This window comes from Stenotrophomonas sp. 3(2025) (assembly GCF_052665395.1).
Map to the genome: position 1 here is coordinate 56,979 of NZ_JBQOIF010000017.1, position 44,900 is coordinate 101,878.

Below are 44,900 nucleotides of genomic sequence, written 5' to 3' on the forward strand. Positions count from 1 at the left end.
CCCAGATCACCACTTCGCGCACCTGATCGATGATGAAGGTCAGCGGATTGAGTTCAAAGACAATCCGATAGCTCTCCGGCACCGATTCAACCGGCACGATAGCCGAGGACAGGAACAGCATCGCAGCGGCGATCACGCCGGCGATCTGGCCTATGTCGCGCAGATACACACCGAGCGAAGACACCATCCAGCCTACGCCGACGGTAAGGATCACCAGTGGCACCACCACCACCGGCAGAAGCGCTGCAGTGACCGGGATACTGCCCTTGATAGCAAGCTGCAACAGCAGCAGCACAACCATGTTCATCAGCAGGTGGAACAGCGCCGAGAAGGTCATGCTCCAGACCAGGATATCCAGAGGGAAAACCACCCGCTTTACGTACCCGGTGTTGGATACGATCAGCTGCGGCGCGCGGGTGAAGCATTCGGCAAAGAAGCCATGCACGGTCAACCCGGCGAACAGGATCAAGGCAAAGTCCGTGGTCGACCCGGTTGACCCGGGCCAACGCCCCTTCATGACGAAGCCGAAGGCTAACGTGTAGACCAGCAGCATCAGGAACGGACTGATCAGCGACCACAGCAGGCCGAAACTGGCGCCTCGATAGCGGCCAAGCACTTCGCGCTGGGTCAGCTCGAAAGCCAGCGAGCGATGCTTGCCGAAGACCGAGAGAATGCCCATCAGGCTGCCTGCGCCCCCAGCGCCCGCTCAAGATCCACCTGCAGATCCCCCAGGTCCTCAACACCCACGCTCAGCCGCACCAGTGCATCACTGATGCCCAGCTGCTCGCGGCGCGCCACCGGGATCGAGGCATGGGTCATCACCGCCGGGTGGTTCACCAGGCTTTCCACCCCGCCCAGCGACTCGGCCAGGGTGAACAGTTCGGTCTTCTCGCAGAAGCGCTTGGCCGCCTCGAAACCACCCTTCAGCACGATCGAGACGATGCCGCCGTAGCCGGCCATCTGCTTGCCCGCCAGCTCATGCTGCGGGTGCGAGGCCAGACCCGGGTAGATCACCTTCTCCACCGCCGGGTGCTTTTCCAGCCACTGTGCCAGCGCCATCGCGTTGGCGCAGTGCGCCTTCATGCGCAGTGGCAGGGTCTTCAGGCCACGCAGTGCCAGGAAGCTGTCGAACGGGCCCTGCACGCCGCCCACCGAGTTCTGCAGGAAGGCCATCTGCTCGGCCAGTTCGGAGTTGTCGCCGACCACCACCATGCCACCGACCATGTCCGAATGGCCGTTGAGGTACTTGGTGGCCGAGTGCAGCACCAGGTCGGCGCCCAGCTCCAGCGGACGCTGCAGCATCGGCGAGGCGAAGGTGTTGTCGACCACTACGATCAGGCCATGGCGCTTGGCGATGGCGGCGACCGCGGCGATGTCCACGATCTTCAGCATCGGATTGGTCGGGGTCTCGATCCAGACCATCTTGGTCTTCGGCGTGATCGCCGCTTCGAAGGCCGCCAGATCGGTCAGGTCGACGAAGCTGAAGTCCAGCGCAGCGGTGCGGCGACGCACGCGCTCGAACAGGCGGAAGCTGCCGCCATAGATGTCGTCCATCGCCACCACGTGGCTGCCGGCATCCAACAGCTCGATCACGGTGGAGCTGGCGGCCATGCCCGAGGCGAAGGCGAAGCCGCGGGTGCCGCCTTCCAGCGAGGCCACGCAACGCTCGTAGGCAAAGCGGGTCGGGTTGTGGGTACGCGAGTACTCGAAGCCCTGGTGCTCGCCCGGGCTGGACTGCGCATAGGTCGAGGTGGCGTAGATCGGCGGCATCACCGCGCCGGTGCTCGGGTCGGGCGACTGGCCGCCATGGATGGCCAGGGTGGCCAGCGCCAGCGCGCGGTCCGGGGAAGAAGCGTTGGACATGTCGTTTCCTGATTGGCGCCGATGGCCGGCGCCGTCGAAGGAGCGGGATTCTATCAGCGCGGCCTTAACGAGCTTTGACGCGGATAAACCGGGATTCAGCAGCGATCTGCGGCGATAAACGCCTTACTGAACGCGCCGACGCAGGTAATTCAGCAGGTCGATCCGGGTGATCAGGCCGAAGAAGGTGTCACCGTCCATCACGATCGCCACCTGCCCGCGGTCGAACACCGGCAGCAGCGCCTCGATCGGCGACTTCACGTCCAGCCGGTCCAGCTTGCTGACCATGGCGGTGGCCACAGGGTCGCGGAAGCGGGCTTCGTCGCCATAGACATGCAGCAGCACGTCGCTTTCGTCGACAATACCGACCAGCTGGTCACCGTCCAGCACCGGCAGCTGCGACACGTCATACAGCTTCATGCGCTGGTAGGCGGTGGTCAGCAGGTCGTTCGGGCCGATCACGACGGTGTCGCGCTGGCCGTACGGGCGCAGGATCAGATCGCGCAGGTCACCGTGCTGCGGGCGCTCGAGGAAGCCGTTGTCCAGCATCCAGTAGTCGTTGTACATCTTCGACAGGTACTTGTTGCCGGTGTCGCAGACCAGCACCAGCACCTTCTTCGGCGTGGTCTGCTCCTTGCAGTACTTCAGCGCCGCCGCCAGCAGGGTGCCGGTCGAGGAGCCTCCGAGGATGCCTTCCTTGCCCAGCAGCTCACGCGCGGTATGGAAGCTCTCCGCGTCGGTGATGGCGTAGGCCTTCTTCACACGGCTGAAATCGGAGATCGAGGGCAGGAAGTCCTCGCCGATGCCTTCCACCAGCCAGCTGCCCGACTTGTCGTTGAGCACGCCGTCGTTGATGTACTCGGCCAGGATGGAGCCGACCGGATCGGCCAGCACCAGCTCGGTCTTCGGCGACAGCGTGGCGAAGGCGCGCGACAGGCCGGTCATGGTGCCGGAACTGCCGCAGCCGAACACGATGGCATCCAGATCGCCATCCATCTGCTCGAGGATCTCCGGGCCGGTGCCGAATTCATGCGCGGCCGGGTTGTCCGGGTTGCCGAACTGGTTGACGAAGTAGGCGCCCGGGGTCTGCTCGGCGATGGTCTTCGCCAGGTCCTGGTAGTACTCGGGGTGGCCCTTGGCCACGTCCGAGCGGGTCAGGCGCACTTCGGCCCCCATCGCCTTCAGGTTGAAGATCTTTTCCCGGCTCATCTTGTCCGGGACCACCAGGATCAGCTTGTAGCCCTTCTGCTGGGCCACCAGCGCCAGGCCCAGGCCGGTATTGCCGGCGGTGCCTTCCACCAGGGTGGCGCCGGGCTTCAGGTCGCCGCGCTTCTCTGCCGCTTCGATCATCGACAGGCCGATGCGATCCTTGATCGATCCGCCCGGGTTGGCGCTTTCGAGCTTCAGGTAGAGCTCGCAGACGCCAGCATCCAGGCGCTGGGCCTTGACGATCGGGGTCTGGCCGATGAGTTCGAGGACGGAAGAATGGATGGGCATTCGGGGGACTTCGGTTCGCGCCACACAGGGCCGGACCGGTGATTATCCGACGGATGGCGACGAAAGTCAGGCGTAGGGCGTGCCGACCAACGGTCGGCACCCACAGGCACTCGCAGGCCCCTCCTGCGCCCACCAGCTCGGCTGGCGGCCCAAGGGGATGCGGACGGCCCCGGATCGACGAGGAGACCGGTACCGCCCGCATCGGGGGACGTGCCTGCAGGGCCTAGGCACCACCGCGTGTGGTGCCTAGGCGCGACGCCTGCGTTCAGCGGCGTCGCGTTGCCAGGTCAGGAGAGCCTGGCGGGGCCATCGATGGCCGGGTCATGCCATTCCGGGCACGACCGGAGTGCGTCAATGCGTGGGGGACGACGCTGCGAGCGGTGTTTCGTACATTCGCAGAAGGCGTTGCTTGGCCAGCAGCTTCTCGCGCTTCATTCGACCCAGGGTGACATCATCGATCGGGAGTACACCCAACTCCGCGTCCATGCACTTCTTGTTCAACTTGCGGTGCTGGTCATGGAGTGCCCGGAACTCCGGATCGCGCGCGCGACGGGCGTCGATCTCGCTCTGGGGCTGATCTTCAAACATGATGGACCTCCTTCGACAGATACACGAACGCCCCGGCCGCAAGGCACGGGGCGTTGTTCATGGAGGAGTGCCGGTCGATGCCCACATGGGTGCCCACAACGACGTGCGGCACTGGCCTGCGCACTTCGGTCTGCTGCGGTTCGCGCCCTGCTTGCATCGGCCCGGCCCTCCCATCGTCCGGTCCGCGTTATTGCGTCCCGGACAACTGACCCTACGCTTGCTCTGGACGGGGTTCAAGCCCCTGCGGCAAAAAGACCGAACCCCGCCGAGGCGGGGTTCAGGCTGAATACTCAACACAACGAAAAACAAACAATATCAATCAATTACGGCGCAATGACGACCTCGGCCGAGCGGGCCCGGGTAGAGGCGGCCTTCTTTCCGGCCACCTGGATCCGGCTGCTGGCGACACCGGCCGACACCAGCGCGTCGCGCAGTGCCTCGGCGCGCTTCTGGCCGACGCCATTGGCACTGTCATAGGCTTCGATGCGGATCCTGCCCTTCTTGCCGATGTTCACGTACTCGGCCAGGGCCTTGGCCTGGTTGCGGGCGCCACCGGACAGGCTCGAGGCCCCGGCGGCAAACGCGTCACCGGCAAAGGTGAAGACCTCGCCGCGGCCATCGAACTTCGAGCCCGGCAGTTTCTGCCCGGACACCAGCTCGGCTTCCTCACGGGCCAGCTTGGCCGCGTTCTGCTGGGCCGAGCTGAGGCGCTGCTGCTGCTTGCCGGCCACGCTGGTCAGGGCGTTCTCGGCATCCTGGCGGGCCAGGGTCTCGGCCTCGGCCGCCTGGCGCAGGCGTTCGGCCTCTTCGGCCTGCATCTGCGCCTGCATGCGCAGCTGTTCGGCTTCCTGGCGGGCGCGGGCGGCGTCGCGGCGGCTGGCCTCGATCAGCAGGTCGCCGCGGGTGCGCTCCAGGCGATCGACCTCGCGCGCGGCCAGCGCGGCCCGCACGGCGGTCTCGGCGATCTCGACCCGGCGCTCGGCCAGGTAGGTGGCCAGCTCCTGGTCACGGCGCTTGGCCTTCTCCAGGGTGGCGATGGCCTGCTGCGCCTGCATGCGCTCGAAGGCGCCCAGTTCGGCGGTGTCCGGATTGGCCTGGATCGCCATCAGGCGCTGGCTCAGCTGGCCCACCATCGGGTTGTCAGCGGCCAGGGCCAGCGTCGGCAGGGCCAGCAGCGTAGCCAGGGTCAGCGCGGAGATGGTCTTCATCGGCGGTCCTCCCCGGTCGACAACTGGCGTTGCAGCTGGTTGACCTCGTTGCGGCGCAGCTGCAGCTGTGCGGTCGCCATGGCTTCCTCGCTGCGGGCACGGGCCAGATCGGCGTCAACGGTGGCACGCAGGGCCAGGGCCGGTGCGTTCTTGCGCTCGCGGCGGTCGCCAGCGGCACGCTGGGCCTGCTCCAGCCCTTGGCGGGCCAGCCCGATCAGGTCCGGGGCGTACTGGTCGGCGTCGGCCTGGGTGGCCTTGTCCACCGCCTGCCGGGCCTGGGCCAGTTCCAACGCGCCATCCTGCGCCCAGGCGGGGGCAGAGAGTGCGAATGCAAACGCCATCACATACAGGCTGTGGCGCATTCGTGCGAAGCTAAGTCGTTTCATTGGGGAGGCCGTACCGGTTGTCGGTTCGCGGCCATTGTCGTCAAGCCGGTACCGTGCTTGCAACGGGCACCGGCAGTTTCGTTGGGGAAAATTCGCAATGGATATCGGCTACTTCCTGAAGCTGATGACCGAAAAGAACGCTTCGGACATGTTCTTGACCACCGGCGCGCCGGTGTACATCAAGATCGAGGGCAAGCTGTATCCGCTCGGCAATACCGGCCTGCCGCCGGGAATGGTGAAGAAGATCGCCTACTCGCTGATGGACGAGGGCCAGGTGCCGCAGTTCGAGCGCGAGCTGGAACTCAACATGGCCATCGCCCTGGCCGATGCCGGGCGTTTCCGCGTCAACGTGTTCAAGCAGCGCGGAGAAGTGGGCATGGTCATCCGCGCCATCCGCAGCCGGATTCCGAGCATCGAAGAGCTCAACCTGCCGCAGGTGCTGAAGGACGTCATCATGACCCCGCGTGGGCTGGTGCTGGTGGTGGGGTCCACCGGCTCGGGCAAGTCCACCTCGCTGGCGTCGATGATCGACCACCGCAACAGCACCACCACCGGTCACATCCTCACCATCGAGGACCCGATCGAGTACCTGCACAAGCACAAGATGTCCATCGTCAACCAGCGCGAGGTCGGGCTCGATACCCATGCCTTCCACAATGCGCTGAAGAACGCGATGCGCGAAGCGCCAGACGTGATCCTGATCGGCGAGATCCTGGATGCAGAAACGATGGAGGCGGCGATCGCCTTCGCCGAAACCGGGCACCTGTGCCTGGCCACCCTGCACTCCAACAACGCCGACCAGACCATCGAGCGCATCCTCAACTTCTTCCCGGAAAGCGCGCACAAGAACGTGCTGATGAACCTGGCCCTGAACCTGCGTGCGGTGATCAGCCAGCGCCTGGTGAAGAACAAGGAGGGGCGCCGCCTGCCGGCCACCGAGGTCCTGATCAACACGCCGATGATCCGCGACCTGCTGCGTCGTGGCCAGGTGCACGAGATCAAGGCGGCAATGGAGGCTTCGCTGGAAGAAGGCATGGAGAGCTTCGACCAGTGCCTGTTCCGGTTGGCCAAGAACGGCACCATCGATCAGGAAGAAGCCCTGCGCGCGGCCGACTCACGCGATGGCCTGGCGCTGAAGTTCCGCCTGTCCGAAGGCGGCAGCGGCGAGCACGATCCGTATGCGGACTTCTCGGCCGGCGCGCCGAGCATTACCCACGGGTTCTGACGACGCGCCCGCCGGGCATGGCCCGGCGCTACCGGACGCGTGGTGGTAGCGCCGGGCCATGCCCGGCGCAATCCTGAAGGGTTAAGGGGCGGTCTCATCCAATGAGACCCCTCGTGCGTAGGTTTCTTCAATGGAAACCATACGCAAGCTGGCCATCCTTGCAGATGCCGCAAAATACGATGCCTCCTGCGCCTCCAGTGGCGCGGGCAAGCGCGATTCGCGCGCCTCCGGCGGCATCGGCAGTACCGAGGGCATGGGCATCTGCCACAGCTACACGCCCGATGGCCGCTGCGTGTCGCTGCTGAAGATCCTGCTGACCAACTTCTGCGTGTACGACTGCGCCTATTGCGTGAACCGGGTGTCCAGCAACGTGCCGCGCGCGCGTTTCAGCGTGGACGAGGTGGTCACGCTCACCCTGGATTTCTACAAGCGCAATTACATCGAAGGGCTGTTTCTTTCCAGCGGCATCATCCGCAATGCGGACTACACGATGGAGCGCATGGTGGAGGTGGCACGTCGGCTGCGCGAGGAGCACCGATACGCCGGCTACATCCACCTGAAGACGATCCCCGAGGCATCGCCAGAACTTCTGGCCGCTGCGGGCCGTTACGCCGATCGCCTGTCGATCAACGTCGAACTGCCCACCGAGGCGGGCCTGGCCACCCTCGCACCGGAAAAGACCAGCACATCGATCCGCGGCGCGATGGGAGAACTGCGCTGGCGCATCGAAGAAGCCAAGGAGGCCCGCAAGGCGCCGGCAGTGATCGCACCGGCTTCCAGCCGCAGCACGCGCCCTCGCCCTCCCCGCTTTGCACCCGCCGGGCAGAGCACGCAGATGATCGTCGGCGCCGACGGTGCCAGCGACCAGCAGATCCTGACCAGTGCCGACAGCCTCTACGGCAACTACCGCATGCGCCGGGTGTACTACTCCGCCTTCAGCCCGATTCCCGATGCGAGCCGCAAGCTGCCGCTGCAACCACCTCCGCTGCAGCGCGAGCACCGCCTGTACCAGGCCGACTGGCTGCTGCGCTTCTACGGCTACGGCGTGGAGGAGATCACCGACACCACCCAGGGCGGCATGCTGGATCTGGACATCGATCCGAAGATGGCCTGGGCGATACGGCATCCGGAGCGCTTCCCGGTGGACCTGAACCTTGCGCCGAAGGAGCTGCTGCTGCGGGTGCCGGGCTTGGGAGTGCGCAACGTCAAGCGGGTGTTGATGGCGCGCCGCCACGGTCGCCTGCGGGTGGCCGACGTCGCCCGGCTGAAGGCGCCGATGAGCAAACTGCTGCCATTCGTGCAGCTGGCCGACCACCATCCGCGCAGTGCGCTGGATGATCCGGCGGCGCTGCGCGCGAAGCTGGCGCCACCACCCCGCCAGGGCTCGCTGTTCGATGCCGCGCCCGCGGCCTGAGCTGCAGCGCTGGTCGCTGCGCGTAGACCCGCCGTGGTCGCTGGATGCCTGGCGCGGTGCGGCGCGTGAGGCCTTGCTGCGCGGGGTGCTGCCGGAACAGCTGGACTGGATCACGGGCAGCGAAGCGTCGCTGCTGGACGCGCCGGCGGTGCAGCAGGCGCCACTGCCCGACGGCGCCACCGTCCCGAACGTGCCGCGCGACTTCGTCGAACTGGCCGCTACCTGTCTGTGCCATCGCGATCCGCAGCGCCTGCCGCTGCTGTACCGCCTGCTGTGGCGCATCGCGCATGGCGAACGCACGGTACTGTCCAATCCGGCCGACGCCGATGTGCTGCGGTTGATGGCGCTGGCACAGGCGGTGCGCCGCGACACGCACAAGATGAAGGCCTTCGTGCGCTTCCGGGAGGTGCCCGGCGAGACCGACGCGTTCATCGCCTGGTTCGAGCCCGATCACAACATCGTCGACCGGGTCGCCCCGTTTTTCGCCCGCCGTTTTGCCGGCATGCGCTGGGCGATCCTGACCCCCGCGCGCAGTGTCCGCTGGGATGGCAGCGCGCTCTCGTTCGGTGAGGGCGGCAACCGCCGCGATGCACCCGCCGAAGACGCCCGTGAGACGCTGTGGCAGACCTATTACGCCAGCATCTTCAATCCGGCCCGGCTCAACACGCGGATGATGCAGCAGGAAATGCCCGCCCGTTACTGGAAGCATCTTCCCGAAGCGCACCTGTTGCCGGGTCTTGTGCGCGACGCAGCCGGCCGCGTGCAGGAGATGCATGATCGACCGGCACAGGCACCGCAGCGACGTATTCCCGCACGGCCGAATGATGCAACCGATGCCGCTGCGGACAATGGCAGCCTGCAGGCGTTGCGCCAGCAGGCTGCCGTCTGTCGGCAGTGCCCGCTGTGGGAAGCGTCGACCCAGACCGTGTTCGGCGACGGTCGTGCCGATGCACGCATCATGCTGGTGGGCGAACAGCCCGGTGATGTCGAGGACCTGAGTGGTCGCCCCTTCGCCGGGCCGGCGGGCAAGCTGCTGGACCGTGCGCTGCAGGAGCTGGGCATCGAACGCAGCGCCCTGTACCTGACCAACGCGGTGAAGCACTTCCATCACGAGCGGCGAGGCAAGGTGCGCCTGCATAAGCGCCCTGAGAGCCGCCATGTGCATGCCTGCCGGCCGTGGCTGCAGGGCGAGATCGCACGGGTGAAGCCGCAGGTGATCGTCTGTCTCGGCGCCACGGCGGCCTCGTCCGTATTCGGTCGCGACTTCAACCTGACGCGCGACCGTGGCCGCTGGCTCACGCTCGAGGATGGCACCCGCGGGTACGCCACCGTGCATCCGGCCTGGGTACTGCGGCAGAAGGAGGAGACGCGGCGCGAGGACGCCTACCGGCTGTTCCGCGACGACCTGCGGCAACTGCTGGCGGCCGATTCCGCGCCCACCGGGCATGGCCCGGCGCTACCGCGCGCCGGAGACCGGTAGCGCCGGGCCATGCCCGGCGAGCACAGCGCGACGTCAGGCGGCGTCGATCTGGTTTTCGGGGCGTGCAGCGATGAAGGCATCCAGCTGCTGGCAGGCCGCTTCAATGCGGCGCAGTGTGGGGTATGCCGCCAGGTCCAGGCCGAAGCGATGGGCGTTGTACAGCTGCGGCAACAGGCAGATGTCGGCCAGACCCGGGCGGTCACCGTGGCAGAACGTGCCGGTGTCAGCACTGTCGGCCAGCATCGTTTCCATCGCCGCGAAGCCCTCGGCCATCCAGTGCAGGGTCCACTGCGTGCGTGCCTCGGCGGGCAGCTGCAGATCGCGCTCGAGGTACTGCATCACCCGCAGGTTGTTGATCGGGTGGATGTCGCAGGCTACCAGCTGCGCCAGCGCCCGCACCCGTGCGCGGCCAGCGGCATCGGCCGGCAGCAACGGCACCTGCGGGAACCGCTCTTCCAGATACTCCAGGATCGCCAGCGACTGGGTCAGCACGTTACCTTCATGCAGCAGCGTGGGCACCAGCTGCTGCGGGTTGAGCCCGCGATAGGCGTCATGGTGCTGCTCGCCACCCTCGCGGACCAGATGCACCGGTCGTGCTTCAAAAGCCAGGCTTTTCAAGGCCAGGCCGATGCGCACGCGATAGGCGGCGCTGGATCGCCAGTAGGTGTACAGCACGATGCCGTCGTCGACCGGAATCTCCATCGCCGCCTCCATGCTCAGGGCTTGGCCGCCTGTTCGATGCGCTGCTCGATCGCACCGAAGATGCTGTTGCCGGCGGCATCGAGCATCTCGATGCGCACCACGTCGCCGAAGGACATGAACGGCGTGCTCGGCTTGCCGTCGCGCAGGGTTTCCACCACGCGCTGTTCGGCGAAGCACGAAGCACCCTTGCTGGTGTCCTCGTTGGCGATGGTGCCCGAGCCGACAATGGTGCCGGCACTGAGCGGGCGCGTCTTGGCCGCGTGCGCGACCAGCTGGGCGAAGTTGAACTGCATGTCGACACCCGCTTCCGGTGCACCGAACCACGTCCCGTTGATATGGGTCAGCAGCGGCAGGTGCACCTTGCTGTCCTGCCAGGCAGCACCCAGTTCGTCGGGAGTGACGAACACCGGCGACAACGCGGAGCGCGGCTTGGACTGCAGGAAGCCGAAGCCCTTGGCCAGTTCGCCCGGGATCAGGTTGCGCAGCGAGACGTCGTTGACCAGGCCGATCAGCTGGATGTGGCCGGCGGCCTGCTCCGGGGTGGCGGCCATCGGCACGTCGTCGGTGATCACCACGATCTCTGCTTCCAGGTCGATGCCGTAGTCCTCGCTGACCACCTTGACCGCATCGCGCGGGCCATGGAAACCGGCGCTGGTGGCCTGGTACATCAGCGGATCACTGTAGAAGCTCTCCGGCACCTCGGCGCCACGGGCGCGGCGTACGCGCTCGACGTGCGGCAGGTAGGCGCTGCCATCAACGAATTCATAGGCGCGCGGCATCGGCGCGGCCAGGGCCTGCGGGTCCAGGTCGAACACGCCATCGGCGTCGCCGGCATTGAGCGACTCATACAGCGCATTCAGACGCGGGGCCAGATGGCTCCAGTCCTCCAGGGCCAACTGCAGGGTGGCGGCGATGCCGGTGGCGCGCACGCCGTGGCGCAGGTCACGCGAGACAACGATCAGGGTGCCGTCGCGGCCGCCTTCCTTCAAGGAACCAAGCTTCATGGTGGGTGTCCGGAGTCGTGGGCAAACAAGTTTCAAGTGTAATCAAATATGCAGCATAGCCAAGCTGCAGCGCGGCATCGCCTCACCCTACCGCAGGAGGGGGGCGGCAGGGTTGCACCCTGCACCGGCTTCAAGCCGGAGCAACGGCCAAGGCCAAGACAACCGCGAAAGCAACTGCAACAGCCGGCTCTGGGTTTTCGGTGGGTTGGGCGGGGCGGTATGGGGCTGCAGGACACGCCGTAAACCCATCCATGGGGGCTCGATGGCGCCATCCATGGCGCCAACGGTCCTGCAGCCCCATACCGCCCCGCCCTCGACAGTTTCCCGATGACGGTGGTAGATCCACGCCGTGCGTGGATGAATTTCCAACGAAATCGAATATTTCGACAATTGAACGAAGAGCATCCACGCATGGCGTGGATCTACCGTGTCGACCAAGGTGACACCCACCAGGAGCAGGCCATGCCATTCCGACAGATCGCGGAAAACTGTCGAAGGCGGGGTGGGTCCGGTTGCGGGGGCGTGAGCCGCATGGATGCGGCGACCGAGCTTACATGGACGTACTTGCAGCGGCCCCCGCAACCGGACCCACCCCGCCATCCCACGGATAGCCCGCTTCTGCTGTTGCTGTTGAGGTTGCCGGCCAGCGGCCGGCACTACCGCTTCGGCGGGTGCAGGGCGCAGCCCTGCCGAACCCCCAACCTGAACAGCCTGTTTTGCGTCAGGTCTCATCCTTCCGCTAGACTATGCGGGTCTGCAGCGGCCGTCCGTTTCCCTCCGGGATCGCCGGCGACCGGGGTTCGCCCCATCGCCCGCCCCCACTCCGACGCCGTTCGTCACGCATTCCAGCCTGCGCTTCGCGTTGGCTGCACCCAATTCTCGCAGCGCGGTTCACGGGAACGCTCCGAGTCAGCCGATCAGTTTGATCTGCCCCCGTCTGTCCGTTCGGACAGGCGTTAACTGTACTTGGAGCAATCTCGATGTCTTTTGAATCCCTGGGCCTTGCGCCCTTCCTGCTGCGTGCGCTCGCCGAGCAGGGCTACGAAACCCCTACCCCGATCCAGCAGCAGGCGATCCCGCTGGTGCTGGCCGGTCGCGACCTGCTGGCCGGCGCACAGACCGGCACCGGCAAGACCGCCGCGTTCGGCCTGCCGCTGCTGCAGCACCTGGGCACCGCTTCGCAGGAAGTGCGCACCGGCCCGCGCAAGCCGCGCGCGCTGATCCTGGCACCGACCCGCGAACTGGCCACCCAGGTGCATGACAGCCTGCGCGGTTACAGCAAGTACCTGCGCATCCCCAGCGCCTGCATCTACGGCGGTGTCGGCATGGGCAACCAGCTGGACATCCTGCGTCGCGGCGTGGACCTGCTGGTGGCCTGCCCGGGCCGCCTGATCGACCACCTGGAGCGTCGCAGCATCGACCTGTCCGGCATTGAACTGCTGGTGCTGGACGAAGCCGACCGCATGCTCGACATGGGCTTCCTGCCCTCGATCAAGCGCATCCTGGCCAAGCTGCCCAAGCAGAACCGCCAGACCCTGCTGTTCTCGGCCACCTTCGAGGACAACATCCGCCAGTTGGCGCTGGAGTTCATGCGCAACCCGGAACAGATCCAGGTCACGCCGAAGAACACCGTCGCCGAGACCATCACCCACAAGGTGCATCCGGTCGATGGCAGCCGCAAGCGCGACCTGCTGCTGCACCTGCTGGCGCAGGACAGCCGCGAGCAGACCCTGGTGTTTGCCCGCACCAAGCACGGTAGCGACAAGCTGGCCGCGTTCCTGGAAAAGTCCGGCATCAAGACCGCGGCGATCCACGGCAACAAGAGCCAAGGCCAGCGCCTGCGTGCGCTCGGCGACTTCAAGGCCGGCCGTGTCACCGTGCTGGTGGCCACCGATATCGCCGCGCGCGGCATCGACATCAACGAGCTGCCGAAGGTGATCAACTTCGATCTGCCGATGGTGGCCGAAGACTACGTGCACCGCATTGGCCGTACCGGCCGCAACGGTGCGACCGGTGAAGCGATTTCGCTGGTGGCGCAGGATGAAGTGAAGCTGCTGCGCGCGATCGTGCGCCTGCTCGGCCGCGACATGGACATCCGCGATGTGCCGGGCTTCGAGCTGCAGACGCCGATCCGCTGGGGCAACAGTGCGCCGGGCAAGGCCGAGGCCGATACCGGCGAGCGCGTGCCGCGCAAGACCCACGCGCGCCGTCCGCACGGCGATGCGCCGCGTCATGCCCATGCAGGCCCGAAGAAGGCCGGCGGTGGCCGCCGCGAGGGCGCGGGCAACGGCCAGCAGCGCGCAGGCGCAGGTGCCGGTCAGGGCCAGCGTCGTGGCGGTGCCGGTAATTCCGGTGGCGGCCGTGGTCGCGGCCAGGGCGGCAACGGCGGCGGTCGCGCTGGCTGATTGCTGCTGACATGGATGGCGCTTCCCGCTGCGCGGGGGGCTATCGAGGGACGGCGCTGACGCGCCGTCCTTTTTTGTTGCTGGCTACCGGGTGATAAAGCAGGCGGTGGCAGTACCGAGGGCGGATGGGCATGGGGGCAGCGCAGAACCGTTGGCGCCATGGATGGCGCCATCGAGCTTACATGGACGTATTTACAGCGTGTTCTGCGCTGCCCCCATGCCCATCCGCTTCAAGCATTGCCTGCGCCTTCTTCTCCCGCCGGGTAGCCGGGAGAAGAAAGATCAAATTCAAATTCAAATTCAAATTCAAAGGCAAACGCCGAAGCCGCAATTCCTGCTTTTGCCCTTGCCCCCGCCTTGGGTTTGATGCGTCCGCGCCTGGAGGAAACTGTCTGGGGAGGACGGATAGGCCGCGCAGGACCGCAGGCGCCATGGATGGCGCCTACGAGCCTACAGGGACGTACTTGCGGCGTGTCCTGCGCGGCCTATCCGTCCTCCCAACCCACATGGTAATGAAGGCGCCAAACGCCTCAACCCCGCGCTTTACTCGGATTCACCAGATTCCCGAAGAAGATCGCGTTGATCAGCATCCGATCAGTGCCATGCCAGTACTTGCGATGCGCCGGATCATCAGCAAACAGGATCACGTTGCCCTGCCCCTGCGCTGACACCAGCAGCCATGCACTGCCGGCCACGCGGCTGCGGTTGCGCTCGGACAGATACCCGTTCACCCGAGGTGTGTCGTCGATCCGCACCACCGTGGAAAACCCGTTCGCGCTCGGCTGCAGGATGACCGTGTTCTCCTTGTTGATCGCCAGTTGCCGGCGCGGCACGCCGAACGCCAAAGGATGACTGAGGTCGACGTCGGCGCTGAGGATGTTGCCGCTGACGCGCTCGATCGCGGCGATATCGCGCTGGTCACCGAAGGCGCGGCGCGCGGTGTCTGTTGCTTCCTCGTCCTTGCCCAGCTTCTCGCCGTCGGCAAGTTTCTGTTCGATCGCCCACTTCGACGCGCTGCCATAGGTGACCAGTGACCCGCCGGCCTGGATCCAGCGCTTCAATGCCGCTACCGCGGCCGCGTCGATGCCGGCATAGGTGCCGCCGGACAGCACGATCGTGGTGTAGCGGTCCAGAGATGCCTTGCCCAGCTGCTGCGGGTCCAGCTTGCTGGCCGGCAGGCGCAGCTGCTGGTCGAGCAGGAACCAGGCCGAACCGATTTCGGTGGCTGCCACGCCCTCGCCCATCACCAGCGCGACGGCGGGCTTGCGCAGTGCCTTGACGCCGTCACTGCCAAGGTCGATGCCATCGCGGCTGCGACCGCTGGCCAGCGCATGCACCTGCACACCGGCGACCCGCGCGGCGGCGGCGACCGCCTCCTGCAACGCCGCACCCTGCAGCGGCTGCCCGGACACCGGTACCACGATGCTGCCCCCGGCAAAGGCCACCTCACCTTGTGCGGTGGCCGCGGTGAACGGCTGGAAGGTGGCACGCGTGGACAAGCCCTTGGCCTGCAGGGCGGCCAGTGCGCGGCCCGCGTTGTAGTCGCGCCAGTCGATCACGTAGGCGAAGCCCGCTTCACCGCCGGTCAGCCCGCCCTGCACTGCGGGAACCTCGACCACGCGGGCGCCGCCATCGATGCGGCTGCGGCTGCCGGCAAAGGCCACGCCGTAGGCCGGGGCGATCGCGTAGCTGGTGCTGCCGTAGAACACGTCGCCCTTGATCGGCGGGGTCTCGGCGAAGATCGAATGGACCAGGCGGAACTGCGCCTGCTGCACCGGCACCACGTAGGCGCTGCCCGCTTCGAAACGCTGGCCATCTACGCTGACAGCGCGGTCCAGTGCATGCACTTCAATCCTGTGCAGCAACAGCAGTTCCAGCAGGCGTCGGGTCAATGCCGGATCATGCGCGTCGCCGAACACGAAGCTCTTCACCGGCTGTTGTGCGGCCTGCTTCAGCGCGCTCTGGAAGAAACGCTTCTGCAGATCGAACAGCGCGCTGCGCTCGGTCACCGCACCGCGCACCGTGCCCAACCCGGTGGCAACCTGGTTGCGGATGGTGAACGGGAACGTCAGCAGGCCATTCACCGATTCCTGCACGCGACCGCGCGAGCTGGCCTGCTCCACCGTGACGCCGACCGCGCCGTGGAAATCCGGATAGGTCGAGCCGTACACGGGCGAGAAATTGTCGAAGTTCTCACCGGTGTAGTACAGCGAACCCAGCGCATCGAGCGCCTGGGCGTGGTACTTGGCCAGGGTCTTGTTGAACTCGTACGACGCTGCCGGGATCAACGGGCTATGCATGCTCTTCGGCGATGGCTCGAAGTAGTACGTGCTGTCCTTGCCCATTTCGTGGAAGTCGATCTGCACGTTCGGGTACCACTGGTGGAACTGCGCCACCTTCGGCCGCGAATCCTGCTGTGTCAGTGCCAGCCAATCGCGGTTGAGATCGGTGAAGTAGTGGTTGGTACGGCCCTGCGGGAACGGTTCGACGTGTTCCTTGTCGGCCGGATCGGCCGAGGCCGGATCGGACGTCCAGGCGTTGTGCCAGTTGGCGGCGCGATCGCGGCCGTCGGGATTCTGCGCCGGGTCGAACAGCACCACTGCCTGCTGCAGCCACTGCTGCGTTTCCGCGCTGCGGTTGGCCACCAGGTAGTAGGCGGTCAGCATCGCCGCTTCGCCGCTGGAAGTCTCGTTGCCGTGCACGCTGTAGCCCAGCCACACCACCACCGGGCTGTCACCGGCAGCGCTGCGCGGCTGCGCCGGGTCGGCCAGGGTCGCGTGCTGCTGGCGGATCTGTTCCAGCCGCGCGTGGTTGCCTGCAGCAGTGACCGTGGCGATCAGCAGCGGTCGGCCCTCATAGCTGCGGCCGATCTCGCGCACGCTGATCTTGTCCGAGTGCTTGGCCAGCTCCTGGAAGTAAGCCACCAGCTGGTCATGGCGGGTGTAGCGGCTGCCGATCGGATAGCCGAGGAACTGCTCCGGCGTGGGAATGGCGGTATCGAATGCCGCGGCATCGGTGGTCTGCGGGAAGAAATAGGCGCTCTGCGCATGTACCGCAGGCGGCAACAATACGGCGGTGGCGACGGCGAGCAACAACGGGAAAACGGCACGGCGGTGGAAGGACACGGTGACTCCCCTGGAACATGGCAACACGGCCGGCCACACAGGGTGGCCGGCCGCGGCGGGTGGATCAGAAGCGGTAGTCGAAGCCCAGCGTGAAGTAGCGGCCACGCAGGTCGTACTGGCTGAAGTCGTACGGCGCGCGGATGCCCGGGAACGAGGCGTCGTACGGCGGCGTCTTGTCACCCAGGTTCTGCACCTTGGCGTACACGGTCAGGTTGTCGATGCCGGTGTAGCCCAGGTAGAGATCGAACTGGTTGTAGGCGTCGACGCGGCTCTGCACCGCAGCGGCAGCGGTGCTGGCCTTCTGGTCGTAGCCACTGGTGTAGTACCAGGTCACCGCGGCGGTGTAGTCGCTGTACTTCCAGTCCAGGGTGGTGGTGGCCTTGTTCTTCGGCAGGGTGGCGCCGAGATTGCTGCCGGCATAGTCCACCAGCGGGCCGCCGACCACGGTCGGGCGCCGGTAGTCGCGAACGTGGGTGTAGGCCGAGGTCACGGTGAAGTCACCGAAGGCCGTGGTCGGGATGCGCTGGCGCAGCTCGACGTCGATGCCCGAAGTCTTCAGCTCGCTCAGGTTCTGGTAGCGGTTGTAGACCGCCTGCAGCTTGCCGCGCTCATCGCGCTGCACGGCACCGGCGACGTTGTCGTTGACCAGGGTCTGGGTGTTGTTGGTACCGACCAGGTTGTCCAGCTGGATACGGTAGTAGTCGATGCTCAGGTTGGTGTTCGCCCACGGCGACAGCACCACGCCGAAGTTCACGCTCTTGGTGCGCTCCGGCTTCAGGTCGCTGTTGCCGACGGTGAAGAAGGTCGGGTTCTGCCGCGAGCCCGGCACGTCCGGATCACGCGGGTCGACCACGCTGCCATAGGCGATGCTGGTGCTGTTGGAGTTCTCCGACAGCGACGGGGCGCGGAAGCCCTTCGACGCGGAGGCACGCACCAGCAGGAAATCCAGCGGCTGCCAGCGCAGGCCGAGCTTGGGCGAGAACGCGTCGCCGAAATCGTCGTAATGATCGGCGCGGGCGGCGGCGGACAGTTCCAGGGTCGAGGCCAGCGGCACGTTGACCTCGGCGTAGGCGGCGCTGACCTTGCGCTCGCCATGCACTTCGGCGATTGCCGGGCGCACCTGCAGGCCGGCATCGATCTGCCACGGGTTGTTCGAATCGAGCTTCTCGCGGCGCCATTCGGCACCGGCGGCGAACCCGATGTCGCCGGCCCAGGTGTGGCCGAGACTGCCGGAGATCTTCGCATCGATGCCCTGCAGCACCGACTCGGCCGGACGCAGGGTGGCGATGTTGATCGAATCGCGCACCGACTGCGGCGTCGCGGCCGGGTTCAGCAGGTTGTAGCTGCCGGTGGCCAGTGCATTGGCCAGTGCCCAGCGGTTGGCGAAGCCGCCGGAGACGGTTTCGCGCTCGCTGCTACGCGCGCCGAACGCGGCCACTTCCCAGTCCCACTTCTCGGTGTTGCCACGCAGCCCGAACACACCGCGATAGGCGGTGGACCGGTTGGTCTTGATGGTGCCGCCGAGGTCGAAGAAGGTGTATTCGATCGGGATCGCGCGGCCGTACGGGTTGTACGGGTTGCTGGCCGGCAGGTTGGACGACACCGGCTCGGCCAGGCCGGTCTGCGCGTTCAGTGCGAAGCGACCGCTTTCCAGGGTGAAGAACGGGCTGCTGCCGAACCAGGCAGCACTCTTGATCTGGCTGTACAGCACTTCGCCGAACGCTTCGACGTTGTCGCCGAGGCGGAACGTGCCGTTGGCGTAGGCCTGGTAGCGCTTGGTGGAGGGAATCAGGGTGGTGTACGGGGCCTGGTTGAAGCCGCAGGTATCACCGGCCAGGCCGTCGATCGGCGCGCTGGCCACGCGGGTGGTGCCGGTGGGGCAGTTGCCGTTGGCATCGAGCATCGGCACGGAGGTGCCATTGACCAGATAGCGTGCCCCCTTGGCCGACCAGCCGTTCCAGCGGCCGCCGGGCTGGTCGCTGTAGATGCCGCTCTTGGTCAGGTTGCGCTCGTCCTGGTCCAGTCGCTCGCGGTTGTAGCCCTGCAGGCTGAAGAGGATGTTGTAGCCGTCCTTGTCGATGTCGCCCAGGCCACCGACGAACTTCAGGTTCTGCTCGTGCAGGCCGCCCTGGTCGGCGCCGCCGAAGCTGCCGCCGATCTCGGCACCTTCGAAATTCTGCCGGGTGATGATGTTGACCACGCCGGCCACCGCATCGCTGCCATACACCGCCGATGCACCGTCCTTGAGCACTTCGATGCGTTCGACCGCCACCAGCGGCAGCGCGTTGAGATCGACGAAGGTGTCCGACAGGCCGCCGGCCGGGAAGCCGTAGTTGGCCAGGCGGCGGCCGTTGAGCAGCACCAGCGTGTTCTTCTGCGAAAGACCGCGCAGGCCGATGCCGGCCGAGCCCGAGGCCCAACCGTTGTTGGTGGTCTCGTTGCTGGCATTGCCGGTGTTGGCCGAGATCGAGCGCAGCACATCGGCCACGGTGGCCTTGCCGGTCTGTTCCAGCTGCTGGCGGCCGATCACCTGCACCGGGTTGGAGGCTTCGGTATCGGCGCGTTTGATGTTGGAACCGGTGACGCGCACGGCAGCCAGGGTGCTGGCTTCGCCGCCGGCGTCGGCGGGGGTTTCGGCGGCGGCAGACAAAGGCGCGGCCAGAGCGACGGCCAGGGCCGCCACGAGCAGGGTGTGCTGGGGCATGACGATGTGGGGGAGGTAGTGGAAGGACGAGGCAAGTTCCGCAGTAATCCATGCCCGGCCGGGGTGCGGCCAATAACATCTCTTCATACGGATATAAGAGAAACTATCATCTCTTCATCCGGATGAAAAGAATTTCTTCACAGGAGAGAAACGCAAAGCCGGGCTGATCGGCCGCCCGCGGCGTACAATCGCGCCATGGAAATCTTCAAAGTCTTCATGCTCGAGGCGGCGCACCGCCTCCCCAACGTGCCGCCGGGGCACAAGTGCGCGCGCCTGCACGGCCACTCCTTCCGGGTGGAACTGAAGGTCGAGGGCGAGCCGGGCGCGCAGACCGGCTGGATCATGGATTTCGGTGACGTGAAGGCGGCTTTCCAGCCGATCTACGACCGCCTGGACCACCATTACCTCAATGACATCCCCGGCCTGGAGAACCCGACCAGCGAAAACCTGGCCGTGTGGATCTGGAACGAGCTCAAGCCCACCCTGCCGGCATTGAGCGAGATCACCGTGCACGAAACCTGCACCTCGGGCTGCCGTTACCGCGGCCCTGCCGCCTGACAACCCATTGATCTGAAAGGCCTCAAGGCGCCAGAGATGGCGCCTTCGTGATTTTTGTTGCATTGCCGCATGATCGGCGTATGCTGCATTGCATCAATACAAATGCACGGCGGATGCGACTGGCAGGGAACAGCCACTGGCGCGACGCCCACGCTCATTGCATGGGTCCCTCCCCCCATGCAATCCGGACCCGGCAGATCCCTCCCTCTGCCGGGTCTTTTTTTGCCTGGCGCCTGGATTCTCGAGCGCGTCTTCGTCCGGGCCTCTGTGATCTGAAGGGCCCCGTCGGGGCAGGTAGGGGCCTGGGCAAATGTCCCCCGGCGCCGGCCGTTGGCCGCCACCTCCTCCTTTACTTTGCCCAGACCCCTACCCGCCCCGACGAGGCTCGGCTTGCGGCACCAGGCGCGCAGATGCAGCGCTCGCGACGGCCCTTCAATGAGACGCCGACGAGCTCCGGACGCAGGGCGGAGGCCCTTGCGTGCGAAGTAAAGGGGGAGGTGACGGCCAACGGCCGGCGCCGGAGGACATTCGCACGCAAGGGCCTCCGCCCTGCGCCAGGAAGATTCGCCGCGCCCGTAAGGATCGCTCCCGGTTATCGCCCGCGATTGCCGTGCCAGTGCTGGTACCACGCCTGGAACATCAACACGTTCCACAGGTGCGTATGCCATTTGCGCTCGCCGCGCAGGAACGCCTGCCAGATCGCGCGCACGCGTACCGCATCGAAGCACCCCTGGTTGCGCAGCAGCTGCGGGTCGAGCAACGCTTCCGCCCAGTCGCGCAGCGGGCCGGCCAGCCAGCGTGCCATCGGTGGGCCGAAACCGCGCTTGGGGCGATAGACCAGCGGCGCGGGCAGGTAGCGCGCCAGCAGATGCTTGAGGATCCGCTTGTGCTCGCCGTCGTGGTACTTCAAGTGCTGCGGCAGGCGCCAGGCCAGGCGTATGACCTCCATGTCCAGCAACGGCGAGCGTGTCTCCACGCCGGCCGCCATGCCGGCACGGTCGACCTTGGCAAGGATCCCCTCGGCCAGGTCCATGCGGAAATCCAGCAGCTGGATGCGCGCTTCCGCCGGCAGTGCGGTGTCCTGCTGGTGGAAGATCGTCGCCGGTTCGCGCGCCCCCAGTACCACCTGGGTCGGCTGCCGCCAGCGGGTGACGCGCTGCAGGTAATGCCCCTCCACGTCGTTGGCGGCCACCTCGGCCACCAGTGCGCGCCAACCGCCAAGCCGACCACGCTCGACGTTCAAGCGGCTGCTGCCACGCCGCGCAAGATCACGTACCCAGTCCGGCAGGCCACCGCACAGGCGCGCATTGCGCAGCGCGCGGCCATAGCTGGGGTGGCCGAAGAACAGCTCATCGCCGCCGTCGCCGGTCAGCGCCACCGGCTTGCGCGCGCCGAGCAGCTCGCTGGCCAGCAGGGTGGGCAGCTGCGAGGCATCGGCGAACGGTTCGCACCAGACCTGCGGCAAGCGCTGCAGCAGATCCAGGCCCTGCCGGCTGTCCATCCTGTGCAGGTGGTGATGCACGCCCAGGTGGCGGGCCACCTGCGAGGCCCAGTCGCTCTCGTCGTGACCGGGGTCGTCGAAACCCACCGTCCATGCCTCCACCGGCAACGCCGACTGCGCCTGCATCATCGCCACCACCAGCGACGAATCGGTGCCACCGGACAGGAATGCACCGCAGGCCACGGGTGAATGCATGCGCGTGGCGATCGCCTGCTGCAGCACCACCTCCAACTGGTCGGTGGCCTGCTCCAGGCTGGGCGCCGGCTGCAACGGCTGCTGCAATGCTGATTGCATCGCATCGCGCGCGCACCAGTAGCGCTGGCCGCCCTGCGTGGCCTGCGTTGATCCGCCGGCGGCATGATCGTTGAGGTCCACGCGCAGCATCGCCCCGGCCACCAGCTTGTGGATGCCGCGATAGATGGTGTGCGGCGCCGGCACATAGTCATGGCGCAGCAGCAGGCTCAATGCATCCTGGTCGATGCTGGGAGCGAATCCGGCAAAGGCCTGCAGCGCCTTCAACTCCGAAGCGAACAGGAACTGGCCCTGGTACCAGCCGTAATACAACGGCCGTTCGCCGACCGGGTCGCGCGCCAGCCAGAGCTCATGTGCGTGGCGGTCCCAGACGCTGAACGCAAATGCCCCTTCGATGCGCGACAGCGCACGCTGCACGCCCCACTCGACGACGGCCTGCAGCAACAGGCGTGCATCGGTGCAGCTGCGTGGCAGGTCGCGCAGCTGCGACTGCAGGGCCGCGCGGTTGTAGATGCGGCCATCCAGGCACAGCACGTAGCGCCCGCAGCTGGAGCTGAGCGGCTGCAACGGCATGTCGGTCGGCGCACGGCAATGACCGAGGGCCAGCCCTGCGTCGGCATCGGTCCAGTACCCGATGCGACCGCGGCCGCGCTGCTGCAGCGCCCGCAGCATCGGCGCCAGCTGCTGCAGCAGCTGCTCATCGTCGGCAGGCGGCAGCCAGGCCCCGACCACGCCGCTCATCGCTGGCCTCCATGGCAAGGGCATTCAAGGAAAAGCGCGGGACAGGAGGCGGACGGCATGAGGGCGGCACGCGGATGGGGAGAACTGCCATGCTCGGCCCCGCCGAGCGCCACGTCAGTCGTAGCGCTGTCAGCGACCGTCACCGCAGGCGCGGCTTACGTAACGTTTTGTAACAACACGATGGCTACCGTGCGGCCAAGTCGTTGCCCGGCCTGAGGCTCGGCCTGCGCGCCAGCAACCCCGGCTGAATGGCGCCCGCTCCCTGGACCCGAGCGGCCCGGCAGCTGGGATAGCATCGCCGCGCTCGTGCCACGGCGGTACGGAAGCACCCCGGAGGCCTTGTAGATGCTGGATATCGTACTGGTTGAAGACGACGCTCGGCTGGGCACGATGGTCAGCGACTACCTGAAGCGCCACGGTTACCAGGTCGCCCACGAACGCTGCGGCCAGCGCGCGATCGCCCGGATCCTCAGCGAGAAGCCGGCGCTGGTCCTGCTCGACATCGGTCTGCCGGGTCAGGATGGTTTCGAAGTGTGTCGGCAGATCCGGCCCCACTATGACGGGATCATCTGCGTGCTGAGCGCCCGCACCGACAACATCGACCAGGTGCTGGGGCTGGAGCTGGGCGCCGACGATTACATCGGCAAGCCGATCGAACCACGGGTGCTGCTGGCCCGGCTGCGCGCCCACCTGCGCCGCCACCGCCGGGTCGAGCCACGCGATGGCGCCCTGCGTTTCGGTGAACTGAGCATCGACCCGTCCACCCGCAACGTGCACCTGCAGGGCCGCCTGCTGGAGCTGACCACCGCCGAGTTCGACCTGCTGTTCCTGCTGGCCGGCAACGCGGGCCAGATCCTCGACCGCGATGCGCTGCTGCGCGGCCTGCGCGGCATCGCCTTCGATGGCCTGGATCGGTCGATCGACGCACGCATCTCGCGCCTGCGGCGCAAGCTCGGCGACAACCCGGAGCAGCCCGAGCGGATCAAGACCGTGCGCGGCCGTGGTTACCTGTTCAGCCGATCGGCATGGGGATGAAGCATCCGTCGTCGGCCATGCGTGGCCATGCCTTCCACTTCCTGCGCTACGGCATCGGTTTCCTCACCGCCCATCTGCTGCTGATCGTGCTCGGGCTGTGGGCCTGGGATGCGCTGCTGGAAGACCGCACCGAGGCCAGCCTGCAGGCGGAAATGCGCGGCCCGCACGCCATGCTGCAACATCGCTTCGCCGAAACGCCGCCGGCGCAGTGGCCAGCCCTGGCACAACAGTTGGACAGCGATTTCGCCTATCCGCTGCAGCTGATGCCGCTGACCGAAGCTGCCGCGATACTGCCGGCGAAACAGCGCAAGGGCCTGCTCAACGGACACGTGCAGATCGAGCTGGACAGCATGCGCAGCCTGCAGCGCGTCGGCAACAGCAGCAGTGCGCTGATCCTGGGGCCGCTGGACCAGGCCCTGCCCGAAGAAGGCTGGCAGGACAGCGAAGCCTCCGGCGTGGCCATCATCCTGCTGATTCTGATGGTGGCGGTGGCATTGCCGATGTACGTGATGGTCTACCGGTTATGGCGCGATGTCTCGCAGCTGGCGCAGACCGCGCGACGGATGCGCGATGGCCAACTCGACAGCCGGGCGCCACGCGCCGGTACCGCGCTGGTGCGGCCATTGGCCAAGGCGTTCAACCACATGGCCGAACAGCTGCAGCTGCTGCTGGACAGCCAGCGCGTGCTGGCCCAAGCGGTGGCGCACGAAGTCCGCACACCGCTGGCACGCATGCGCTTCGGCCTGGCCGACCTGGAAGACACCGGACTGGACGACGCCCAGCGCGATGCGCTGTCCGGCCTGCGCATCGACATTGACCGGTTGCAGCACCTGACCGATGCGGGTGTCGAGTATGCCGCGCTCGGCCGCTGCCATCAGGTCACCCGCCAGCGCCTGCAACTGGCCGCGCTGGTACGCGGTGTGGTCGAGCAGTTCGCACCACTGACGATACCGGTGCAGCAGGACCTGTCACCGGCAGGGCTGGTCAACGTCAACCGGCACATGCTGGAACTGGCGCTGCGCAACCTGCTGGGCAACGCGCTGCGCTATGCGCGCCGGCAGATCCGCATCGTCAGCACGCTCAACGAGGGATGGCTGTGCCTGCAGGTGGAGGACGACGGTCCCGGTATCGCCGTCGAACTGCGCAGCCAGGTGCTGCAGCCCTACGTGCGGCTGGACCAGGCCAGCCCGGGTTTCGGGCTGGGCCTGGCGCTGGTGCAGGTGGTGGCGGACAAGCATCGCGGCCGCGTGGAAGTGGCCGATTCGGTGCTCGGCGGTGCCTGCATCCGGCTGCTGCTGCCGATGGAAAGCGGTGTCCCGCCACCGGCAGACAACGTCTAGTTCGCCTCGGCATCGGCACGCGGCAAGGCGAACACGAACAGCGCGCCCTGTCCGCTGTCGCGCAGTTCGATACGGCGGCCATGCAACTGCACGATGCGCTGCACGATCAGCAGGCCGAGCCCGCCGTTCTCGCCACGCCGCGCGCCCAGTGCCGCCGGCGCCTGGAACAGTTGCCCGCGCAGCGCCAGCGGCACCCCGGGGCCATCGTCCTGCACCGCCACCTGCACACTGTCGGGCAGCGCCGACAGCTGCACCTGCACACGGCCCCCGTCCGGCGCATGCCGCAGCGCGTTGTCGAGCAGATTGGTCAGCACGCGCTCCACAAGACCCAGGTCGGCGCGCACCAGCGGCAGGCCCGGCGGGAAATCAGCGTGCAGGCGCTGCCCACGTGCCTGCGCGGCCAGCTCGAACTTCTGCAGTACGTCCTGCAGCAGTTCCGGCAGCGCGAACACTTCCCACTCCAGCCGCACTTCACCGTGCTCCAGCCGCGCCAGTTCAAACAACGCCCGGGCCAGACGGCCGACCTTGGCGCTCTGCGCCAGCGCGATACCGAGATAGCGACGGCGCTCCTGCGGCGACAGCGTGGCTTCTTTCAGCGCCAGCGTTTCCAGGTAACCGTGCAGCGAGGACAACGGCGTGCGCAGGTCGTGCGAGATGTTGGCCACCAGTTCGCGGCGCTGCAGGTCCTGCTGGCGAAGCTGCTGCCACTGCTCGCCCAGCCGCTGTGCCATCTGCGAATGGGCATGTTCGAGGATCTTCAGTTCATCGCGCTCACCCGCGCGCAGCGGTACCGGCGCGGGCAGTGGCGTCGGTGCGTCGATGTCGAAGGCCTGTATGCGCCGGGTGACCTGGCGCAGGGGCCGGGTCACCCAGTAGAAGGCCACCAGGCCGGCAAGCAGGCCCAGCCCGCCGATCAGCAGCACCGACCAGAGCGTGGTGTGCCATTGGCTGCCGGCGGCCAGATCGTCGGCCAGCATCTGCCGGTGTTCGCCCACCAGTACCACGTACACGTAACCCGCCTGCCGCCCCTGCACCACCAGCGGCGCGACACTGAACACCTTGCGGCCATCGGCACTGCGGGGATCGTCACCGAGGATCGGCAGCGGCGCACCGGACAGCAGGCGCCGCAGCGGTGCCACGTCCACCCGGCTGCGCACCAGGTGGCCGCTGGGCGCATCGTGGCCGAGGATGCGACCCTGCTCATCCAGCAGGTACACCTCGACACTGGGGTTGACCGCCATCAGCTGGCCGAACAATGCGCGCACCGCTGCATCGCGCATGCCGCTGGTGTCCATCAGTTCGCTGCGCTGGGCGATGTGCTCGGCCAATCCAAGCGACAGGCGCTGCACCACTTCCTGCTCATGCCGGGTATTGGTGCGCATCTGCCACGCCAGCAGCGCCATGCAGCACGTCAGCATCAGTGCCGACATCACCAGCGCCAGTTTCTGCCACAGGTTCGGCTTGATCATGTGGCCGCCCCGGCCGGGTCGACCAGTTTGTAACCGCGCCCCCACACCGTCAGCAGGCGCCGCGGGTTGCCCGGGTCGGTCTCGATCTTGCTGCGCAGGCGGTTGATGTGCGTGTTGACCGTGTGCTCGTAACCGTCGTGCTGGTAGCCCCAGACCTGGTTGAGCAGTTCCATCCGCGCAAACACCTGGTCCGGGTGGCGGGCGAAGAACAGCAGCAGTTCGAACTCACGCGGGGTCAGTTCCAGTGCATTGCCATCGACGGCGGCAGTACGGGCGACCGGGTCCAGCCGCAGCCCCCCGAGTTCGATCGCCCCGGCATCGATGCGCGCGTTCTGTGCCATGGCTTCGGCGCGGCGCAGCAGCGCACGCACGCGCGCCACCAGTTCCGGCATCGAGAACGGCTTGGCCAGGTAGTCGTCCGCGCCCAGTTCCAGGCCGACGATGCGCTGGGTTTCGCTGCCACGTGCGCTGATGATGATGATCGGCACGTAGCGCGCCATCGCGCGTGCGCGCTGGCAGACCTGCAGGCCGTCCACGCCCGGCAGCATCACGTCCAGTACCAGTGCATCCCACGGACCTTCCTGTTCGATCAGGCGCAGGCCGGCATCGCCGCTGGCGGCGTGCGCGACTTCATAGCCCTCATCACCCAGGTGCATGCGCAGCAGGTCGGCGATGTGGGCATCGTCTTCAACGATCAGGACACGTTTGGCGGACATCGGCAGCTTCAGGCCAGTGGGGAGGCTGCCCGCATTGTGGCGCGGGAGCGGCGTGGATACCTCACGAAAAATTGAATCCTGCGTGAGGATTCGTTGACCGGCGGGGGCGCAGCATGGCCCCGTCGCCCCTTCCCGGAGTCCACCATGTCCCTCACCCGCCGCCATCTGCTGGGCCTGGGCGGTGCTGTCACCGCCGCCGGCCTGCTGGGCCTGGGCGCGTGCAGCCGCGCGGCCCCGGCCGCTGCCGAGGCACGGCCTGCGCGACAGTTCGAGGTGGTCCGCAGCGATGCCGAGTGGCGCCGGCTGCTGAGCCCGGCGCAGTACGCCGTGCTGCGCCAGCAGGCCACCGAGCGCCCCTGGAGCAGTCCGCTGAACAAGGAACATCGGCAGGGCACGTTCGCCTGTGCCGGCTGTGCGTTGCCGCTGTTCTCTTCGTCCACCAAGTTCGAAAGCCACACCGGCTGGCCCAGCTTCTGGGCGCCGCTGCACAACGCCATCGGCGAGGACCGTGACACCACCTTCGGCATGGTGCGGGTGGAAGCACATTGCCGCCGCTGTGGCGGCCACCTCGGCCACGTGTTCAACGACGGCCCGCGGCCGACCGGGCTGCGCTACTGCATGAACGGCGCCGCGATGGCGTTCATGCCCGGGACTGCGCAACAGGACGCCGCTGGCGGCTGGCGCGTGCCGGTCGGTTCTTCCCCTGCTTCTGGAGCCTGATGATGCTGCTGTTGCTGCTTGCCTATCTCGGCGGCGTGCTGACCCTGCTCAGCCCGTGCATCCTGCCGGTGCTGCCGTTCGTGTTCGCACGCGCTGATCGTCCTTTCCTGCGCAGCACCCTGCCGCTGCTGCTGGGCATGGCACTGACCTTCACCGTGGTCGCCAGCCTGGCGGCGGTCGGCAGCCAGTGGGTGGCGCAGGCCAACCAGGTCGGCCGCTGGGTGGCGTTGGTACTGATGGCGGTGTTCGCCATCGCGCTGCTGTGGCCGACCCTGGCCGACCACCTGCTGGCGCCGTTCCAGCGCATCGGCGCGCGCCTGAGCGCACGTGCCGACGCCGCGGATGCGGCCGGCCGTGGCGGCGCCGGGACCTCACTGCTGATCGGCATCGCCACTGGCCTGCTGTGGGCCCCCTGTGCCGGTCCGATCCTCGGCCTGGTGCTGACCGGTGCGGCCCTGAACGGCGCCAGTGCCGGCACCAGTTCGCTGTTGCTGGCCTACGCGCTGGGCGCCGTGACCGCACTGGCACTGGCGGTGTGGGTGGGCGGCCGTGTGTTCCGCGCACTGCAGGCCCGGCTCGGCCTGGGCAATGTGGTGCGCCGGGTGCTCGGCGTGGCCGCGCTGCTGGCAGTGGTGGCGATCGGCCTGGGCTGGGACACCGGCCTGCTGACCCGCCTGTCCGCGGTCAGTACCGCACGCATCGAACAGGGCCTGCTCGATGCCGTGCCCGATGCGCAGCCGGCAGCACCGCCGATGATGATGATGGCAGCCGGCCAGGCAGGCGCGCCGCTGCCGGTGGAAGGAACGCTGCCCACGCTGGACGGCGCCACCGGGTGGCTCAACAGCCCGCCGCTGAGCCGCGAGCAGCTGCATGGCAAGGTCGTGCTGATCGACTTCTGGACCTATTCCTGCATCAACTGCCTGCGTGCGATGCCGTTCGTGCACGAGTGGGCACAGCGCTACCGCGACCATGGCCTGGTGGTGATCGGCGTGCACACCCCGGAATTCGCGTTCGAGCGCGACCCGCGCAACGTGATGAAGGCCGTGCAGCAGCTGAAGGTCCAGTACCCGGTCGCGCTCGACAACCAGTATGCGATCTGGCGCGCGTTCAACAACCGCTACTGGCCGGCGCACTACTTCGTCGATGCGCAGGGCAACATCCGTGGCCACCAGTTCGGCGAGGGCAACTACGCGCACTCCGAACAGGTGATCCGCCGCCTGCTGGTGGAAGCCGGGCAGACCGACCTGCCACCACCTGCTGATCCGGCCGCGGCTGACCTGCAGGGCGTGGCCACGCAGGCCGACATGGGCAACCTGCGCTCGCCGGAAACCTACCTGGGCCACGCACGTGCCGAGCAGTTCGCCTCGCCGGGCGGGCAGCGCGCCGACGCAGCATTCGGCTACACGCTGCCGTCTACCCTGGCGCTGAACCAGTGGGGCCTGTCCGGACAGTGGCGGGTCAACGATGAGGCTGCACAACTGCAGCAGGCCGGCGGCCGCATTGCGTTCCAGTTCCACGCCCGCGACCTGCATCTGGTGCTGGCACCGGGCGAGGACGGCAAGCCGGTGCGCTTCCGCGTGCTGCTCGATGGCAAGCCACTGCCTGCGGCCGATGCCGGCGCCGACGTGGCCGCCGATGGCACCGGCACCGTCGACGAGCACCGCCTGTACCAGCTGATCCGCCAGCGCGGCACGATCGGTCCGCATCGTTTCGAGATCGAATTCCTCGACGCAGGCGTGCAGGCCTACGCCTTCACCTTCGGTTGAACCGGGAGCACACGATGAAACTCTCCTTTGAACAGGGCATTGCCGCCGGCGTCGCCGGCCTGGTCGCCACCGCGCTGGTCGCGGGTGTGCTGCTGGTGGACCACAGCGCGATCGCCGCCCCGGCCGAGCCCACCGCGCAGCGGCAGGCACTGCCTGCGCCCAGCGGCGATGCGGCCTTCCGCGATGACGCCAGCCACGCCAGCGTGGTCTTCGCCGGCGGTTGTTTCTGGGGCGTGCAGGGCGTGTTCCAGCACGTAAAAGGGGTGAGCAACGCGGTGTCCGGTTACATCGGAGGCAGTGCCGCCGACGCCCGCTATGAACGCGTCAGCAGTGGCCGCACCGGCCACGCCGAAGCGGTGAAGGTGGACTACGACCCGCGCCAGGTCAGCTATGGGCAGTTGATGCAGGTGTTCTTCTCGGTGGTGCACGACCCGACCCAGCTCAACCGCCAGGGGCCCGATCATGGCAGCCAGTACCGCTCGGCTATCTACGTCGAAGACGCGCGCCAGCAGGCGGCAAGCCGTGCGTACATCGGCCAGCTCGGCCAGGCGGGCAGCTACCGCGCGCCGATCGTGACCCAGGTGAGCAGCGGCCAGCGCTTCTACCCGGCCGAGAGTTACCACCAGAACTACATGAGCAACTACCCGCAGGCCGCGTACATCCGCTACTACGACGCGCCCAAGCTGACCGCGCTGGGCAAGCAGTTCCCGGCGTTGTACCGCCGCGATCCCGCGTTGGTGCCGATGCGCTGACACCCCATGGTGGTGCCGGCCGCTGGCCGCCACCACGGCATGAAAAAGACGCACGGCCACAGGGCCGTGCGCTTGGGAAGTATCGGCCCGGCTCCGATCAGGCCCGGCCGACAACGACATGCTAGGCTCGTCAGCATCATGGGTACAGAACCAGATGCGGGCCGGGTCGATGGATACAGAAGACACCACCACGATGATTCCTCCCCGCTACCAGCGGCTGTCGGACGAGCTGGCTGAAGCCATCCACGGCGGGCGCCTGCCGGTCGGCAGCCGGCTGCCGTCGCTGCGGCAGATGGCATCACAGCGCCAGCTCAGCCTGAACACCGTGATCGCGGCCTACCGTCAGCTGGAAGACGCCGGTCTGGTCATTCCGCGGCCCAAGGCCGGCTTCGAAGTCGCGCCGCGACTGTCGGTTCCGCAGCGCTCGCTGCGCGATGCGCCGTCCGCGCCCACCGCCCCGCTGCAGCAGGTGCTGATGGCGCGGGTGCTGGAAGCGCAGCGGCGCCCCGGCGTGATCGACCTCGCCTTTGCCGGCCCGCGCGGGCGCCAGTTCTACCCGGGTGCGCAGCTGGCCCGGCACACCGCGCAGGTACTTCGCCATGGCCAGCAGACCGTGGAGACCTACGCCCGTCCCAATGGTTCGCCACGCCTGCTGGCGCAGATCGTGCGGCGTGGCCCGCGGATGGGCCTGCATACCCACCCCGAACGCCTGCTGCTGACCCATGGTGCGATGGAAGCACTGCAACTGGCACTGCGCGCGGTCACCCGGCCCGGCGATGCGGTGGGAATCGAAGCGCCCTCGTACTTCAACCTGTATCCGCTGCTGACCACGCTGGGCCTGCAGCCGATCGAACTGCCCACCCATCCGCAGCGCGGCCTGGACGTGGATGCGCTGGAAGCACTGCTGCAGCACACCCCTCTTGCGGCGCTGGTGGTGATGCCGACCGTGCACAACCCGCTGGGCTGCACGATGCCGATCGCCGACAAGCAGCGCCTGGCCGAACTGGTCAACGCACGCCAGCTGCCGCTGATCGAAGACGCGGTGTATGCCGAACTGCAGTTCAGCGAGCCGCCGGCGCCGTTGCTGAAGGCGTTCGACCGCGACGGTTGGGTGATGGTGGTCGGTGGATTCTCGAAGACGCTGGCACCGGACTACCGCATCGGCTGGCTCGATGGCGGCCGCTTCGCCGAACGCATCGCGCTGCTCAAATTCCAGTCCACCGGCGGCGAACCGCAGCTGCTCGGTGATGCGGTGGCGGCCTACCTGGAAGCCGGCAGCTACGAGCACCACCTGCATCGCATGCGCCGGTTGTACCGCGAACAGGTCGGTCGCCTGCGGCAGCTGGTGGCCGAACATTTCCCGGCCGGCACCTGCGCCACCGAGCCGCAGGGAGGATTCCTGCTGTGGCTGGAGCTGCCTGGCGTAGACACCCGGGAGCTGTTCGAGCGCGCATTGGCAGAGGACATCGTGTTCATGCCGGGCCAGGTGTATTCGCGTGGCGCGCGCTACCGGCATTGCCTGCGGTTGTCGTGCTGCCAGACCCTGGACGCGCGCTTCATCGCTGCGGTGGAACGGTTGGGTGCGATCGCACGGGAGCTGGTGGCGCGCTGATTGATCGGTAGCGCCGGGCCATGCCCGGCGAGCGCACCGCGTGGCGGCCAGAAAATCCGCCGGGCATGGCCCGGCGCTACCATCACGCGCTGTGCAGATACGCGCTCAACGCTTCTCCATCGGCGCCCGGCAGATGCGGCAGCCGGCCCCAGCAGGGCATCGGCAGACGCTGCTGCAAGGTCGCGAAATTCTCATCCTGGCGCTGCATCGACGGATCGATGTGGTTGCCGATCCAGCCCAGGCACTCCACGCCACTGGCCTGCAGCGCGTGTGCGGTCAACCGCGCATGGTTGACGCAGCCCAGGCGCATGCCGACCACCAGCACCACCGGCAGCCGCAGCGCACGTACCAGGTCAAGCTGGTCCAGCTGCGCCGACAACGGCGCCAGCCAGCCGCCCACGCCTTCGACCACCACCACGTCGGCCTGTGCGCGCAGGCGTTCGAAGGCCGCCACGATCGGGGCCAGTTCGATGCGCACGCCATCTTCTGCGGCCGCCAGTTCGGGCGCCAACGGCTGGCGCAATGCGTAGGGGTTCAGATCGGCGTAGTCAGGCACCGGCAGGCTGGCGGCCTGCAATGCCAGCGCGTCGTCGTTGCGCAGCCCCTGCCCCGCGTCATGGCTGCCGCTGGCCACCGGCTTCATGCCCACCGCGCGCAGGCCGCGCCGGCGCAGCGCGTGCAGCAGCGCGGTACTGGCGGCGGTCTTGCCGATCTCGGTATCGGTACCGGTGACGAACAGGGCCGTCGGCAACGTGGCAGGCAGGGACATCACAGGCTCCAGCAGGGCAGCAGAGCCCCCATTATCGCTGGCCCGGCACGCTTGCTAGACTGCGGCCATGTTCGCCAACGCCTCGCTCACCGGCAGCAAGCCGGAACAATACGCCCAGCTGCTGGAACAGGCCCGTGGCCTGGTCTACGGCGAGTCCGACCGCATCGCCAATGCGGCCAACCTCGCTGCACTGGTCTACCACGCCCTGCCCGACCTGAACTGGGTGGGCTTCTACCTGTATGACGGCAAGGAACTGGTGGTCGGTCCGTTCCAGGGCCTGCCGGCCTGCGTACGCATTCCGCTGGACAAGGGCGTGTGCGGTGCGGCCGCCAGCCAGCGCGTCACCCAGCGGATCGAAGATGTGGACGCCTTCCCCGGCCATATCGCCTGCGACGCCGCATCGCGCTCGGAACTGGTGGTGCCGTTGCTCCGCGGTGGGGAGCTGATCGGTGTGTTCGATATCGACAGCCCGGTCGTCGGCCGCTTCGATGCCGAGGACCAGGCCGGCCTGGAAGCCATCGCCGAGGTGTTCGTCGGGGCGTTGGCGTGAGCGCGGTCAAGCTGCGCAACATCGGCCCGAAGAGTGCGGCATGGCTGCGGCAGGTGGGCCTGCGCAGCCGTGAGGACCTGGTTGCCACCGGTGCCGTCGGTGCCTTCGTCAAGGTCAAGCGTGCCGGCTTCAAGCCCAGCCTCAACCTGCTGTATTCGCTGGAAGGTGCGCTGCTGGACTGCCACTGGCAGGAATTGAGCGAACCGCAGCGTACGGCGCTGGTGCAGGACTACGAAGCACGAATCGCCGTGCATCCGCTGAAGGCGGCAGGTCCGGCCTCGGGCCCGGTGCATGAGCAGCGCTTCGACGCCGAGGATGATGGCGAAGAAAGCGCGGCCGAAAGCGCCGACGAGGATTGAGGCCTCCGCGTTGCTGGGAATGCCGGCCAGCGGCCGGCACCACCACCGTGATGCGCGATCGGTAGCGCCGGGCCATGCCCGGCGAGCGCGTAGCGCGGGTGATGTGGAATCCCCCGGGCATGGCCCGGCGCTACCGGATTCGTCAGGGTTGCTGCAGCTCCAGCAGCTCGCCCACCAGCCCCGCTTCACCGCGCTCGACCCACACGCGCAGGCGCGTGCCGTGGTCGATGCGCAGCGCCCAGCACAGCGACATCGGCAGGCCGCACACCAGCGACAGCACCATGCGCAGCGGGCCGCCGTGGCTGACCACGACCGTCGGTGGCGGGTCGTCGTCATCCAGCAGGCGATCCAGCGCGCGTGCGATGCGCCGTTCGAAGTGGCCCCAGCTTTCGCCATGCGGCGGCGGAAACGCGTGCGGATCGGCGTGGAACGCGGCCAACGCCTTTTCCGGCAGATCGAACAATGACTGGCCATCCCAGTCACCGAAATCCAGCTCTTCCCACTCCTCGTCGGCCTCAACATCCAGCGCGCGCGGTGTGGCCAGTGCCATCGCCGTATGCAGCGAGCGCAGGCGCGGCGAACTGATCACCCGTTCCCACGACTGCCCGGCATAGGCATCGACCAGCTCCTGCGGCAGGCGGGCCAGCTGCGGCGGATCGCTGCGGCCATCGAGGAACTCATCACGACCGTTGCCGGCATGGCGGACCAGGTCGAGGATCATGCGCGTGCCCAGTCAGGGCGGCGCGGGAACAGCGGAAAACAGACGGACATCGGCAACGGCACCACGATAATTCGAGCTGCATTCTAGGCGCTGGCGCAGGTCTGCTGCACCGTGCAGGTGCATCCGCGCCTCGCCAGTAGCGCAGGTTCACTGCTACGGGCCGGCCGCGATGCCGTAGACTGCGCGCACTTCCAGGTGACCTGCGGCCCTGCCGGCAGGTTGAAACGGGAAGCCGGTGACGCGTGACAACACGCCATGCCGGCGCTGCCCCCGCAACGGTAAGCACGTCAGTTCCAGGCAACCCGCCACTGTGCCGCAGGCATGGGAAGGCGCCTGGACGGTGGCCTCGGGCCACCCGGCGGCGAGCCCGGAGACCGGCCCGGAAGCCTCAGGTCGCGATGCGGTGGGCATGGCGCTGGTTGTCTGCGGCGATGGCTGCGGCATCGGCGCGTGCCTGCCTGTTGTGACTCCTCCCCTTCGCTGCGCGGGCGTGCGCGGCACCTGGAGTCCCCCGATGAAACTGCAGTCCCGAATGCTGTCCCTGGCCGTGCTGGCCGCGCTTCCTGCCTTGGCCCTGGCCGATGATGGTGCCGCCGACCTCGACCAGGTGCTGGTCACCGCCACCCGCACGCCGATCGCCCTGCAGGACAGCATTGCGCCTGCGCAGGTGATCGACCGCGCGCAGATCGAATCCAGCCAGGCCACCTCCCTGCAGGAACTGCTGCGGGGCCGCGCCGGCATCAACCTGACCAACGCCGGTGGCCTGGGCAAGCAGAGCTCGCTGTTCCTGCGTGGCACCAATTCCTCGCACACCGTGGTGCTGGTCGATGGCGTGCGCATCAACAGCGCCGACCTCGGCCTGGCGATGTACCAGGATCTGCCGCTGGCACAGATCGAGCGCGTGGAAATCGTGCGCGGCCCGCAGTCCAGCCTGTACGGTGCCGACGCCATCGGCGGCGTGATCCAGATCTTCACCCGCCGCAACCAGGGTGATTTCGCTCCGCACTTCCAGCTGGGCGGCGGCAGCAATGGCCTGCGTGAAGCCAGCGGTGGCATCGGTGGCGGCACCGAACGCGGCTGGTTCGGTGCCGACATCGCCTACCAGCATTCGGATGGCATCGATGCCTGCCGCGGTTCGGCCACGCTGTTTACCGGCTGCTTCGCCGATGAACCCGACCGCGATGGCTACCGCAACCTGTCCAAGAGCCTGCGCGGTGGTTACAACCTGAGCGACCAGTGGACCGTGGAAGGCAGCGCCCTGCGTGCCGACGGCAAGAACCACTACGACGGCTACTACAACTACTCCGAGACCCGCCAGCAGGTGCTGGCCGGCAAGGTGCGCTACACCCCGTCCGAACAGTTGACGCTGACCGCCAACGTCGGCCGCAGCGACAACGAGTCCGACAACTTCGGTGATTTCGGTGCACGCGGCAGCGCACAGACGCACCGCGACAGCGCTTCGCTGCAGGCCGACATCGGTGTTGCCGAAGGCCAGCTGCTCAGCACCGGCGTGGACTGGAGCGAGGACAACCTGGATGGCAGCAGCGCCGGTTACCTGGTCGACAGCCGTCGCAACACCGGCGTATTCCTGCAGTACCAGGCGCGCTTCGGCCGTCACCAGCTGCAGGCCAGCGCGCGCAATGATGACAACCAGCAGTTCGGCAACCATGCCACCGGCAGCCTCGGCTGGGCGATGGAGCTGGGCCACGGCCTGCGCGTCAACGCCAGCTACGGCACCGCGTTCAAGGCACCGACCTTCAGCGACCTGTACGACCCGTGGAGCGGCGTGCCGACGCTGGACCCGGAGAAGTCCAAGAGTGCCAACCTCGGCATCTCGCAGCAGGGCCAGGGCTGGCGCTGGGGCCTGGACGTGTACGAAACCCGCATCGATGACCTGATCACCTACGACGCGGCCACCTTCCGCATGCAGCAGGTCGAAAAGGCACGCATCCGCGGTGCGGAACTGACCGGCGGCGCCACCGTGGCCGGCTTCGACATCAACGCGCAGCTGAGTTTCACCGACCCGCGCAACCGCACCAACGGCAGCGCGCAGTTCGACAACTGGCTGGCACGCCGTGCGCAGCAGACCGCGCGCCTGGACATCGATCGCCGCTTCGGCGACTTCCGCACCGGCCTGACCGTACAGGGCGCGGGCAAGCGCTACGACGATGCCGCCAACGCGGTGAAGGTCGGCGGCTACGGCACGCTGGACCTGCGCGCCGAATACGCGCTGACCCCGGCATGGTCGGTGCTGGCGCGGGTGGCCAATGTGTTCGACCGCGAGTACGAAACCGTGGCGTGGTTCAACCAGCCAGGCCGCGAGTATCAGCTGAGCGTGCGTTACCAGCCCAGGTAAGCGGTAGCGCCGGGCCATGCCCGGCGTCGGGGCGCCAGATCGAAGGGCCGCCGGGCATGGCCCGGCGCTACCGGCAGGTCAGATCGCCGATACCGCAGCCAATCCCGGCAGTTCACGCAGGTCGTCGATTACCGCGACGGCCTGCGCGTTGTCCAGGTCCAGTCCTCGCGGATAGCCGTAGCGCACCAGCGCGATCGGCATGCCGGCGTCCTCGGCAGCACGATAGTCGGTGAGCGAATCGCCAACCATCAGGCACGCATCGACGGGCAATTCGAAGTGCGCGGCGATATGCCGCAACGGCTCACCACTGGGCTTGCGCTGAGGCAGCGAATCACCACCCAGCACCAGCGCAAAGGCATCGGCGATGCCCAGGTGCTGCAGCAACGGCGGCACCAGCGCGGCCGGCTTGTTGGTGCAGATGGCCAGCGGCACGTTCAACGCGCGCAACTGTGCCAGCGCGTCCACTACGCCAGCGAACAGCTGCGGGCTGCGCAGCAGGCATTGGCGGTAATGGACCATGAAGGTCGGCATCACCGCTGCCAGATCGATCTGACGCCCGGCGGCCTGCACGGCCTGTTCGACCAGCCGGCGCACGCCGTCGCCGATCCAGCCCAGCACGGTGGCTTCGGGTACGCGCGCCAGGCCGATGTCTTCCAGCGTGCGGTTCAGTGCTTCGGCGATATCGGCGGCGCTGTCGACCAGCGTGCCATCGAGGTCGAACACGACCAGCGGATAGGGATACGACAAGGGACGGCTCACTCGTGCAACGTGGGGCCGTCCATTGTACGCCCGCGTCTTCAGCCGATCCGGCGTGCGCGGGTGGCCAGGAAGGTCGGCAGGTAACGGTCGATCAGGAAGCGCGGCTGCGGCTGCCAGTCTTCCATGAAGCGGTCGATGACGAACCCGGCATCCAGCTGCCCGGCGATCAGATCCCCCAGGCTGTGGCCGAATGTCAGCGCTTCGCCACGGGCCAGCTTGGCCTCGCGCGCGGCGGGCTCCAGGTCTTCCAGGTCGGAATAGGGAATCGCGTACTGCGGGCGGATCAGGCCCTGCTCGCTCAGCTGTGCATCACGCGCGGCAACGAACACCACCGGATTGTAGAAGCTGGCCATCAGCAGGCCATCGCGTGCCAGCACCCGGCGGCACTCGGCCCACACCGGACGCACGTCGGGCACGTACAGGTTCGAGATGGGATGGAACACCACATCGAAGCTGTCGTTGGCAAAGGCCTGCAGATCACGCATGTCACCCTGCACGGTGCGCAGCGACAGACCATCGCGGTCGGCGACGGCGCGGTCCTGCGCCAGCTGCCCGTCGGAAAGGTCGAACACGGTCACCTCAGCGCCTGCTGCGGCAAGCACGGGTGCCTGTTGGCCACCGGCCGAGGCCAGGCACAGGATGCGCCTGCCACGCACATCGCCCAGCCAATCCAGCGGCAACGCACGCGGCGTCAGGTGTACCTGCCAGCGTCCCTCGCGTGCGGCGGCAATCGTTCCGGCATCCACCGGTCGCGACCACTCGCGCACCTCGCTGGCCTGGCGGTCCCAGGCAGCACGGTTGTGGTCGATCAACGCCTGTCCATGGTTCATGGGTTCTCCTTGCGCGAAGGGCGCCAGTCCAGATCCTGGAAGGCCGGGCTGGCGAAGCACTCGGCGAGGAAATCCAGGAATCGCCGCATGATAACGGGCTGTTGCCGGCGCGAGGCGTACACGGCATGAATGCCCAGCTCGTCCAGGCTGTACTCGGGCAGCAGTTCGATCAGCTCACCACTGCGCAGCAACGGCGCGACCTGGTAGGTCGGCAACATGGCGATGCCGGCATTGGCGCGCACCGCCTCCAGCAACAGCGATGCTTCATTGGCACTGATGTTGCCGCCCACCGCCACCGACAACGAGCGTCCTTCGCGATGCAGCTGCCACAGGCTTCTGCCGACGTAGTGATGGGTCAGGCAGTTGTGCGCGGCGAGATGTTCGGGCGCGGTCGGCGTGCCACGCGCCTGCAGGTAGGCCGGCGTCGCGCACAGCACCGAACGGCAGATCGCCAAACGACGTGCGATCAGGCTGGGGTCGATCTGCCGCGCGATGCGCACAGCCAGGTCGACGCGCTCCTCCACCAGGTTGACCATGCGGTCGACCAGCAGCAGTTCGATGCGGGCGGCCGGATGGCGCTGCACGAAGGCGGCCACCGCACGCGCCAGATGGCTCTGCCCGAACGACACGCTGGCGGTGATGCGCAGCGTGCCGTGTGGCTCGGGATCGTCGCTGGCCAGCTCTCCCTGCAGCTCCTCGCCGATCGCCAGCATCTGCCGGAACCGCGCCAGCGCGGCTTCACCGGCCCCGGTCAGGCTGACCCGCCGCGTGGTCCGGTGCAGCAGCCGCGCGCCCAGCCAGCCCTCCACCTCGGCCAGGTAGCGGCTGACCATGGCCCGCGACATGTCCAGCACCTCGGCGGCGGCGGTCAGGCTGCCGCGCTCGGCAACTTCGACGAACACGGTCATGGCGGTCAATCGGTCCATCTGCTCTATCCATGCAACAAACAAGCGCGTTATACGCTGTTTTTCGAGCGACTGCAGCGGCCTACAGTGGCCCCATTCCCAGCCACCACCCCCACGGAGTCCTGCCATGAAGATCGCCCTCGTCGGTGCCACCGGCAACATCGGCCGCCAGATTGCCCGCCACGCGCTGGCCAACGGCCATCAACTGACCGTCATCGTGCGCAGCGCGCAGGACCTGCCGGCCGAGCTGGCCGGCGCCCATCCGGTCATCGCCTCGCTGGATGACCAGGACGCCCTGGTCGCCGCCATCACCGGCCACGATGTGCTGGCCAGCGCCTACGGCCCGCGCCCGGGCGACGACATCGGTCGCGTCGGCGAGGTTGCCGCACAACTGGCCAACGCCGCCCGCAAGGCCAACGTGCCGCGCCTGGTCGTGGTCGGCGGCGCCGGCAGCCTGGAAGTCGCCCCCGGCGTGCAGCTGGTCGACACCCCCACCTTCCCGGAGGCCTACAAGCCCTACGCGCTTGCCCACCGTGAAGCGTTCAACCGCCTGCAGGCGGTGGACGACCTGGACTGGACCTTCTTCTCGCCGGCCGCCGAAATCGGCCCGGGTGAAGAGCGTGGGCAGTACCGCGTGCAGCCCAAGGCCTTCCTCGCCGATGCCAGCGGCCACAGCCGCATCAGCTACGCCGACTACGGCGCCGCGTTCGTCGCCGAACTGGAAGCGCACAAGCACCCCAGGCAGATCATCACGGCGGCGTACTGATCGCGCACTCGCCGGCCTGACCGCCCGCCGGGCGTGGCCCGGCGCTACCCACCTGTAAAGCCGAAGGCAACGGCAGGAGCCGTTGCCAACGTCGCTAGCGACGGCCCGTAGGGGGCCGGGCAAGGACGCCCGGCATAGCCCACGCTCGGCTCGACACCCCAAGGACACCTCCCATGCGTACTGCTGCTCTGCTGCTTCCTCTCGCGCTGGCTGCCAGCTTCAGCAGCGCCCCGCTGCTGGCCGCACCTGCCGCGCCTGCACCCGCCAGCGCTGCCACATCCCAGCTGCGCCTGCACACCTTCCATCCTGGACCGCAGGCAATGTTCCCGGTGTCCTCGGTGCTGATCGAAGGGCGCAACGACGCGATCCTGGTCAACGCGCAGTTTGCTGCCGGCGATGCACGCCGGCTGGTCGAGCAGATCCGTGCCAGCGGCAAGCGGCTGACCACCATCTACATCAGCCATGGCGATCCGGACTACTACTTCGGGCTGGCCACCATGCAGGATGCGTTCCCGCAGGCGCGCATCGTCGCCACCGCGCAGACGGTGGCGCACATCCGTGAATCCCAGGCCGGCAAGCTGGCGTACTGGGGGCCGAAGATGGGCGCCGACGCTCCCGCACGCATCGTGGTGCCCTCGGTGCTGGAAGGCGATGCACTGCAGCTGGAAGGGCAGCGCCTGCCGTTGATCGGCCTGGATGGCCCGACGCCGGACCGCAGCGTGCTGTGGGTGCCGCCGCTGCGCGCGATCGTCGGTGGCATTCCGGTGGTGGCCGGCGAGCACGTGTGGATGGCCGATACGCAGACGCCGCAGTCGCATGCCGATTGGCTGCGCACGCTGCAGCAGCTGCAAGCGCTGAAGCCGAAAGTGGTGGTGCCCGGTCATTACGCGGAGGGTGCGCCACTGGATGCCAGTGCATTGCGCTTCACTGCGGATTACATCCGTGCCTTCGATGTTGAAACCGCCAAGGCCAAGGACAGCGCTGCGTTGGTGAAGGCGATGCGGGCGCGCTATCCGCAGCTGGCGGGTGTGGCGTCGCTGGAGTTGAGTGCGAAGGTGGCCAAGGGCGAGATGCAGTGGCCGTAAGGTAGGGGGGTTCTTTTGCAGGGCTGCGCCCTTCACCCGCAGAGGCAACTGCAACAGCAGAAGCAACAGCAGAGGCTGGTTTTCTGAGGGTTAGCGGGGTGGGTCCGGTTGCGGGGGACGCCGTGAATACGTCCATGTAGGCTCGGTCGCGCCATCCATGGCGCTCACGCCCCCGCAACCGGACCCACCCCGCCTTCGACAGGTTCCCGCTGCTGTTGGTGGGTGCTGACCGTTGGTCGGCACGCGGCTGTTGGTAGGTGTCGACCTTGGTCGACACATGTATCAGGTCCGTGGGGAATCGTTCGTTGCGTGCTCGAACAGTTCGCCCTGCACCACGGCTTCCTTTTCGCGGAAACCGCCAAGGCCGACGCCGACCAGGCGATAGCGGGTGTCGGCGGGCAGGTCGACGCGGGCGCGCAGGGCCAGTGCGATGTCGCGCAGTTCTTCCATCGACTCGGGCGGGCGTTCGGGGGTGAAGCTGCGGGTTAGGATGCGGAACTGCGCGGTCTTCAGTTTCAGCACCACGGTGTGGCCGATGCGTTCGGTCTTGCGCGTGGCCTGCCAGGTCTTCCCGGCCAGCTGCACGATCGCTTCGCCCAGGTCTTCCAGCAGCAGGTCCTCGGCGAAGGTGTCCTCCGAAGAGATCGACTGCACCTGCTGGTCCGGTTCCACCGGCCGCTCGTCGACACCGCGCGCGCGGTTGTACAGGCTGCGGCCGAAGCTGCCGAAGGCGTCTTCCAGGTCCGGCAGCGTCCATTGCCGCAGGTCGCCGCAGGTGACGATGCCGCGCGCCGCCAGCTTGCCTTCCATCACCTTGCCCACGCCAGGCACGCGGTTCACCGGCAGCGGCAGCAGGAATGCGTCCACCCGCTGCGGCGGAATCACGAACTGGCCGTCGGGCTTGCGCCAGTCCGAGGCGATCTTGGCCAGGAACTTGTTCGGCGCGATCCCGGCTGAAGCGGTCAGGTTGGTTTCCTCGCGGATCTGCGCGCGGATGGTGCGGGCGATGTCGGTGGCCAGTTCGATGCCACTCTTCGGCTCGGTCACGTCCAGGTAGGCCTCGTCCAGGGACAACGGCTCGACCAGGTCGGTATGGCGCAGGAAGATCTCGCGCACGTGGCGCGACACCGCCTTGTAACGCGCGAAGTCCGGCGGCACGAAGACCGCGTCCGGGCACAGGCGCTCGGCGCGCAGTGCCGGCATCGCCGAACGCACGCCGAACACGCGCGCCTCGTACGAAGCGGCACACACCACTGAACGCGCACCGCGCCATGCCACCACCACCGGCTTGCCGCGCAGTGACGGATCGTCACGCTGCTCCACCGACGCGTAGAAGGCGTCCATGTCGACGTGGATGATCTTGCGCAGTGCGTTCATGGTTGGCCCACATGATACCCGCACCGTACCGGTCCAGACGCCGAAGTATGGTCGTTGTGCATCAACGGGATGCGTGGTTTCAGCTGAAAACACTACGCACGCGTACGGAGACGCGGTTTGATATCCGCCTGATCCGTCGTGCATCCTCGGGAATTCGTTGCCTTGTTTTCGCTTCCAGGATTGCGCTTTCCATGACTCGTCTCCACGCGTTCAACCGCGACCAGCTGCTGGCCAGCGCACGCGGTGAACTGTTCGGCGCTGCCGCCGGCCGGTTGCCCAACGACCCGATGCTGATGTTCGACCGCATCACCGAAATCCGCGAGGACGGCGGACCGCATGGCAAGGGCATGGTACGCGCCGAACTGGATATCCGCCCGGACCTGTGGTTCTTCGGCTGCCACTTCATCGGCGACCCGGTGATGCCCGGCTGCCTGGGCCTGGATGCCATGTGGCAGTTGACCGGCTTCTTCCTGACCTGGCTGGGTGCCCCCGGCAAGGGCCGCGCCCTGGGCTGCGGCGAAGTGAAGTTCACCGGCCAGGTGCTGCCCGACGCCAAACTGGTGCGCTACGAGATCGACATCAGCCGCGTCATCAACCGCAAGCTGGTGATGGCCCAGTCCGACGCGCGCATGTACGTGGACGACCGCGAGATCTACAACGCCCGCGACCTGCGCGTGGGCCTGTTCACCGAAACCGGGAGCTTCTGATGCGTCGCGTCGTCATCACCGGCATGGGCATCACGTCCTGCCTCGGCAATGATCTGGATACCGTTTCGGCTGCCCTGCGTGAAAGCCGCGCCGGCATCACTGCGCTGGCCGACCACGCCGAAGCCGGCCTGCGCAGCCAGGTCGGCGGTCGCGTCGACCTCGACCTGGATGCGCTGATCGACCGCAAGCAGAAGCGCTTCATGAGCGATGCCGCGGCCTTCGCCTACCTGGCGATGGCCGATGCCATCACCGATGCGGGCCTGACCCCGGAACAGGTCAGTGGCCTGCGCACCGGCCTGATCGCCGGTTCCGGCGGTGGCTCCAGCGAATGGCAGGTCGGTGCGGTGGATCTGCTGCGCAACCGTGGCGTGCGCAAGGTGGGCCCGTACATGGTGCCGCGCACGATGTGCTCGACCGTGTCGGCCTGCCTGGCTACCGCATTCCAGATCAAGGGCGTGAGCTACTCGCTGTCGGCCGCCTGCGCGACTTCGGCGCACTGCATTGGTGCGGCTGCCGACCTCATCCGCCACGGCGCGCAGGACATCATGTTCGCCGGCGGCGGTGAAGACCTGCACTGGTCGATGAGCGTGATGTTCGATGCGATGGGCGCACTGTCCACCAGCTTCAACGACACCCCCGCCAGCGCCTCGCGCCCGTATGACAAGGACCGCGATGGCTTCGTCATCGCCGGTGGCGGCGGCATGCTGGTGCTGGAGGACTACGACCACGCGGTGGCACGTGGCGCGCACATCCATGCCGAGCTGATCGGCTATGGCGTGACCTCCGATGGCGCCGACATGGTCGCGCCGTCCGGCGAAGGCGCCGTGCGCTGCATGAAGATGGCGCTGCAGAACGTGGACCGTCCGCTGGATTACCTCAACACCCACGGCACCTCGACCCCGCTGGGCGATGTGACCGAGCTGGGTGCGATCCGCGAGGTGTTCGGCGATGCGATTCCGCCGCTGTCCTCGACCAAGGCGCTGTCGGGCCATTCGCTGGGCGCCGCCAGCGTGCATGAAGCGATCTACTGCCTGCTGATGATGCGCGATGGCTTCGTGGCCGGCTCGGCCAACATCGGCGAGCTGGACCCGAGGGTGGAAGGCTTCCCGATCCTGCGCGAAAGCCGCGAGCAGAAGCTGGACACGGTGATGTCCAACAGCTTCGGCTTCGGTGGAACCAACGCGGCGCTGGTATTCGGCAGGGTGTGATCTGAAAGCGTGCCAACCAAGGTTGGCACCTGCCAGGGCGGTAGCGCCGGGCCATGCCCGGCGAAAGCGGTGAAGCGTGCCGACCAACGGTCGGCACCCACCAGGTTCAAGGTGGCACCCACCAGAGCGGTAGCGCCGGGCCATGCCCGGCGAGAGCGGTGAAGCGTGCCGACCAACGGTCGGCACCCACCAGGTTCAAGGTTGGCACCTGCCAGGGCGGTAGCGCCGGGCCATGCCCGGCGAGAGCGGTGAAGCGTGCCGACCAACGGTCGGCACCCACCAGGTTCAAGGTGGCACCTGCCAGGGCGGTAGCGCGGGGCCATGCCCGGCGAGAGCGGTGAAGCCTGCCGACCAACGGTCGGCACCCACCGGGTTCAAGGTTGGCACCTGCCAGGGCGGTAGCGCCGGGCCATGCCCGGCGAGAGCGGTGAAGCGTGCCGACCAACGG

General features: G+C 67.4%; 37 protein-coding genes and 1 riboswitch (1 of these 38 only partly in view). Of the genes, 18 read left to right on the forward strand and 19 right to left on the reverse strand.

Annotated elements, in window-relative coordinates; all coding sequences use genetic code 11:
• From ACUXVE_RS13775 to ACUXVE_RS13800, 6 genes are all read right to left on the reverse strand, one after another.
• Nucleotides 1–679, reverse strand: partial view of an ABC transporter permease gene (locus ACUXVE_RS13775; protein WP_445514598.1) — the 5' portion only. It extends 116 nt beyond the left edge of the window; only the first 679 of its 795 coding nucleotides appear in the window; the start codon lies at nucleotides 677–679; its stop codon lies off the left edge, out of view.
• Complete coding sequence (locus tag ACUXVE_RS13780) at nucleotides 679–1,863, reverse strand: cystathionine gamma-synthase (RefSeq protein WP_445514599.1); 1,185 nt, start codon at nucleotides 1,861–1,863, stop codon at nucleotides 679–681. Before ACUXVE_RS13780 ends, ACUXVE_RS13775 begins: the two co-directional genes overlap by 1 nt.
• 123 nt (nucleotides 1,864–1,986) lie before the next feature.
• Nucleotides 1,987–3,357, reverse strand: a complete 1,371-nt coding sequence (locus tag ACUXVE_RS13785; protein WP_445514600.1) for a pyridoxal-phosphate dependent enzyme — start codon at nucleotides 3,355–3,357, stop codon at nucleotides 1,987–1,989.
• 351 nt (nucleotides 3,358–3,708) lie between these two features.
• The gene (locus tag ACUXVE_RS13790) at nucleotides 3,709–3,945 is read right to left on the reverse strand and encodes a YdcH family protein (protein ID WP_093818802.1); all 237 of its coding nucleotides are present in this window, start codon (nucleotides 3,943–3,945) and stop codon (nucleotides 3,709–3,711) included.
• 323 nt (nucleotides 3,946–4,268) lie between these two features.
• Complete coding sequence (locus ACUXVE_RS13795; RefSeq protein WP_025878452.1) at nucleotides 4,269–5,153, reverse strand: OmpA family protein; 885 nt, start codon at nucleotides 5,151–5,153, stop codon at nucleotides 4,269–4,271.
• Nucleotides 5,150–5,515, reverse strand: a complete 366-nt coding sequence (locus ACUXVE_RS13800) for a DUF4398 domain-containing protein (protein ID WP_445514601.1) — start codon at nucleotides 5,513–5,515, stop codon at nucleotides 5,150–5,152. Before ACUXVE_RS13800 ends, ACUXVE_RS13795 begins: the two co-directional genes overlap by 4 nt.
• 121 nt (nucleotides 5,516–5,636) lie before the next feature.
• On the opposite strand from ACUXVE_RS13800, the gene ACUXVE_RS13805 reads away from it, so the two are divergent.
• The 3 genes from ACUXVE_RS13805 to ACUXVE_RS13815 all read left to right on the forward strand — a co-directional run bounded on the left by ACUXVE_RS13805 (nucleotide 5,637) and on the right by ACUXVE_RS13815 (nucleotide 9,658).
• Nucleotides 5,637–6,764, forward strand: coding sequence for a PilT/PilU family type 4a pilus ATPase (locus ACUXVE_RS13805; RefSeq protein WP_025878450.1), 1,128 nt, complete (start codon nucleotides 5,637–5,639; stop codon nucleotides 6,762–6,764).
• Between the two features lie 130 nt (nucleotides 6,765–6,894).
• Entirely contained in the window at nucleotides 6,895–8,178 is a 1,284-nt protein-coding gene (locus ACUXVE_RS13810) for a putative DNA modification/repair radical SAM protein (protein ID WP_445514602.1), read from the forward strand.
• Entirely contained in the window at nucleotides 8,159–9,658 is a 1,500-nt protein-coding gene (locus ACUXVE_RS13815) for a UdgX family uracil-DNA binding protein (RefSeq protein WP_445514603.1), read from the forward strand. The genes ACUXVE_RS13810 and ACUXVE_RS13815 overlap by 20 nt, the downstream gene beginning before the upstream one ends.
• Nucleotides 9,659–9,691: 33 nt before the next feature.
• Here ACUXVE_RS13815 and maiA read toward each other — a convergent pair whose 3' ends face one another.
• Both maiA and ACUXVE_RS13825 read right to left on the reverse strand, forming a co-directional pair.
• Nucleotides 9,692–10,360, reverse strand: a complete 669-nt coding sequence (maiA, locus tag ACUXVE_RS13820) for a maleylacetoacetate isomerase (protein ID WP_445514604.1) — start codon at nucleotides 10,358–10,360, stop codon at nucleotides 9,692–9,694.
• A gap of 14 nt (nucleotides 10,361–10,374) precedes the next feature.
• Nucleotides 10,375–11,364 (reverse strand): fumarylacetoacetate hydrolase family protein, encoded by a 990-nt coding sequence (locus tag ACUXVE_RS13825; RefSeq protein WP_025878446.1) that lies wholly within the window; start codon nucleotides 11,362–11,364, stop codon nucleotides 10,375–10,377.
• A 980-nt stretch (nucleotides 11,365–12,344) separates the two neighbouring features.
• On the opposite strand from ACUXVE_RS13825, the gene ACUXVE_RS13830 reads away from it, so the two are divergent.
• Nucleotides 12,345–13,769: a DEAD/DEAH box helicase gene (locus ACUXVE_RS13830; protein ID WP_117309453.1), complete on the forward strand. Its 1,425-nt coding sequence runs from the start codon at nucleotides 12,345–12,347 to the stop codon at nucleotides 13,767–13,769.
• Between the two features lie 530 nt (nucleotides 13,770–14,299).
• Here ACUXVE_RS13830 and ACUXVE_RS13835 read toward each other — a convergent pair.
• Entirely contained in the window at nucleotides 14,300–16,894 is a 2,595-nt protein-coding gene (locus ACUXVE_RS13835) for a M14 family zinc carboxypeptidase (protein WP_445514605.1), read from the reverse strand.
• A 64-nt stretch (nucleotides 16,895–16,958) separates the two neighbouring features.
• Nucleotides 16,959–19,598, reverse strand: coding sequence for a TonB-dependent receptor (locus ACUXVE_RS13840; RefSeq protein ID WP_445514606.1), 2,640 nt, complete (start codon nucleotides 19,596–19,598; stop codon nucleotides 16,959–16,961).
• Nucleotides 19,599–19,793: 195 nt separating this feature from the next.
• On the opposite strand from ACUXVE_RS13840, the gene queD reads away from it, so the two are divergent.
• Nucleotides 19,794–20,156, forward strand: coding sequence for a 6-carboxytetrahydropterin synthase QueD (gene queD, locus ACUXVE_RS13845; RefSeq protein WP_025878441.1), 363 nt, complete (start codon nucleotides 19,794–19,796; stop codon nucleotides 20,154–20,156).
• A 592-nt stretch (nucleotides 20,157–20,748) separates the two neighbouring features.
• Here queD and asnB read toward each other — a convergent pair.
• Nucleotides 20,749–22,650, reverse strand: a complete 1,902-nt coding sequence (gene asnB / locus ACUXVE_RS13850; RefSeq protein ID WP_445514607.1) for an asparagine synthase (glutamine-hydrolyzing) — start codon at nucleotides 22,648–22,650, stop codon at nucleotides 20,749–20,751.
• A 345-nt stretch (nucleotides 22,651–22,995) separates the two neighbouring features.
• On the opposite strand from asnB, the gene ACUXVE_RS13855 reads away from it, so the two are divergent.
• Entirely contained in the window at nucleotides 22,996–23,685 is a 690-nt protein-coding gene (locus ACUXVE_RS13855) for a winged helix-turn-helix domain-containing protein (RefSeq protein ID WP_025878439.1), read from the forward strand.
• On the forward strand, nucleotides 23,682–25,025 hold the full coding sequence (locus ACUXVE_RS13860) for an ATP-binding protein (protein ID WP_445514608.1): 1,344 nt from the start codon (nucleotides 23,682–23,684) through the stop codon (nucleotides 25,023–25,025). Before ACUXVE_RS13855 ends, ACUXVE_RS13860 begins: the two co-directional genes overlap by 4 nt.
• On the opposite strand, the gene ACUXVE_RS13865 is transcribed toward ACUXVE_RS13860, so the two are convergent.
• Together ACUXVE_RS13865 and ACUXVE_RS13870 are read right to left on the reverse strand one after the other, a co-directional pair.
• Nucleotides 25,022–26,494 (reverse strand): sensor histidine kinase, encoded by a 1,473-nt coding sequence (locus ACUXVE_RS13865; RefSeq protein WP_222390863.1) that lies wholly within the window; start codon nucleotides 26,492–26,494, stop codon nucleotides 25,022–25,024. The genes ACUXVE_RS13860 and ACUXVE_RS13865 overlap by 4 nt on opposite strands.
• Nucleotides 26,491–27,210 (reverse strand): response regulator transcription factor, encoded by a 720-nt coding sequence (locus tag ACUXVE_RS13870; protein WP_032976390.1) that lies wholly within the window; start codon nucleotides 27,208–27,210, stop codon nucleotides 26,491–26,493. Before ACUXVE_RS13870 ends, ACUXVE_RS13865 begins: the two co-directional genes overlap by 4 nt.
• 144 nt (nucleotides 27,211–27,354) lie before the next feature.
• Between ACUXVE_RS13870 and msrB the strand changes: the two genes are divergently transcribed.
• The 4 genes from msrB to ACUXVE_RS13890 all read left to right on the forward strand — a co-directional run bounded on the left by msrB (nucleotide 27,355) and on the right by ACUXVE_RS13890 (nucleotide 32,060).
• Nucleotides 27,355–27,930 carry a peptide-methionine (R)-S-oxide reductase MsrB gene (msrB, locus tag ACUXVE_RS13875; protein WP_093821408.1) on the forward strand — a complete coding sequence of 192 codons (576 nt, stop codon included), beginning with the start codon at nucleotides 27,355–27,357 and terminating at the stop codon, nucleotides 27,928–27,930.
• Nucleotides 27,931–27,932: 2 nt separating this feature from the next.
• Nucleotides 27,933–29,696, forward strand: coding sequence for a cytochrome c biogenesis protein DipZ (locus tag ACUXVE_RS13880; protein WP_445514609.1), 1,764 nt, complete (start codon nucleotides 27,933–27,935; stop codon nucleotides 29,694–29,696).
• A gap of 14 nt (nucleotides 29,697–29,710) precedes the next feature.
• Nucleotides 29,711–30,448 (forward strand): peptide-methionine (S)-S-oxide reductase MsrA, encoded by a 738-nt coding sequence (gene msrA / locus ACUXVE_RS13885; RefSeq protein WP_093821404.1) that lies wholly within the window; start codon nucleotides 29,711–29,713, stop codon nucleotides 30,446–30,448.
• 169 nt (nucleotides 30,449–30,617) lie between these two features.
• Entirely contained in the window at nucleotides 30,618–32,060 is a 1,443-nt protein-coding gene (locus ACUXVE_RS13890; protein WP_445514610.1) for an aminotransferase-like domain-containing protein, read from the forward strand.
• Between the two features lie 82 nt (nucleotides 32,061–32,142).
• Here the strand turns inward: ACUXVE_RS13890 and bioD are convergent, their stop codons facing one another.
• Nucleotides 32,143–32,829, reverse strand: coding sequence for a dethiobiotin synthase (bioD, locus tag ACUXVE_RS13895; protein ID WP_222390872.1), 687 nt, complete (start codon nucleotides 32,827–32,829; stop codon nucleotides 32,143–32,145).
• Nucleotides 32,830–32,896: 67 nt separating this feature from the next.
• On the opposite strand from bioD, the gene ACUXVE_RS13900 reads away from it, so the two are divergent.
• Nucleotides 32,897–33,379, forward strand: coding sequence for a GAF domain-containing protein (locus ACUXVE_RS13900; RefSeq protein ID WP_025878430.1), 483 nt, complete (start codon nucleotides 32,897–32,899; stop codon nucleotides 33,377–33,379).
• Complete coding sequence (locus tag ACUXVE_RS13905) at nucleotides 33,376–33,738, forward strand: TfoX/Sxy family protein (RefSeq protein ID WP_222390874.1); 363 nt, start codon at nucleotides 33,376–33,378, stop codon at nucleotides 33,736–33,738. Before ACUXVE_RS13900 ends, ACUXVE_RS13905 begins: the two co-directional genes overlap by 4 nt.
• A gap of 142 nt (nucleotides 33,739–33,880) precedes the next feature.
• Here ACUXVE_RS13905 and ACUXVE_RS13910 read toward each other — a convergent pair whose 3' ends face one another.
• Nucleotides 33,881–34,459 carry a histidine phosphatase family protein gene (locus ACUXVE_RS13910; protein ID WP_445514611.1) on the reverse strand — a complete coding sequence of 193 codons (579 nt, stop codon included), beginning with the start codon at nucleotides 34,457–34,459 and terminating at the stop codon, nucleotides 33,881–33,883.
• Nucleotides 34,460–34,635: 176 nt separating this feature from the next.
• Nucleotides 34,636–34,856, forward strand: a riboswitch (cobalamin riboswitch).
• 117 nt (nucleotides 34,857–34,973) lie between these two features.
• Here ACUXVE_RS13910 and btuB point away from each other — a divergent pair.
• Nucleotides 34,974–36,815, forward strand: a complete 1,842-nt coding sequence (gene btuB, locus ACUXVE_RS13915; protein WP_445514612.1) for a TonB-dependent vitamin B12 receptor — start codon at nucleotides 34,974–34,976, stop codon at nucleotides 36,813–36,815.
• 78 nt (nucleotides 36,816–36,893) lie between these two features.
• On the opposite strand, the gene gph is transcribed toward btuB, so the two are convergent.
• Genes gph through ACUXVE_RS13930 form a run of 3 tightly spaced genes read right to left on the reverse strand, consistent with a single transcriptional unit; the run spans nucleotide 36,894 to nucleotide 39,330 of the window.
• Nucleotides 36,894–37,562: a phosphoglycolate phosphatase gene (gene gph, locus ACUXVE_RS13920; RefSeq protein ID WP_093821394.1), complete on the reverse strand. Its 669-nt coding sequence runs from the start codon at nucleotides 37,560–37,562 to the stop codon at nucleotides 36,894–36,896.
• Between the two features lie 50 nt (nucleotides 37,563–37,612).
• Nucleotides 37,613–38,404, reverse strand: coding sequence for a class I SAM-dependent methyltransferase (locus tag ACUXVE_RS13925; RefSeq protein ID WP_445514613.1), 792 nt, complete (start codon nucleotides 38,402–38,404; stop codon nucleotides 37,613–37,615).
• On the reverse strand, nucleotides 38,401–39,330 hold the full coding sequence (locus tag ACUXVE_RS13930; RefSeq protein WP_093821390.1) for a LysR family transcriptional regulator: 930 nt from the start codon (nucleotides 39,328–39,330) through the stop codon (nucleotides 38,401–38,403). The genes ACUXVE_RS13925 and ACUXVE_RS13930 overlap by 4 nt, the downstream gene beginning before the upstream one ends.
• A 106-nt stretch (nucleotides 39,331–39,436) precedes the next feature.
• Between ACUXVE_RS13930 and ACUXVE_RS13935 the strand changes: the two genes are divergently transcribed.
• Nucleotides 39,437–40,075, forward strand: a complete 639-nt coding sequence (locus tag ACUXVE_RS13935) for an NAD(P)-dependent oxidoreductase (protein WP_033830261.1) — start codon at nucleotides 39,437–39,439, stop codon at nucleotides 40,073–40,075.
• 173 nt (nucleotides 40,076–40,248) lie between these two features.
• A complete protein-coding gene (locus ACUXVE_RS13940; RefSeq protein WP_445514614.1) occupies nucleotides 40,249–41,160 on the forward strand; it encodes an MBL fold metallo-hydrolase in 912 nt (303 codons plus the stop codon).
• A gap of 282 nt (nucleotides 41,161–41,442) precedes the next feature.
• Here the strand turns inward: ACUXVE_RS13940 and dinB are convergent, their stop codons facing one another.
• Nucleotides 41,443–42,537 carry a DNA polymerase IV gene (gene dinB, locus ACUXVE_RS13945; protein ID WP_117309435.1) on the reverse strand — a complete coding sequence of 365 codons (1,095 nt, stop codon included), beginning with the start codon at nucleotides 42,535–42,537 and terminating at the stop codon, nucleotides 41,443–41,445.
• Between the two features lie 191 nt (nucleotides 42,538–42,728).
• On the opposite strand from dinB, the gene fabA reads away from it, so the two are divergent.
• Together fabA and fabB are read left to right on the forward strand one after the other, a co-directional pair.
• The gene (gene fabA / locus ACUXVE_RS13950; RefSeq protein ID WP_025878420.1) at nucleotides 42,729–43,244 is read left to right on the forward strand and encodes a 3-hydroxyacyl-[acyl-carrier-protein] dehydratase FabA; all 516 of its coding nucleotides are present in this window, start codon (nucleotides 42,729–42,731) and stop codon (nucleotides 43,242–43,244) included.
• Nucleotides 43,244–44,452, forward strand: coding sequence for a beta-ketoacyl-ACP synthase I (gene fabB, locus ACUXVE_RS13955; protein WP_093821384.1), 1,209 nt, complete (start codon nucleotides 43,244–43,246; stop codon nucleotides 44,450–44,452). The genes fabA and fabB overlap by 1 nt, the downstream gene beginning before the upstream one ends.
• The last annotated feature ends 448 nt before the right edge of the window (nucleotides 44,453–44,900 follow it).

Coding starts and splice junctions, on each gene's coding strand:
- ACUXVE_RS13855 (WP_025878439.1), top strand. CDS start 22,996: ATGCTGGATATCGTACTGGTTGAAGACGACGCTCGGCTGGGCACGATG.
- ACUXVE_RS13785 (WP_445514600.1), bottom strand. CDS start 3,357: ATGCCCATCCATTCTTCCGTCCTCGAACTCATCGGCCAGACCCCGATC.
- dinB (WP_117309435.1), bottom strand. CDS start 42,537: ATGAACGCACTGCGCAAGATCATCCACGTCGACATGGACGCCTTCTAC.
- ACUXVE_RS13780 (WP_445514599.1), bottom strand. CDS start 1,863: ATGTCCAACGCTTCTTCCCCGGACCGCGCGCTGGCGCTGGCCACCCTG.
- msrA (WP_093821404.1), top strand. CDS start 29,711: ATGAAACTCTCCTTTGAACAGGGCATTGCCGCCGGCGTCGCCGGCCTG.
- ACUXVE_RS13935 (WP_033830261.1), top strand. CDS start 39,437: ATGAAGATCGCCCTCGTCGGTGCCACCGGCAACATCGGCCGCCAGATT.
- btuB (WP_445514612.1), top strand. CDS start 34,974: ATGAAACTGCAGTCCCGAATGCTGTCCCTGGCCGTGCTGGCCGCGCTT.
- ACUXVE_RS13805 (WP_025878450.1), top strand. CDS start 5,637: ATGGATATCGGCTACTTCCTGAAGCTGATGACCGAAAAGAACGCTTCG.
- maiA (WP_445514604.1), bottom strand. CDS start 10,360: ATGGAGATTCCGGTCGACGACGGCATCGTGCTGTACACCTACTGGCGA.
- ACUXVE_RS13925 (WP_445514613.1), bottom strand. CDS start 38,404: ATGAACCATGGACAGGCGTTGATCGACCACAACCGTGCTGCCTGGGAC.
- ACUXVE_RS13830 (WP_117309453.1), top strand. CDS start 12,345: ATGTCTTTTGAATCCCTGGGCCTTGCGCCCTTCCTGCTGCGTGCGCTC.
- ACUXVE_RS13865 (WP_222390863.1), bottom strand. CDS start 26,494: ATGATCAAGCCGAACCTGTGGCAGAAACTGGCGCTGGTGATGTCGGCA.
- ACUXVE_RS13930 (WP_093821390.1), bottom strand. CDS start 39,330: ATGGACCGATTGACCGCCATGACCGTGTTCGTCGAAGTTGCCGAGCGC.
- bioD (WP_222390872.1), bottom strand. CDS start 32,829: ATGTCCCTGCCTGCCACGTTGCCGACGGCCCTGTTCGTCACCGGTACC.
- ACUXVE_RS13890 (WP_445514610.1), top strand. CDS start 30,618: ATGGATACAGAAGACACCACCACGATGATTCCTCCCCGCTACCAGCGG.
- ACUXVE_RS13800 (WP_445514601.1), bottom strand. CDS start 5,515: ATGCGCCACAGCCTGTATGTGATGGCGTTTGCATTCGCACTCTCTGCC.
- ACUXVE_RS13790 (WP_093818802.1), bottom strand. CDS start 3,945: ATGTTTGAAGATCAGCCCCAGAGCGAGATCGACGCCCGTCGCGCGCGC.
- ACUXVE_RS13795 (WP_025878452.1), bottom strand. CDS start 5,153: ATGAAGACCATCTCCGCGCTGACCCTGGCTACGCTGCTGGCCCTGCCG.
- msrB (WP_093821408.1), top strand. CDS start 27,355: ATGTCCCTCACCCGCCGCCATCTGCTGGGCCTGGGCGGTGCTGTCACC.
- fabA (WP_025878420.1), top strand. CDS start 42,729: ATGACTCGTCTCCACGCGTTCAACCGCGACCAGCTGCTGGCCAGCGCA.
- ACUXVE_RS13810 (WP_445514602.1), top strand. CDS start 6,895: ATGGAAACCATACGCAAGCTGGCCATCCTTGCAGATGCCGCAAAATAC.
- ACUXVE_RS13900 (WP_025878430.1), top strand. CDS start 32,897: ATGTTCGCCAACGCCTCGCTCACCGGCAGCAAGCCGGAACAATACGCC.
- queD (WP_025878441.1), top strand. CDS start 19,794: ATGGAAATCTTCAAAGTCTTCATGCTCGAGGCGGCGCACCGCCTCCCC.
- ACUXVE_RS13870 (WP_032976390.1), bottom strand. CDS start 27,210: ATGTCCGCCAAACGTGTCCTGATCGTTGAAGACGATGCCCACATCGCC.
- ACUXVE_RS13880 (WP_445514609.1), top strand. CDS start 27,933: ATGCTGCTGTTGCTGCTTGCCTATCTCGGCGGCGTGCTGACCCTGCTC.
- asnB (WP_445514607.1), bottom strand. CDS start 22,650: ATGAGCGGCGTGGTCGGGGCCTGGCTGCCGCCTGCCGACGATGAGCAG.
- ACUXVE_RS13860 (WP_445514608.1), top strand. CDS start 23,682: ATGAAGCATCCGTCGTCGGCCATGCGTGGCCATGCCTTCCACTTCCTG.
- ACUXVE_RS13940 (WP_445514614.1), top strand. CDS start 40,249: ATGCGTACTGCTGCTCTGCTGCTTCCTCTCGCGCTGGCTGCCAGCTTC.
- fabB (WP_093821384.1), top strand. CDS start 43,244: ATGCGTCGCGTCGTCATCACCGGCATGGGCATCACGTCCTGCCTCGGC.
- ACUXVE_RS13910 (WP_445514611.1), bottom strand. CDS start 34,459: ATGATCCTCGACCTGGTCCGCCATGCCGGCAACGGTCGTGATGAGTTC.
- ACUXVE_RS13815 (WP_445514603.1), top strand. CDS start 8,159: ATGCCGCGCCCGCGGCCTGAGCTGCAGCGCTGGTCGCTGCGCGTAGAC.
- ACUXVE_RS13840 (WP_445514606.1), bottom strand. CDS start 19,598: ATGCCCCAGCACACCCTGCTCGTGGCGGCCCTGGCCGTCGCTCTGGCC.
- ACUXVE_RS13825 (WP_025878446.1), bottom strand. CDS start 11,364: ATGAAGCTTGGTTCCTTGAAGGAAGGCGGCCGCGACGGCACCCTGATC.